Origin of the sequence: Pseudomonas sp. NFX98, from assembly GCF_047784845.1 — a bacterium.
Classification (GTDB): Bacteria; Pseudomonadota; Gammaproteobacteria; order Pseudomonadales; family Pseudomonadaceae; genus Aquipseudomonas.
The window spans coordinates 168,306-224,384 of the sequence record NZ_JBLNNF010000008.1 but is presented as its reverse complement, the minus strand read 5'-3'; the positions used below and the strand labels follow the sequence as shown (position 1 = coordinate 224,384).

Sequence of the window (56,079 nt, the reverse complement as noted above, 5' to 3'; positions counted from 1 at the left end):
CGCGACCACAAGATGCCGCTGCGCGTATTTAACATGAACAAGCCCGGCGCCCTGCTGAACATCGTGCACGGCGGCGCTGAAGGGACCCTGATCGAGGAAGGCCAACAATGATCAACGAAATCAAGAAAGACGCTCAAGAGCGCATGAAGAAGTCCGTGGAATCGCTGACGCACAACTTCGGCCGTATTCGTACCGGCCAGGCGCACCCAAGCATTCTGGAGGGCGTGATGGTGCCGTACTACGGTTCCGACACCCCGATCAAGCAGGTGGCGAACATCACCGTTAAAGACGCCCGTACCCTGCAAGTCGTCGCTTTCGAGCGCAACATGCTGGGTGCCGTCGATAAAGCCATCGGTAGCGCCGGTCTGAACCTGAATCCGACCAACCTGGGTGAACTGCTGCTGATCTCCATGCCGGCCCTGACTGAAGAAACCCGCAAGGGCTTTACCAAGCAGGCTCGCGATGTTGCTGAAGACGCTCGTGTAGCGGTGCGCAACATCCGTCGTGACGCCAACAGCTCGTTGAAGGATCTGGTCAAGGAAAAGGAAATCAGCGAAGACGAAGAGCGTCGCGCCACTGGCGAGATTGACGATCTGACCAAAAAGTACGTCGCTGAAATCGATGCGAATTTGGCGCAGAAAGAAAAAGACCTGATGGCCGTATAAGGGTCGCGTTTTCATGGAAAAGACCAAGCAGATCGCGCCGTCCGCGGTGCCGCGCCATGTCGCGATCATCATGGATGGTAATAATCGCTGGGCGAAAAAACGCTTTATGCCGGGTGTCGCCGGGCATAAAGCGGGCGTCGATGCGGTTCGTGCGGTCATCGAGGTGTGTGCTGAGTCGGGGGTCGAAGTACTGACCCTGTTCGCGTTCTCCAGCGAAAACTGGCAGCGCCCGGCCGATGAGGTCAGTGCCTTGATGGACCTGTTCTTCAAGGCGTTGCGTCGCGAAGCCAAGCGCCTGAATGACAACAACATCAGTTTGCGCATCATTGGCGACCGTTCACGCTTTCATCCTGAGCTTCAGGCTGCCATGCGTGAAGCCGAGGCCATGACGGCCGGCTCCAATCGCTTCATCCTGCAGATCGCCGCCAATTACGGCGGTCAGTGGGATATCGCGCAAGCCGCTCAGCGCTTGGCGCGGGAAGTTCAGGCGGGTCATTTGCGTCCGGAAGACATCACACCGGATTTGCTGCAAACCTGCCTGGCCACCGGCGACCTGCCGTTGCCGGATTTGTGCATCCGTACCGGTGGCGAGCACCGCATCAGCAACTTCCTGCTGTGGCAACTGGCTTATGCCGAATTGTACTTCTCCGACCTGTTCTGGCCGGACTTCAAACACGACGCCATGCGAAACGCGCTGGCCGATTTCGCATCTCGCCAGCGTCGCTTCGGTAAAACGAGCGAGCAGGTCGAGGCTGGAGCCCGGGTTTAATGCTTAAACAACGAATCATCACTGCGCTGATCCTGCTGCCGATTGCCCTGTGCGGGTTTTTCCTGCTCGAGGGGATCGGTTTTGCGTTGTTCATCGGGTTGGTCGTGACGCTCGGTGCGTGGGAGTGGGCGCGTCTGGCGGGCTTCGATGCCCAGCCAATGCGCATTGCCTATGCCGCTGTCGTGGCGTTGATGCTGTTGATCATGCATATCCTTCCCGGCCTTGCGCCTTGGGTGCTGGGGGCTTCGGTCATCTGGTGGGGGATTGCGACCTATCTGGTGCTGACGTATCCACGCTCCAGCGAGCATTGGGCCAGTGCGGCCTGCAAGCTGGTGATTGGCCTGCTGATTTTGTTGCCGGCCTGGCAAGGCCTGGTAGAGATCAAGAAATATCCGCTGGGTAACTGGCTGATCATGGCGGTGATGGTGCTGGTCTGGGGCGCCGATATCGGTGCGTACTTTTCCGGTCGGGCCTTCGGCAAGCGCAAGCTGGCGCCGCTGGTCAGTCCCGGCAAGAGCTGGGAAGGCGTTTACGGTGGTCTGGCCTTGAGTCTGGTTATCACCGTGCTTGTCGGGTTCTTCCGTGACTGGACGGTTGCCGAGCTGTTCAAGGGTTTGATCTGCGCCGCTGTGATTGTGTTTATCTCGGTCGTGGGCGATCTCACTGAAAGCATGTTCAAGCGCCAGTCCGGGATCAAGGACAGCAGCAATCTGCTGCCGGGTCACGGCGGCGTGCTGGATCGCATCGATAGCCTGACCGCCGCCATCCCGGTATTTGCCGTACTGTTGTGGATGGCTGCACCGTGAGCCGCCCTCAGCAGATTACCGTTCTGGGCGCGACCGGCTCGATTGGTCTGAGCACCCTCGATGTCATCGCTCGTCATCCGGATAGATATCAAGTCTTTGCCTTGAGCGGTTTTACCCGTTTGAGTGAGTTGCTGGCCCTTTGTGTGCGTCACGTTCCACGGTTCGCTGTTGTGCCTGAAGCCGGCGCTGCCCGTGCCTTGCAGGATGAATTGAGCGCCGCAGGGCTTTCGACCCGTGTGCTGGTGGGTGAGGAAGGTCTGTGTCAAGTCGCCGCCGACCCTGAAGTCGATGCAGTGATGGCGGCCATTGTCGGTGCGGCGGGTTTGCGCCCGACCCTGGCGGCCGTGGAGGCGGGCAAGAAGATCCTCTTGGCCAACAAGGAAGCGTTGGTCATGTCCGGCGCACTGTTCATGCAGGCCGTGCGCAAGAGCGGTTCGGTGCTGCTGCCGATCGATAGTGAACACAACGCGATCTTCCAGTGCATGCCACGGGATTTTGCTCGTGGTCTCGGCGCAGTCGGTGTGCGTCGGATTTTGCTCACAGCCTCCGGCGGACCCTTCCGACAGACGCCGATGGCGGAGTTGGCGCATGTTTCGCCTGAGCAGGCCTGTGCTCACCCGAATTGGTCCATGGGGCGCAAGATTTCGGTCGATTCGGCCAGCATGATGAACAAGGGCCTTGAGTTGATTGAGGCTTGCTGGCTGTTTGATGCCAAGCCTTCCCAGGTTGAAGTGGTGATTCACCCACAAAGCGTGATTCATTCGCTGGTTGATTACATCGATGGTTCGGTCCTGGCTCAATTGGGCAATCCGGACATGCGCACGCCAATCGCCAACGCGCTGGCGTGGCCTGAGCGAATTGATTCGGGTGTACCGCCGCTGGACCTGTTCGCCGTCGCGCGTCTGGACTTCCAGGCGCCGGACGAAGAGCGTTTCCCTTGTCTGCGTCTGGCCCGTCAGGCTGCCGAAGCGGGTAACAGCGCGCCAGCGATGTTGAATGCGGCGAATGAGGTCGCTGTGGCGGCGTTTCTCGACGGACGGGTTCGTTACCCGGAAATCGCGAGTATCATCGAGGAAACATTGAATCTTGAGCCTGTGGTAGCAGTGGATGATCTTGAGGCAGTGTTCACGGCGGACGCGAAGGCGCGTGTGCTGGCCGAGCAATGGTTGAGTCGTCACGGGCGGTAAGTGCTGCGATGCGTTGGCCCATGCAGCACCGGATCGGAATGCGGAGAAAGTAGATGAGCGCGCTCTATATGATTGTCGGCACCCTGGTGGCTTTGGGTGTGCTGGTTACCTTCCACGAGTTCGGCCACTTCTGGGTCGCGCGTCGCTGTGGGGTCAAGGTGCTGCGTTTCTCCGTAGGCTTCGGCATGCCGCTGCTGCGCTGGCACGACAAGCAAGGCACCGAGTTTGTCTTGGCCGCCATTCCGCTGGGCGGCTACGTAAAAATGCTCGACGAGCGTGAAGGCGAAGTGCCGGCCGATCAGCTCGAACAATCCTTCAATCGCAAATCCGTTCGTCAGCGCATCGCTATCGTCGCGGCTGGACCGATTGCCAACTTTTTGTTGGCACTGGGTTTTTTCTGGGTGGTGGCCATGCTCGGCAGCGAGCAAGTACGCCCGGTCATCGGCGCAGTAGAGTCCGGTAGCATCGCCGCCAAGGCGGGTTTGAGCGCGGGCCAGGAAGTCATTTCCATCGACGGCGAGCCGACTTCCGGTTGGGCTGCAGTGAATTTGCAGCTGGTGCGTCGCCTTGGGGAGAGTGGTTCCCTGCAGGTCTCGGTCCGCGAGCAGGGCTCCACGATCGATTCGCCACGTGAGCTGGCGCTGGATAAATGGCTCAAGGGTGCTGACGAGCCGGATCCGATTCGTTCGCTGGGGATTCGTCCTTGGCGTCCGGCATTGCCGCCGGTCCTGGCTGAGCTTGATCCGAAAGGTCCGGCGCAGGCTGCCGGCCTGAAGACCGGTGATCGCCTGTTGGCGCTTGATGGCAAGTCGCTGGATGACTGGCAGCAAGTGGTCGATACCGTTCGTATGCATCCTGATACCAAAATCATGCTGCGGGTCGAGCGCGACGGTGCTCAAATCGACGTCCCGGTCATGTTGGCTGCTCGCGGCGAAAAGAAGTCGCCAAGCGGTTATCTGGGGGCGGGAGTAAAGGCGGTCGACTGGCCACCTGAGATGATTCGCGAGGTCAGTTACGGTCCTTTGGCCGCGATTGGAGAGGGGGCTCGACGCACCTGGACCATGAGCGTGCTGACCCTCGATTCACTCAAGAAAATGTTGTTCGGCGAGCTCTCGGTAAAAAACTTGAGTGGACCGATAACCATTGCTAAAGTGGCGGGCGCTTCGGCCCAGTCGGGTGTCGCTGATTTCCTGAATTTCCTTGCTTATCTGAGTATTAGCCTGGGGGTTCTGAATTTGCTGCCCATTCCTGTGCTGGATGGGGGGCATTTGTTGTTTTATCTGATTGAGTGGGCGCGTGGTCGTCCCTTGTCGGATCGGGTGCAGGGTTGGGGGATACAGATCGGTATCAGTTTGGTGGTCGGAGTGATGTTGCTTGCTCTGGTCAACGATCTGGGTCGTCTGTAACACTTCGCTGAATTGCGAATCTGCCGCATTTTGCGGCAGTTTGTTTATTGCCAGTTGGAATAAGAAAGGACTTCATGAAACGTCTGCTGCTAACTGCGGTTCTCACCGTATTGATGATCGCCGAAGTTCACGCCGAGTCCTTCACTATCTCTGATATTCGCGTCAATGGCCTCCAGCGGGTCTCCGCGGGTAGCGTCTTTGGTGCTTTGCCGTTGAACGTCGGCGAACAGGCGGATGATCGTCGCCTGGTGGAATCCACTCGTGCGCTGTTCAAAACCGGGTTCTTTCAAGATATCCAGCTGGGCCGCGACGGCAACGTCCTGGTTATTACAGTAGTCGAGCGTCCGTCGGTTGCCAGTATCGAGATCGAAGGCAACAAGGCGATCTCCACTGAAGACCTGATGAAAGGCCTCAAACAGTCCGGTCTGGCCGAAGGTGAAATCTTCCAGCGCGCCACCCTCGAAGGTGTACGTAACGAGCTGCAGCGCCAGTACGTCGCCCAGGGTCGCTACTCGGCTACCGTCGACACCGAAGTGGTGCCGCAGCCGCGTAACCGCGTTGGCTTGAAGGTCAACATCAACGAAGGCACCGTTGCCGCTATCCAGCACATCAACGTGGTGGGCAACACCGTCTTCCCGGATGAAGACCTGATCGATCTGTTCGAACTCAAGACCACCAACTGGCTGTCGTTCTTCAAGAACGATGACAAGTACGCCCGTGAAAAACTCTCCGGTGACCTGGAGCGTCTGCGTTCCTACTACCTGGATCGTGGCTATATCAACATGGATATCGCTTCGACCCAGGTGTCGATCACGCCGGACAAGAAGCACGTCTATATCACCGTCAACATCAACGAAGGCGACAAGTACACCGTTCGTGATGTGAAGCTGAGCGGCGACCTGAAAGTGCCTGAAGACCAGGTCAAGTCACTGCTCCTCGTGCAAAAAGGCCAGGTGTTCTCGCGCAAGTTGATGACCACCACATCCGAGCTGATCACCCGTCGTCTGGGTAACGAGGGTTATACCTTCGCCAACGTCAACGGCGTGCCACAGCCGCACGATGATGATCACACCGTAGACATCACCTTCGCTGTCGATCCGGGCAAGCGTGCTTACGTGAACCGCATCAACTTCCGTGGCAACACCAAGTCCGAAGACGAAGTGCTGCGTCGTGAAATGCGTCAGATGGAAGGCGGCTGGGCTTCGACCTACCTGATCGACCAATCCAAGACCCGTCTGGAGCGTCTGGGCTTCTTCAAGGAAGTCAACGTTGAAACGCCGGCGGTGCCAGGCGTTGATGACCAGGTCGATGTGAACTACAGCGTAGAAGAGCAAGCCTCCGGTTCGATTACCGCCAGCGTCGGTTTCGCCCAGAGCGCGGGTCTGATCCTCGGTGGTTCGATCACCCAGAACAACTTCCTCGGTACCGGTAACAAGGTCAGCATCGGCTTGACCCGAAGCGAATACCAGAGCCGCTATAACTTCGGTTATGTCGACCCCTACTGGACTGCTGACGGCGTGAGCCTGGGTTACAACGCGTTCTACCGCACCACCGACTACGATGACCTCGACGTCGACGTAGCAAGTTACTCCGTAGACAGTCTGGGTGCGGGCGTTAGCGTTGGTTATCCGATCAGCGAGACTTCGCGTCTGACCTTCGGCCTGACGGCTCAGCAGGACGAGATCAAGACCGGTGTCTACACCGTTGACGAGATCTTCGACTTCGTTGACAAGGAAGGCGACAAGTACCTGAACTTCAAGGCTTCCGCCGGTTGGTCCGAGTCCACCTTGAACAAAGGCGTGCTCGCGACGCGTGGTCATTCCCAGAGCCTCGTGCTGGAAACCACGACGCCGGGCAGCGACCTGTCGTTCTTCAAGCTCGATTACCGTGGCCAGTTGTTCCAGCCGTTGAGCGACAACTACACCATGCGCCTGCATACCGAATTGGGTTACGGCGATGGCTACGGTTCGACCGATGGCTTGCCATTCTATGAAAACTACTATGCTGGTGGTTTCAACTCGGTTCGCGGCTTCAAGGACAGCACCCTGGGTCCTCGCAGTACGCCAAGTACCGGCAAAAACCCTGGCACTGCGGTCGATCCGGACCAGGATCCGCTGCCGTTCGGCGGTAACGTCCTGATCCAGGGTGGTGTGGAAGTTCTGTTCCCACTGCCGTTCGTGAAGGATCAGCGTTCCCTGCGTACCTCGGTATTCTGGGATGTGGGTAACGTGTTCGACTCGTCGTGCTCGGATACCACAAACGCCGATGGCACGAAGTCCAACACCAAGTGCAACGATATCAGCTTGAGCAATATGGCCAGTTCCGTCGGTGTGGGTGTGACCTGGGTCACCGCACTGGGTCCTCTGAGTTTCGCACTGGCCATGCCGGTCAAGAAACCGGATGACGCTGAAACTCAAGTGTTCCAATTCTCCCTCGGCCAGACGTTCTAAGCGTCTGACCCAAGATAACGACAATGGATTTTTAGGGGTGCATCGTGCGTAAGTTGACTCAATTGGTTCTCCTGGCTTCCGTACTGGTAGCAGGTCCGGCATTTGCCGACATGAAAATCGCCGTTCTGAACTATCAGATGGCTCTGCTGGAATCCGATGCGGCCAAGAAATACGCCGTGGATGCCGAGAAGAAGTTCGGTCCTCAACTGACCAAGCTCAAGACTCTGGAAAGCAGCGCCAAGGGTATTCAGGATCGTCTGATGGCCGGTGGCGACAAAATGCAACAAGGCGAGCGTGAGCGTCTGGAGCTTGAATTCAAGCAAAAGGCGCGTGACTTCCAGTTCCAGTCCAAGGAACTGAACGAAGCCAAAGCCGTTGCCGACCGTGAAATGCTCAAGCAGCTCAAGCCGAAACTGGATAGCGCTGTGGAAGAAGTCATCAAGAAAGGTGCTTTTGACCTGGTCTTCGAGCGTGGCGCAGTGATTGATGTCAAACCTCAGTACGACATCACGCGCCAGGTTATCGAGCGCATGAATCAGCTGAAGTAATCCATGACAGCGATCATTAAACTCGGCCAATTGGCCGAGTTCCTCGGCGCCACCTTGCGTGGCGACCCGGAGAAAGCAATTACTGGGCTAGCCACCTTGCAGGAGGCTGGCCCAGCTCAGTTGAGCTTTCTGGCAAACCCCCAATACCGCAAGTTCCTGGCAGGCAGCCAGGCGGCAGCCTTGTTGCTCAAGGCCGCTGACGCTGAAGGTTTTGCCGGCAATGCACTGGTGGTACCTGATCCGTACGCCGCTTACGCTCGTGTTTCTCACCTGTTCGATCCCAAGCCCAAAGCGGCTGCCGGTGTGCATCCGACGGCGGTGATTGCGGCGGACGCCGTGGTTGATCCGGCCGCAAGTATCGGTGCCTTTGTGGTTATCGAAAGCGGGGCGCATATTGCTGCAGGTGCCACCATAGGTGCGCATTGCTTCATCGGTGCCCGTAGCGTCATCGGCGAAGGTGGCTGGCTCGCACCGCGCGTGACCCTGTATCACGACGTTCGCGTCGGCAAGCGGGTGGTGATTCAGTCCGGTGCCGTGCTCGGTGGCGAAGGCTTCGGTTTTGCCAACGAGAAAGGTATCTGGCAGAAAATCGCCCAGATTGGTGGTGTGCTGGTAGGTGACGACGTGGAGATTGGCGTGAATACCGCCATCGACCGTGGTGCGCTGGCCGATACCATCATCGGTAATGGCGTTAAGCTCGACAACCAGATTCAGATTGCCCACAACGTTCAGGTGGGCGATCACACGGCCATGGCCGCGTGCGTGGGTATTTCCGGCAGCACCAAAATCGGCAAGCATTGCATGCTCGCCGGTGGCGTAGGGCTGGTGGGGCATATCGATATTTGCGACAACGTTTTCATCACCGGGATGACCATGGTGACCCACTCGATCACCGAGCCGGGCGCGTATTCTTCCGGTACGGCGATGCAGCCGGCAGCCGAGTGGCGCAAAAGCGCGGCACGTATTCGTCAGCTCGATGACATCGCGCGGCGTTTGCGACAGCTGGAAAAGCAAGCAGGGGAAGTGACCCCTGGCGGTAATGCTTCATCAGATGGCTGATACCATTTCCATATCAAGTGTGCACAGTCGCTAAACTGCGCCCTTGATTTGCTAGAGGAGTGCACGTCAGTCGCGCTCCCAATCTTTACATAGGCTTCCCCCCGAAATGATGGACATCAACGAGATTCGCGAATACCTGCCTCACCGTTACCCGTTCCTGCTGGTGGACCGGGTCGTGGATCTGGATGTGGAAGGCAAGCGCATTCGCGCCTACAAGAATGTCAGCATCAACGAACCGTTCTTCAATGGTCACTTTCCCGCGCATCCAATCATGCCGGGCGTACTGATCATCGAGGCGATGGCTCAGGCTGCCGGGATCCTTGGTTTCAAAATGCTCGACGTGAAGCCGGCCGATGGCACGCTTTACTACTTCGTCGGCTCCGACAAGCTACGCTTCCGCCAGCCTGTGCTGCCGGGCGACCAGTTGATCCTCGAAGCCAAGTTCCTCAGCTGCAAGCGTCAGATCTGGAAGTTCGAGTGTCAGGCTTCGGTCGATGGCAAGCCGGTCTGCTCCGCTGAAATCATCTGCGCGGAACGCAAACTATGAGTTTGATTGACCCTCGCGCAATCATCGATCCGACGGCCGTACTGGCCGACGGTGTCGAGGTCGGGCCGTGGTCGATCATCGGTGCAGGTGTGGAAATCGGCGAGGGAACCGTCATCGGGCCTCACGTGATCCTCAAGGGCCCGACCCGAATCGGTAAGCATAACCGCATCTACCAGTTCTCCTCGGTAGGTGAGGACACGCCGGATCTGAAATACAAAGGCGAAGAAACGCGCCTGGTGATCGGTGACCACAACGTCATCCGTGAAGGCGTGACGATTCACCGTGGGACCATTCAGGATCGTTCGGAAACGACCCTGGGCGATCACAACCTGATCATGGCCTACGCGCACATTGGTCACGACAGCGTTATCGGCAACCACTGCATCCTGGTCAACAACACTGCGTTGGCTGGTCACGTGCATGTGGAAGACTGGGCGATCCTCTCCGGATTTACCCTGGTTCACCAGTATTGCCACATCGGTGCCCACAGCTTTTCCGGCATGGGGACCGCCATCGGCAAGGATGTTCCTGCGTACGTCACGGTATTCGGCAACCCTGCCGAGGCTCGCAGCATGAACTTCGAAGGCATGCGCCGTCGCGGTTTCAGCGAAGATGCGATCCACGCTCTGCGTCGCGCCTATAAGGTGGTCTATCGCCAGGGCCTGACAGTCGAGCAGGCACTCACCGAGCTGTCCGAATCGTCGATCCAGTTCCCGGAAGTTGCGGTGTTCCGTGACTCCATCCAGTCTTCGACCCGCGGCATCACCCGCTAATCATGGCTAATCTGCGTATTGCGCTGGTAGCGGGTGAGGCTTCCGGCGACATTCTTGGCGCGGGTCTCATGCGTGCGCTCAAGGCTCGCCACCCGGCAGTCGAATTCATAGGTGTCGGTGGGCCGTTGATGCAGGCCGAGGGCCTGACCTCGTACTTCCCTATGGAACGCCTGTCGGTCATGGGTCTGGTGGAAGTGCTTGGCCGGTTGCGCGAGCTGCTGGCACGCCGCAAGAAGCTGGTCGCCGACCTGATCGCTGCGAAGCCGGACGTGTTCATCGGTATCGATGCCCCGGACTTCAACCTCAATATCGAACTCAAGTTGCGTCAGGCCGGGATCAAGACTGTGCATTACGTCAGCCCTTCGGTCTGGGCCTGGCGGCAGAAGCGGGTGCTGAAGATTCGCGAGGGTTGCGATCTGATGCTGACCCTGTTTCCGTTCGAAGCCAAATTCTACGAAGAGAAGGGCGTGCCGGTACGGTTTGTCGGGCACACCTTGGCCGATGCCATTCCGCTCGAAGCCGACCGAGCTGCTGCGCGGGCCGAACTGGGACTGCCTGACGGGCCATTGGTTGCGCTGATGCCCGGCAGTCGTGGCGGCGAAGTGGGCCGTCTCGGAGCATTGTTTCTCGATACGGCCCAACGCCTGCGGGCACTGCGCCCCGGTGTGCGTTTTGTAGTGCCTTGCGCCAACCCACAGCGCCGGGCGCAACTTGAAGAACTGTTGGCCGGTCGCGATCTACCGCTGACCTTGCTCGACGGCAAGTCCCATCTGGCATTGGCGGCATGTAACGCCGTGCTGATTGCCTCCGGTACAGCAACGCTTGAGGCGCTGTTGTACAAGCGACCGATGGTGGTGGCTTATCGTTTGGCACCGCTGACGTTCTGGATTCTCAAGCGCATGGTGAAAAGCCCCTACGTCTCCTTGCCGAATTTGCTGGCCCAGCGCCTGCTGGTGCCCGAGTTGCTGCAGGACGATGCGACGGTCGAAGCCCTGGCCCAGACTTTGTCGCCGCTCATCGAGGGTGGCGAAGAGCAGACCCGTGGCTTCGATGAAATTCACCGCACCCTTCGTCTGGATGCCTCCAACCAGGCTGCTGATGCAGTGCTCAATCTGATCGGCCAAGTACAATGAGTAAGACAAGCATGCAGATGGGACTGGATTTCACCTTGGTCGCTGAAGTTGAAGATTTGGTTGCCGGCGTCGATGAAGTCGGGCGCGGTCCGCTCTGCGGTGCCGTGGTGACGGCGGCGGTGATTCTCGATCCTGACCGTCCGATTCTGGGCCTGAACGATTCGAAGAAACTCACCGAAGCCCGGCGCGAAAAGCTGTACGACGAGATCTGCGAAAAAGCCCTGAGCTGGTGCATCGCCCGCGCTGAAGTCGAAGAAATCGACGAGTTGAATATCCTGCACGCCACCATGCTGGCCATGCAGCGAGCCGTTGCCGGGCTACACATCCAGCCAAAACTGGCAATGATCGACGGTAACCGTTGCCCGAAACTGCCTATGCGCGCCGAAGCGGTAGTGCAAGGCGATGGCAAGGTTCCGGCCATTGCGGCGGCATCGATTTTGGCGAAGGTCAGCCGCGATCGCGAAATGGCCGCCTTCGAATTGATTTATCCGGGTTACGGCATCGGCGGTCATAAAGGCTACCCGACTCCCGTTCATCTGGAGGCGCTCGCGCGTCTTGGCCCAACACCGATTCATCGGCGTTCGTTCGCTCCGGTGCGCATGGCCTATGAAGCGTTGGAAATCGTCATAGAGAGCTAGTCGCAAGGCTGATTTTTTCTACCAAGGCCCGGTACAATCCGGGCTTTGTTGTTTTCACGTTCACAGACAGGATCACTATGCCGGCTTCATTCGTTCACCTACGCCTGCACACTGAGTACTCCCTGGTCGACGGTCTGGTGCGGATCAAACCGCTGGTCAAGACCCTGGTCGGCATGAACATGCCTGCCGTGGCGGTCACCGATCAGAACAACATGTGCTCCCTGGTCAAATTCTATAAAAACGCCATGGGCGCCGGGATCAAGCCGATCTGTGGCGCCGACCTGTGGCTGTCGAACAAGGATCCGGATAACCCGCTGAGCCGCATCAGCTTGCTGGTGATGAACGCCGCGGGTTATCGCAACCTCACCGAGCTGATTTCTCGTGGCTTCATCGACGGCCAGCGCAATGGCTCGATCATCATCGAGCGCGAGTGGGTGGCCGAAGCCAACGCTGGCTTGATCATGTTGTCGGCGGCCAAAGAAGGCGAAATCGGCCAGGCCATGCTCAGTGGCAATCCGGACGAAGCCGAAACTCTGGCGCGCGAGTGGATGGCGGTGTTCGGGGACCGGTTCTATCTGGAAATCCAGCGCACCAATCGTCCCAACGATGAAGAACAACTGCACGGCGCCGTGGCCCTGGCCGAGAAGATCGGTGCGCCGCTGGTCGCGACCAACGATGTGCGTTTCATCAAGCAGGAAGATTTCGCTGCCCACGAAACCCGCGTCTGTATCGGTGAGGGCCGTGCGCTCGACGATCCGCGGCGTTCGAAGAATTACAGCGACCAGCAATATCTCAAAAGCGCCGAGGAAATGGCTGAGCTGTTCAGCGATATTCCCGAGGCGCTGGAAAACACCGTCGAGATTGCCAAGCGTTGCAACATCGATGTGAAGCTGGGCACGCACTTCCTGCCCAACTTCCCGATTCCCGATGGCATGACCATCGATGAGTATTTCCGCAAGGTGTCGTTCGACGGTCTGGAAGAGCGGCTTAGCGTTCTGCTGCCCAAGGACACCACCGAAGACTACGAGGCCAAGCGTCAGGTCTACGTCGACCGGCTGAATTTCGAACTGGATATCATCATCCAGATGGGCTTCCCCGGTTACTTCCTGATCGTGATGGACTTTATCCAGTGGGCCAAGAGCAACGGCGTGCCGGTAGGTCCAGGCCGTGGGTCGGGTGCCGGATCGCTGGTGGCTTACGTCCAGAAGATCACTGACCTTGACCCACTGGAATATGACCTGCTGTTCGAACGTTTCCTCAACCCGGAACGGGTCTCCATGCCCGACTTCGACGTCGACTTCTGCATGGATGGTCGCGACCGCGTGATCGACTACGTGGCCGAAAAATACGGCCGCAACGCGGTAAGCCAGATCATCACCTTCGGTTCCATGGCGGCAAAAGCTGTGGTCCGCGACGTGGCGCGGGTGCAGGGCAAGTCCTATGGTCTGGCGGATCGTCTGTCGAAGATGATTCCGTTCGAAGTCGGCATGACCCTGGAAAAAGCTTACGAACAGGAAGAAATCCTGCGTGACTTCATCAAGGTCGATGAAGAGGCTGCGGAAATCTGGGAGATGGCGCGCAAGCTTGAAGGCGTTGTGCGTAACGTCGGCAAGCACGCCGGTGGCGTGGTGATCGCACCGACCAAGCTGACCGACTTCTCGCCGATCTATTGCGACGAGGCCGGCGACGGCCTGGTAACCCAGTTCGACAAGGACGACGTTGAAGCCGCCGGTCTGGTGAAGTTCGACTTCCTCGGTCTGCGGACCCTGACGATCATCGACTGGGCGCTGAAAACCATCAACCGCGACCGCGCCAAGGTCAGCGAGCCGCCGCTGGATATCGCGTTCATTCCGCTGGACGACAAACCGACCTACACGCTGCTGCAGAAAGCCGAAACCACGGCGGTGTTCCAGCTTGAATCGCGCGGCATGAAGGAGCTGATCAAAAAGCTCAAGCCCGACTGCCTGGAAGACTTGATCGCACTGGTAGCCCTGTTCCGTCCCGGTCCGTTGCAATCGGGCATGGTGGACGACTTCATCAACCGTAAGCACGGTCGCGCCGAACTGGCGTATCCGCACTCGGATTACCAGTACGAAGGCCTCAAGCCAGTACTGGCGCCGACTTACGGCATCATCCTGTATCAGGAACAGGTGATGCAGATTGCCCAGGTCATGGCCGGCTACACACTCGGCGGTGCGGACATGCTGCGTCGAGCCATGGGTAAGAAAAAGCCCGAGGAAATGGCCAAGCAACGCGGCGGTTTCATTGAAGGTTGCGCCACCAACAATATCGACGCTGACCTCGCCGGTAACATTTTCGACCTGGTGGAAAAGTTCGCCGGTTACGGCTTCAACAAATCCCACTCCGCCGCCTACGGCCTGGTGTCGTACCAGACCGCATGGCTGAAAACGCATTACCCGGCTCCGTTCATGGCGGCGGTACTGTCGGCGGACATGCACAACACCGACAAGGTCGTGACCTTGATCGAAGAAGTGCGGACCATGAAGCTGCGCCTCGACGCGCCGGACGTGAACACCTCGGAGTTCAAGTTCACGGTGAACGACGAAGGCCGGATCATTTATGGTCTGGGCGCGATCAAGGGTGTCGGTGAAGGTCCGGTGGAGGCAATTACCGAAGCGCGTCAGCACGGTCCGTTCAAGGATCTGTTCGACTTCTGCGCCCGGGTCGACCTCAAACGCATCAACAAGCGTACCCTCGACGGCTTGATTCGAAGCGGTGCACTGGATCGTCTTGGCCCGTATTTCCATGATGAGCAAAAAGCCTATCAGGCCAACATCGACCGCAATCGCGCGGTGCTGCTGACGGCCATGGAAGAAGCGATCAAGGCCGCCGAACAAACTGCGCGTACCCAGGACAGCGGTCACTCTGACCTGTTTGGCGGCCTGTTTGTCGAAGAAGACGCCGACGTCTACGCCAATCATCGCAAGGCCAAGGAACTGACTCTCAAGGAACGCCTGAAAGGCGAGAAAGACACCCTCGGCCTGTACCTGACCGGTCACCCGATCGACGAATACGAAGGTGAAATCCGTCGTTTTGCCCGCCAGCGAATCATTGATCTGAAACCGGCACGCGATACCCAGACGGTCGCCGGCATGATCATCGCCTTGCGGGTAATGAAGAACAAAAAGGGCGACAAGATGGGGTTCATCACCCTTGACGACCGCTCTGGACGGATCGAGGCTTCGCTGTTTTCGGAGTCGTTCCATGCTGCGCAGTCACTGTTGCAGACCGACGCGATGGTGGTGGTCGAAGGTGAGGTCAGCAACGATGACTTCTCCGGTGGCCTGAAATTGCGGGTCAAGCGGGTGATGAGCATGGAAGATGCGCGCACCAACCTGGCGGAGAGCCTGCGTTTGAAGCTGCACGCCAAGGACCTCAAGGGCGATCAGCTACGCTGGCTGGGTGAGTTGTTGAAGCGCCATCGCGGTGCGTGTCCGATCACCATGGACTACACCAGCCCTGACGCGAAGGCCTTGCTGCAGTTCGGCGAAGGCTGGCGAATCGATCCGGCGGATGCATTGATTCAAGCCCTGCGTGACCAGTTCGGGCGAGACAACGTCTTCCTCCAATACCGTTAACGGTCAGGGTGCCATTACGTATCCTGAACTTGACCAGAATTTTTAATCTCGACCTGAACGCGCCTCTCCCTTAAGGTAGGGCGCGAATAGACAACCGGCCGGCCCAAGATCACTTGGGACTCGACCCAAGACGGACGCCTATGAACCCGAATTTTCTAGATTTCGAACAGCCGATCGCCGACCTGCAAGCCAAGATCGAAGAGTTGCGCTTGGTCGGTAATGACAATTCGCTGAATATCGGCGATGAGATCTCCCGCCTGCAGGACAAGAGCAAAACGCTGACCGAAGACATCTTCGGCAAGCTGACCAGCTGGCAGATCGCACGTCTGGCGCGTCACCCGAAGCGTCCGTATACCCTGGACTACATCGAACACATCTTCACCGAGTTCGATGAATTGCACGGTGACCGTCACTTCTCCGACGACGCTGCCATCGTCGGCGGCATCGCCCGCCTGGACGACCAGCCGGTGATGATCATCGGTCATCAGAAGGGCCGTGAAGTGCGCGAGAAGGTTCGCCGCAACTTCGGCATGCCGCGTCCGGAAGGCTACCGCAAGGCTTGCCGCCTGATGGAAATGGCCGAACGCTTCAAGATGCCGATCCTGACCTTCATCGACACTCCGGGTGCATACCCAGGCATCGACGCTGAAGAGCGCAACCAGAGCGAAGCGATCGCCTGGAACCTGCGTGTCATGGCTCGCCTGAAAACCCCAATCATCGCCACCGTGATCGGTGAAGGTGGTTCCGGTGGCGCACTGGCAATCGGCGTTTGCGATCAGCTGAACATGCTGCAGTACTCGACCTACGCGGTGATCTCGCCGGAAGGTTGCGCTTCGATCCTGTGGAAAACCGCCGAGAAAGCACCGGACGCCGCTGAAGCCATGGGCATCACGGCCGAGCGTCTGAAAGGCCTGGGCATCGTCGACAAAGTGATCGGCGAGCCTTTGGGCGGCGCCCACCGTGATCCAGCTACTGCGGCGGCTTCGATCCGTGCCGAGCTGAGCTCGCAACTGGCGATGCTCAAGAAGTTCGACAACAAGGCGCTGCTGGACCGTCGTTACGAGCGCCTGATGAGCTACGGTCTCTAACTGACCTCGCGGCACCCTTGTAGGAGCTGCCGAAGGCTGCGATCTTTTGATCTTGTTTTTTTAGAATCAAAGTCAAAAGATCGCAGCCTTCGGCAGCTCCTACAGGGATCTATGAGAAGCGATCAATCTCTATGAATTCTTCGAAGAGTGATCTGCCTTCCCGGCTTTTGCTAACTCTTGAGCCTTGGCGCGACGCCTCCGCTTGGCACATCGCCTTCTCCGGCGGACTCGACTCCACCGTCCTGCTGCACCTTCTTGCTCACCTCGCAAAAAAACAATCCCTGCCGGCGCTGAGCGCCATTCATGTCCATCACGGTCTTCAGGCCGCGGCCGACGCGTGGCCAGACCATTGTCGAGCGCAATGTGAGGCGCTGGGCGTTCCGCTGCGGGTGGTTCGCGTGCAGGTCCAGCCCGGCGCCAGCCTTGAGCATGCGGCCCGGGAGGCGCGCTATGCCGCCTTCAATCAGGTCACTCAAACCAATGAAGTGCTGCTGACCGCGCAACACCGCGACGATCAGGCGGAAACGTTGCTGTTCCGTCTGTTGCGCGGGGCCGGAGTGAGAGGGCTGTCGGGAATGCCGCGCCAGCGACCGTTGGGAAGAGGGTATCTGCTGCGACCCTTGCTCGATGCTACTCGTGCCGAACTGGAGGCCTATGCGGCAGAGCATCAGCTGAGCTGGATCGAGGACCCTTCCAATCAGGATCGACAGTACTCGCGCAACTATCTGCGCCATCAGGTGTTCCCGGTGCTGTCCGAGCGCTGGCCACAGGCGATGGCGACGATGGCGCGCAGCGCCGGGCATCTGAGCGAGGCGCAGGGATTGCTCGGTGATCTTGCGCAAATCGACTTGAGCCAGGCGAGCACGCCAAGTGATTTCGATTGGCTGGGCTTGCCGTCCCTGGAACTGGCTGCGCTGGAAAAGCTTTCAGCTGCACGTCAGCGCAATGCGCTCAGTCACTGGCTTGAGTCGCGGACTCGACTACCGGACAGTGACCACTGGTCGGGTTGGCAAGATTTGCGCGATGCCACCGGCGATGCACGTCCGATCTGGCGCTTGGCGGATGGCGAATTGCATCGGGCGGGTGGGCGAATCTGGTGGTTATCCGGTGGCTGGCTGAAGCCCTTGCCCATCGCAGGAACATGGCCCGACCCCGCGCTGCCTCTGGCGTTGCCCGATAACGGCGTTATCTCGCTGACCGGGCAAATCCCCGATGGTCCGTTGCAGATCCGCTATCGTGAAGGAGGTGAGGTCATGGCGTTATCGGACCGTGGTCATCGTGACTTGAAGCGTTTGCTCAACGAACGTGGTGTGCCGCAATTCGTGCGCGGCAGATTGCCGCTACTGTTCAAAGGCGAGCAATTACTGGCGGTGCCGAACCTTCAGGGGCTGGATGGCGGTGCGGCGGGTGACTGGAATCTGCATTGGCAGCCACTGAACGAAGATCAAGGTTTGAGCTGAAAGGGGCTTTCCGGTAGACTACGCTCCCTTCTTGATACAACTTCTGTGGATTCGCCTGAATTGCAGGAGTTGCCGATTACCAAGCAGTCTTTGCTGGGCGATTCCAAAAAATGTGTAGCGAGCAACGTACCGGTGTTTCATCTTCCGGTCTGTCCCAACGCGGCGGTTTTTTTGAAAGGTGCACTGTGATTAATGCAGGTGATCGGGGGCTTCGGCCTTCCTTCGCTTTCCCCGGCGGCTCGGACCGCTTTAACGCAGACTTCTAGGGTTTTTCATGACGCGCTACATATTCGTCACGGGCGGTGTTGTTTCTTCATTGGGGAAAGGCATTGCATCGGCATCATTGGCGGCCATCCTGGAGGCGCGGGGACTTAAGGTCACCATGCTGAAGCTGGACCCGTACATCAACGTCGACCCGGGCACCATGAGCCCGTTCCAGCACGGTGAAGTGTTCGTCACCCACGACGGCGCCGAGACCGACCTGGACCTGGGCCACTACGAGCGGTTCATCCGCACGACCATGACCCAGAACAACAACTTCACCACCGGCCGTGTCTACGAGCACGTGCTGCGCAAAGAGCGCCGTGGTGACTACCTGGGTGCAACCATCCAGGTCATTCCGCACATCACCGACGAAATCAAGCGCCGCATTATCAAGGGTGCAGGCGATGCCGACGTGGCAATGGTCGAGATCGGTGGCACCGTAGGTGACATCGAGTCGCAACCGTTCCTCGAAGCCATCCGCCAGTTGCGTTTCGAAGTCGGCGCCAAGCGCGCGATGCTGATGCACCTGACACTGGTGCCGTACATCGCCACTGCCGGCGAAACCAAAACCAAGCCAACCCAGCACTCGGTCAAGGAACTGCGTTCCATCGGCCTGCAGCCAGATGTGCTGGTATGCCGCTCCGATCACCCGATCGATGTGTCTTCGCGTCGCAAGATCGCGCAATTCACCAACGTTGAAGAGCGTGCGGTGATCGCGCTGGAAGACGCCGATACCATCTACAAGATTCCGGGCATCCTGCACTCCCAGGGCCTGGACGATTTCGTCGTCGAGCGTTTCGGCCTGCAATGCGGCGGTGCCGATCTGTCCGAGTGGGAAGCCGTGGTCGACGCCAAGCTCAACCCTGAGCACGAAGTCACCATCGCCATGGTCGGCAAGTACATGGAACTGCTGGACGCCTACAAGTCGCTGATCGAAGCGATGAGCCATGCCGGCATCAGCAACCGTACCAAGGTCAACCTGCGCTACATCGATTCCGAAGACATCGAAAACCAGGGCACCGCGCTGCTGGAAGGCGTCGACGCGATTCTGGTTCCTGGCGGCTTCGGTCTGCGTGGCGTGGAAGGCAAGATCACCGCCGTCCAGTATGCTCGCGAAAACAAGGTTCCTTACTTGGGCATCTGCCTGGGCATGCAAGTGGCCGTGATCGAGTTCGCTCGTAACGTCATGGGCTGGAAAGACGCCAACTCCACCGAGTTCGATCGTGCAAGCGGTCATCCGGTCGTGGGTCTGATCACGGAGTGGGAAGATGCCACCGGTGCCGTCGAAACCCGTACCGAAACCTCCGACCTGGGCGGCACCATGCGCCTCGGCGCGCAGGATTGTCTGCTGGAGCCGGGTTCGCTGGTTCACGGTTGCTACGGCAAGGACGTGATCGTCGAGCGTCACCGTCACCGTTACGAAGTGAACAACAACCTGCTGCCGCAAATCATCGAAGCCGGCCTGAAAATCTCCGGTCGTTCCGGTGATGGCGCGCTGGTTGAAGTGGTTGAAGCACCGGATCATCCATGGTTCGTCGCTTGCCAGTTCCACCCGGAGTTCACTTCGACGCCACGCGACGGTCACCCGTTGTTCAGCGGTTTCGTTAAAGCTGCTTTGGCTCAACACCAGAAGAAGGCGTAAACCTGATGGCGCAGAAGATCATCCGCGTAGGCGATATCGAGATTGCCAACGACAAGCCAATGGTGCTTTTTGGTGGCATGAACGTGCTGGAAAGCCGCGACATGGCGATGCAGGTCTGCGAAGAGTACGTAAAGGTTACCGAGAAACTGGGTATCCCTTACGTGTTCAAGGCCAGCTTCGACAAGGCCAACCGTTCCTCCGTGACCTCTTACCGTGGCCCCGGCCTGGAAGAGGGCATGCGGATTTTCCAGGACATCAAGCAAGCCTTCGGCGTGCCGATCATCACCGACGTTCACGAGCCTGAACAGGCCGCGGTCGTCGCTGAAGTCTGCGACATCATCCAGTTGCCGGCCTTCCTGTCGCGCCAGACCGACCTCGTGGTCGCGATGGCCAAGACCGGTGCCGTGATCAACATCAAGAAAGCCCAGTTCCTCGCGCCTCAGGAAATGAAACACATCCTGAACAAGTGCGTGGAAGCGGGTAACGATCAGTTGATCCTCTGCGAACGCGGTTCGAGCTTCGGCTACAACAACCTGGTCGTCGACATGCTCGGCTTCGGCATCATGAAGCAGTTCGAATACCCGGTGTTCTTCGACGTTACCCACGCACTGCAAATGCCTGGCGGTCGTTCCGACTCCGCCGGCGGCCGTCGTGCCCAGGTCCTGGATTTGGCGAAAGCCGGCATGAGCCAGTCTCTGGCCGGCCTGTTCCTGGAAGCCCACCCGGACCCGGACAACGCCAAATGCGACGGCCCTTGTGCCTTGCGTCTGGACAAACTGGAGCCATTCCTGGCCCAGCTCAAAGCTTTGGACGAACTGGTGAAGAGTTTTCCGACGGTAGAAACCGCGTAATCCTCATTTCTCCGGTAAAGTACCGCACGATTTATCGCTCAGGCCCTCGGGCCTGAGCCTTGTCGTCTGCAAGACTGCCCGCTGCACCTCGCTTGCCGACGATTGAAGATTTCCTACAGCTGCGTCGTTTTCGTCAACTTTGGAGTGTTTACAACAATGGCTAAAATCGTCGACATCAAAGGTCGTGAAGTTCTCGACTCCCGTGGCAACCCCACCGTGGAAGCGGATGTGCTTCTCGATAACGGCATCATCGGCAGCGCTTGCGCGCCGTCCGGTGCTTCCACTGGCTCGCGTGAAGCGCTCGAGCTGCGTGATGGCGACAAGAGCCGTTACCTGGGCAAGGGCGTACTCAAAGCTGTAGCCAACATCAACGGTCCGATCCGCGACCTGTTGAAAGGCACTGATCCAAGCGACCAGAAAGCCCTCGATCTGGCGATGATCAAGCTCGACGGTACTGAAAACAAAGGCTCCCTGGGCGCCAACGCGATCCTCGCCGTTTCCCTGGCCGCGGCCAAGGCAGCAGCACAGGACCAGGACCTGCCGCTGTACGCTCACATCGCCAACCTGAACGGCACTCCGGGTGTTTACTCGATGCCGGTTCCGATGATGAACATCATCAACGGTGGCGAGCACGCCGACAATAACGTCGACATTCAGGAATTCATGGTTCAGCCGGTTGGCGCCAAGTCTTTCTCGGAAGGCCTGCGCATGGGCACCGAAATTTTCCACCACCTCAAAGCTGTGCTGAAGGCCCGTGGCCTGAGCACCGCCGTCGGTGACGAAGGTGGTTTCGCGCCGAACCTGGCGTCCAACGAAGACGCACTGAAAGTGATCTCCGAAGCCGTGGCCAACGCTGGCTACAAACTCGGCACCGACGTAACTCTGGCTCTGGACTGCGCGGCCAGCGAATTCTACGAAGACGGCAAGTACAACCTGTCCGGCGAAGGCCAGGTGTTCACCGCTGAAGGTTTCGCTGATTACCTGAAAGGCCTGACCGAGCGTTACCCGATCATCTCCATCGAAGATGGCCTGGACGAGTCCGACTGGGCTGGCTGGAAAATCCTCACCGACAAGATCGGCGAGAAGACTCAGCTGGTAGGTGACGACCTGTTCGTGACCAACACCAAGATCCTGAAAGAAGGCATCGATAAAAAGATCGCCAACTCGATCCTGATCAAGTTCAACCAGATCGGCACCCTGACCGAAACCCTGGAAGCCATCCAGATGGCCAAGGCTGCCGGTTACACCGCCGTGATCTCGCACCGCTCGGGCGAAACCGAAGATTCGACCATTGCCGACCTGGCTGTGGGTACCTCGGCTGGCCAGATCAAGACCGGTTCCCTGTGCCGTTCCGATCGCGTCTCCAAGTACAACCAACTGCTGCGTATCGAAGAGCAGTTGAACGGTAAAGCCAAGTACAACGGCCGCAGCGAATTCCGCGGTTAATTGAGTACTAGGTAAAAAAGTCAGCGGATTGTGTCGGAAAAATCGCTACAGCGACGTTTTTGCCACTAATCTGATGCCTTATCAGCACAAGCCTGGTTCTTCCAGGCTTCGTGCTATCAGTAGCTTCATGTTTTGGTATGGCTGTCTTTTTTCACTGGATACCTGATATTCGATGCGCAGTCCCAATTGGTTGTTCCTCGTCCTGCTCCTGCTGCTGGCTGGCCTGCAATACCGCCTGTGGGTGGGTAATGGCAGCCTGGCGCAAGTGGCCGAGCTGAAGCAGCAGATCGCGGATCAAGAAGCTGAGAACCAGGTGTTGCTTGAGCGCAATCGAGTGATGGACGCTGAAGTCAGCGAGTTGAAAAAGGGCATGGAGACCGTTGAAGAGCGGGCTCGCCATGAGTTGGGCATGGTCAAGGACGGTGAAACCCTTTACCAGTTGGCCCAATGATTAATTCGTTACCGGCCTTCTGGGCCGTGATTCCTGCCGCGGGCGTCGGTGCCCGTATGGCCGCGGACCGTCCCAAGCAATACTTGCAACTGGGTGGTCGCACTATTCTCGAACACAGCCTCGGCTGTTTCCTTGATCATCCTTCCCTGAAGGGGTTGGTGGTCAGTCTTGCTGTTGATGATCCTTATTGGCCGAACCTGGCCTGTGCCGGCGATGCGCGCATTACGCGGGTTGAAGGCGGCTCGGAGCGTTCCGGGTCAGTGCTCAATGCCTTGCTGCATTTGCATGCTCAGGGTGCCGGTGATGAGGACTGGGTGTTGGTTCACGATGCGGCGCGACCGAATCTCAGTCGCGACGATCTGGACAAACTGCTGGCCGAACTGGCTGACGATCCTGTCGGCGGGCTGCTGGCGGTTCCCGCGCGGGATACCCTCAAACGCGTCGATACACACGGTCGAGTTGTCGAGACCGTGGATCGCAGTGTGATCTGGCAGGCGTACACGCCGCAGATGTTTCGCCTTGGCGCGTTGCATCGGGCGTTGGCCGACAGCCTGGTGGCTGACGCTGTTATTACCGACGAGGCGTCGGCCATGGAGTGGTCTGGTTTATCGCCGCGCCTGATCGAGGGGCGAGCGGATAATCTCAAGGTTACCCGGCCTGAAGATCTGGAGTGGTTGAGACAGCGTTGGGTTAACCGTCGCTAAAAGATCGCAGCCTGCGGCAGCTCCTACAGGGGGATCCGCAAATGAATGTCATACCCCAATCCCGTAGGAGCTGCCGAAGGCTGCGATCTTTTGATCTTAAATCCTGTACTCCGGCCGTTCGGCCAATCCTTCCTTCAAGTAATCCACTAGCTTTCGCACCTTCGGCGACAGATGCCGTTGCTGCGGATACAGCGCCCAAACCGCTGTGTTCGGCGGTTGTTGCGCTTCCAGTAGCGAAATCAAGGCTCCGCTTTTCAGATGTTCGAGCACGTAATAGTCCGGCAACTGACACAACCCCACGCCTTGTAATGCCGCGTCCAGCACCGCTTGCCCACTGTTGCAGCGCCAGTTTCCCTGCACACGTTGCGAAAACTCCCGCCCGTTTTGCTCCAGTTGCCATAGGTCTGAGCTGCCGATGAGGCAGTTGTGACGGCTCAATTCCGACAAACTGTGTGGCCGACCATACCGTTCAACGTAGGAAGGTGACGCACAGAGAAACATGCGTCGCGGAGCGAGGCGAGTAGCGACCAATCGTGAGTCTTGCAGGCGGCCGAGGCGGATCGCCAGGTCGAGGCCTTCGTGCACCAGGTCGAGTTGGCGGTTGCTCAGCTCAATGTCGATCCGCAGTTGCGGATAGAGCCCCATGAAACGCGTCACCAACGGCACGATGAAGCGTTCGCCGTAAGCCACTGCGCAAGTCATGCGCAACATGCCTTTGGGTTCGCTGGTCAAATCGCCGACCGCTCGCAGCGCCTCTTCGCGACCGTCCTGCAAGCGCTGGCAATGTTGCAGAAAGGTTTGCCCAGCCTCGGTCAGCGTGACCCGGCGGGTGCTGCGGTAGAGCAAACGGGTTTGCAATCGCTCTTCAAGGCGTACGATTTGTCGACTGACATGGGAAGAAGAAACCCCAAGACGCTCCGCGGCAGCCGTGAACTGGCTGCATTCGGCAACCGCCACAAACTCGTCGATCCCTTCCCAGCGATTTTCAGACATCGATGATTATCCCTGTGCAGCAATAATATTTTGCATTTGCCCAGATTATTCATCGTAAGGCCATGTAATACACTCCCTGTCTCGTTTTTATTCACTGGAGCATCACCATGATCAAGTCACGCGCCGCCGTTGCCTTCGAGGCCAAGAAACCTCTGGAGATCGTTGAAGTCGATGTCGCCATGCCCAAGGCCGGTGAAGTGTTGCTGCGCGTGGTGGCTTCCGGTGTCTGCCATACCGATGCCTACACACTGTCGGGCGCTGACCCGGAAGGCATCTTCCCGTCGATCCTCGGTCATGAAGGTGGGGCAATCGTTGAAGCGATCGGCGAGGGCGTGACTTCCGTCGCCGTCGGCGATCATGTCATTCCGCTGTACACCCCGGAATGCCGTCAGTGCAAATTCTGCCTGTCGGGCAAGACCAACCTCTGCCAGGCCATTCGTGCGACCCAGGGCAAAGGGCTGATGCCTGACGGTACTTCGCGCTTTTCCTACAAAGGACAGCCGATTTTCCACTACATGGGGACTTCCACGTTTTCCGAGTACACCGTGCTGCCGGAAATCTCCGTCGCCAAGATTGCTAAAGAAGCGCCACTGGAAAAAGTCTGCCTGCTGGGTTGCGGTGTCACCACCGGGATCGGTGCAGTGCTCAACACTGCCAAGGTGAAACCAGGTGATACCGTGGCCATTTTCGGCCTGGGCGGCATCGGTCTGTCGGCAGTCATCGGCGCGGTCAAAGCCAAGGCTGCACGCATCATCGCGATCGACATCAACCCGGCGAAATTCGAGATCGCCAAACAGCTGGGTGCAACCGATTGTGTGAACCCGAAAGACTTCGATCGTCCGATCCAGGAAGTCATCGTCGACATGACCGATGGCGGCGTCGATTTCTCGTTCGAGTGCATCGGCAACGTGCAATTGATGCGCGCCGCCCTTGAGTGCTGCCACAAGGGTTGGGGCGAGTCGGTCATCATCGGTGTCGCCGGTGCCGGCCAGGAAATCGCGACTCGTCCATTCCAGTTGGTCACCGGTCGCGTCTGGCGCGGTTCGGCATTCGGCGGCGTGCGTGGCCGTACCGAGTTGCCAAGCTATGTGGAAATGGCCGAAACCGGCGAAATCCCGTTGGACACTTTCATCACCCACACCATGGGCCTGGAAGACATCAACAAGGCATTCGACCTGATGCATGAAGGAAAAAGCATCCGCTCCGTCATCCATTTCTGAGGTCTGCCATGAGCCTGGAAAATATTTCCTGCCAGAAAAGCTTCGGCGGCTGGCACAAGCGCTATCGACACCGCTCCGACGTGCTTGGTTGCGACATGGTGTTTGCCGTGTACCTGCCACCGCAAGCGGAGCAGGGCGGCAAGCTGCCGGTGTTGTATTGGCTGTCCGGCCTGACCTGCACCGACGAGAACTTCATGCAGAAGGCCGGCGCGATGCGCATGGCCGCCGAGCTGGGGCTGATCATCGTTGCACCGGACACCAGTCCGCGCGGCGCCGATGTGCCAGGTGATCCGGACGGTGCCTGGGACTTCGGTCTCGGTGCCGGCTTCTATTTGAACGCCACGCAGGAACCCTGGTCGCGGCACTATCGGATGCATGACTACGTCGTGCAGGAATTGCCGGCACTGGTCGAAGCCCATTTCCCGGCGTCGGACAAGCGCGGCATCAGCGGTCACTCCATGGGTGGCCACGGTGCGCTGGTCTGTGCGTTGCGCAATCCGGGGCGTTATCTGTCGGTGTCGGCGTTCTCGCCGATCAACAATCCGATGGACTGCCCTTGGGGGCAGAAGGCGTTCTCTCGGTATCTGGGCGAAGACCGTTCGAAGTGGCGCGAGTGGGACGCCTGTGCGTTGATTGCCGAGGCGGACGAGAAGTTGCCGCTGCTGGTCGATCAGGGTGATCGGGACGACTTCCTCGCCACCCAGCTCAAGCCTGAAGCCTTGCAACAGGCAACCAAACTGGCCGGTCATCCGCTGACGTTGCGCCTGCAACCCGGCTACGACCACAGCTATTTCTTCATTGCCAGTTTCATCGAAGATCACTTGCAGCATCACGCGCATGCTCTGGGTGCCTAATGCAGGTAGAATCACGCCCTGACAAAAATCGGGGCGTTTTTTTATGCGTATTGGCCACGGCTATGATGTGCACCGTTTCGCTGAAGGCGATTTCATTACTCTGGGCGGCGTGCGGATCGCACACAGCTTCGGGCTGCTCGCTCATTCCGACGGTGACGTCCTGCTGCACGCCTTGAGCGATGCCTTGCTCGGCGCTGCTGCGCTGGGTGACATCGGCAAGCATTTCCCGGACACCGACCCGCAATTCAAAGGCGCCGACAGCCGTGCGCTGTTGCGTCATGTCGTCGCACTGATCCACGCCAAAGGCTGGAAGGTCGGCAACGTCGATAACACTATCGTTGCCCAGGCGCCGAAAATGGCGCCGCATATCGAATCGATGCGTGCGCTGATTGCCGCGGATCTTCAAGTTGAGTTGGATCAAGTGAACGTAAAAGCTACCACCACCGAAAAGCTTGGCTTTGTCGGTCGCGAAGAAGGCATTGCCGTGCATTCCGTTGCCTTGTTGCTGCGCGCATGAACGAACTGCTACTACTCGGCCCGCGTGCCTATGGCGAAGCCCTCGGCACAGCGGTACTGAAGGCGATCGCAGAAGATTTCCAGGTCGACGAAGTCCTTGATATTCCCCTGAGCGGCGACGGCGAACACCTGTGGGTCTGGGTGGAGAAGCGCGGCCTGAATACTGAAGAGGCGGCACGGCGGATCGCTAAAGCTGCCGGCGTTCCACTGCGCACCGTCAGCTACGCCGGGCTCAAGGACCGTCAGGCGCTGACGCGCCAGTGGTTCAGCGTGCAACTGCCGGGCAAGGCCGACCCGGATTTGTCCGCGGCAGAAAACGACACGCTGAAAATCCTCAAGACCAGCCGACACAAACGCAAGCTGCAACGCGGTGCGCACTCGGCCAACGGTTTCACTTTGCGCCTGACTCAGTTCGCCGGTGACAAAGCTGCCATCGAAGAGCGCCTGCAACTGATCGTCAAACACGGCATCCCCAATTATTTCGGCGCCCAGCGCTTCGGGCATGACGGCGGCAACGTGGTCGACGCCCGTGCCTGGGCTGCACGCAAGGCCTTGCCGGAACAGCGTAACGTGCGTTCGCGTCTGCTCTCGACCGCCCGTAGTTTTCTGTTCAATCAGGTGTTGGCTGCGCGTGTCGCCGACGGCACCTGGCAGCGCGCCCAGGTCGGTGACCTGCTGGCGTTCACCGATAGCCGCAGCTTCTTTCCGGCCGGTGAGGCCGAGTGCAGCGACCCGCGTCTGGCGATTCTCGATCTGCACCCGACCGGCCCGCAGTGGGGCGAAGGTGACTCGCCGGCCACGGGCGCTGTCCATGAACTGGAGCAGGCGATCGCCGCGCGCGAAGCAGACCTTCGCGATTGGTTGATCAACGCCGGTATGAGCCACGAACGTCGCATCCTGCGGCTGCCCATTGGTGGGTTGACGTGGCATTATCCCGAGCCTGACATTCTGCAACTGGAATTCGTCCTTCCGGCCGGATGCTTCGCCACCGTATTGGTGCGCGAGCTCGTTGATCTGGTGCCGGTGGGGCAGACGGACAGCCCATGCGTATTCTGATTTCTAACGACGATGGGGTAACCGCACCCGGTCTCGCCGCGCTTTATGCTGCGCTGGCGGATTACACCGAATGCGTGGTTATCGCCCCGGACCAGGACAAAAGCGGCGCCAGCAGTTCGCTGACGCTCGACCGTCCGTTGCACCCGCAGACACTGGGCAACGGCTTCATCAGCCTCAACGGTACTCCCACCGATTGCGTGCACCTGGGCCTTAACGGCTTACTGGAGCGCGAAGCGGACATGGTGGTTTCCGGGATCAACCTGGGCGCCAACCTGGGGGACGATGTGCTGTATTCCGGCACGGTGGCGGCAGCTTTGGAAGGGCGCTTCCTCGAACGTCCTGCGTTCGCCTTTTCGTTGGTCTCACGACAAGTCGAGAACCTTCCTACAGCGGCGTACTTTGCGCGAAAACTGGTCGAGGCCCATGCTGATCTCGACTTGCCACCGCGCACGGTACTGAACGTGAACATTCCCAACTTGCCGCTGGAACACATCCGCGGCATTCAGTTGACCCGCCTCGGGCATCGCGCCCGCGCCGCAGCGCCGATCAAAGTGGTCGACCCGCGGGGCAAGGCAGGTTACTGGATCGCCGCAGCAGGGGACGCCGAAGACGGCGGGCCAGGCACCGATTTCCATGCAGTCATGCAGGGGTATGTTTCGATCACCCCATTGCAACTGGATCGCACCTTCAACGATGCCTTCAGAAGTCTTGATGGCTGGCTGGAGGGGCTGCGCTGATGACTCGTGGACAAGACGATATGCTGCATCGCGGCATCGGCATGACCTCGCAGCGGACCCGCGAGCGGTTGATTCAGCGTCTGTACGAGGAAGGAGTCTCCAACGCCAAGGTGCTGGAAGTCATCCGTCGTACACCGCGTCACCTGTTCGTCGACGAGGCACTGGCGCACCGGGCCTACGAGGATACCGCGCTGCCGATCGGCCATAACCAGACCATCTCCCAGCCTTATATGGTCGCTCGCATGAGCGAGTTGCTGCTGGAAGCCGGGCCGCTGGACAAGGTCATGGAGATCGGCACGGGTTCGGGTTATCAGACGGCGGTGTTGTCGCAGCTGGTCGAACGGGTGTTTTCCGTGGAGCGCATCAAGGTGCTGCAAGACCGGGCCAAGGAACGCCTGATCGAGTTGAACCTGCGCAACGTGGTTTTCCGCTGGGGCGATGGCTGGGAAGGGTGGCCGGCGTTGGCACCGTACAACGGAATCATCGTGACTGCTGTGGCCACCGATGTGCCTCAGGCCTTGCTCGATCAATTGGCGCCAGGGGGGCGTCTGGTGATCCCGGTCGGCTCCGGTGAGGTGCAACAATTGCTGCTGATCATTCGAGAAGAACAGGGTTTTTCCAGACGGGTTCTGGGGAACGTTCGCTTCGTTCCATTGCTAAACGGGCCACTGGCCTGAGCATTTATTTCAGCGCGCTGAATTCTCTTCGATGGCCTTTGTCTTACAGCGGCGTCGATTGGTTAAACAGGTTGTTTTGTCAGACAGCAAACGTGTGCGCGACGCCATTTCGCTTCATTAAGGGTAAAGCTTGCACGGCCCGTTATACTTGCGACATTTCGTGCCGGAACACGGCAAATCACATTTTCAGCCACCACAAAGGGAGCGGCGGGTGAGTCTCACAGTCATAGCGCAGCGTATGGGTAAAACGAGCTTTCAGCGCCTGGTGACTGGCCTTGTCATGAGCACCTTGCTGGTCGGTTGTTCCAGCAACAAATCCAGCGACGTGCGCGTCGTCGACCGCAACAATGCCGCCACCCAGCGTCCGGCAGTGACGACGGGGCAATACGTCGTTCGACCGAAAGACACCTTGTTCTCGATCGCTTTCCGCTACGGCTGGGACTACAAGGCCCTGGCTGCACGCAACAACATCCCGGCGCCTTACACGATCCATCCAGGTCAGACGATTCGCTTTGATGGCCGCACCGGTTCAACGCCGACAACGGTGGTCAGTTCCTCGAATTCAACACCTTCTTCCTCGAGTAAAACCACGGTCATTCGTCGTCCGGTCGACGGTGGCACTCCCACCACGGCGGTGGTTGTACCGTCCGTCGCCAACAAGCCGGCACCCGCTCCATTGCCTGCTCCGGGCCCGGCCCCGACCGGCTGGGGATGGCCATCCAATGGCATTTTGATTGGAAAATTCTCTTCAAACGGTAGTTTGAATAAAGGAATTGATATCGCCGGAGATTTGGGACAGCCTGTTTTAGCTGCGTCTGATGGGACGGTGGTATACGCCGGGAGTGGCTTAAGGGGCTACGGCGAATTAGTCATCATCAAACACAGCGAAACCTACGTCAGTGCCTACGGACATAACCGCAGGCTGTTGGTTCGGGAGGGGCAGCAGGTCAAGGTCGGACAGACAATTGCCGAAATGGGGTCAACGGGTACAGACCGGGTGAAACTGCATTTTGAGATTCGCCGCCAAGGTAAACCTGTAGATCCGCTGCAATTCCTGCCGCGTCGTTGATCGCTTCCAGCCTGTTCCGTCACGTAGAGGGGACAGGCTCCAGCGTTGCCAAGGATAAAGGCGCCGCTTGAGCTTGAGGTCGAACTCACCAAAGGACTATAACAATGGCTCTCAGTAAAGAAGTGCCGGAGTTTGACATCGACGATGAGGTTCTCCTGATGGAGACCGGCATCGGTACGGATTCGATGTCGAATGATGAAGGGGCGGCTCCACCTTCCGTTCGTGCCAAATCCAAACACTCCGCGTCGTTGAAGCAACACAAGTACATTGACTACACGCGGGCACTTGATGCCACGCAGCTGTACCTCAATGAAATCGGCTTTTCCCCTCTGTTGTCCCCCGAAGAAGAAGTTCATTTTGCGCGACTGTCGCAAAGTGGCGATCCGGCCGGGCGCAAACGCATGATTGAAAGTAACCTTCGGCTGGTGGTGAAAATCGCCCGGCGTTACGTCAATCGTGGCTTGTCGCTGCTCGATCTGATCGAAGAGGGCAACCTCGGCTTGATCCGGGCGGTGGAGAAGTTCGACCCTGAACGCGGCTTCCGCTTTTCGACCTACGCAACCTGGTGGATTCGTCAGACCATCGAGCGCGCGATCATGAATCAGACCCGGACGATCCGGTTGCCGATCCATGTGGTCAAAGAGCTTAACGTGTACCTGCGGGCTGCACGGGAGCTGACGCAAAAACTCGACCATGAACCCTCACCCGAAGAAATCGCCAACCTGCTGGAAAAACCGGTGGGAGAGGTCAAGCGCATGCTGGGCCTGAACGAGCGGGTTTCTTCGGTCGACGTCTCGCTGGGTCCGGATTCGGATAAAACCCTGCTGGACACCCTTACCGACGATCGCCCAACCGATCCATGCGAACTGTTGCAGGATGACGACCTGTCCCAGAGCATCGATCAATGGCTCTCGGAACTGACCGACAAGCAGCGCGAGGTGGTTGTACGCCGCTTCGGCCTGCGCGGTCACGAGAGCAGCACCCTTGAAGACGTAGGCCTGGAAATTGGCCTGACCCGGGAACGGGTCAGACAGATTCAGGTTGAAGGCCTGAAGCGTCTTCGGGAGATTCTGGAGAAAAACGGCCTGTCGAGCGAGTCGCTGTTTCAGTAATCGACTCGAAGCAGGCAACAAAAAGCCCCGACTGGTTCGGGGCTTTTTGTTGCCCGAGCGAAAGCGGTCGCGCGACTGTGCAGCCACCGCAGGTTTGTAGTCTCGCGTTGTAAGTCTTTGCTTACTCTTTCGTAAGTGTTCGTTATTTTTACACTGTGGTAGTGGGCGGGGCATTCATTTGAGTTTAGTTATCCCATTGAAAAATAACGATATTTATAAATATTAACGGTATGTGACAGGCTGCCGCGGTACTTGAGGGCGGTTGCTCCGATCCGGGATCGCTTTAGTATCTGGGTTGTGTCGACGGACAGACACGCCCTTCAAGGATGAGGGGAACGGAAATCGCAGGACGCGATTCATCAGGACGATGAAAAGGAACACAGGGAATAAGGAAAAAATGTGGGCGGGTCAAACCGCCCCTTTTTTTCGCCTGCAGAAAAGCAAAAAGGCCCTTGTGGGGCCTTTTTCGAGAACGCGGGGGTAATCAGCGTTCGAGGTGTTCGATCTTGCCTGGCTTGCCATCCCACTCGGCAGAGTCCGGCAAAGGATCCTTGCGCTCGGTGATGTTCGGCCAGATTTCAGCCAGCTCAACGTTCAGCTGAATGAAGTTTTCCATGCCGGCAGGGATTTCATCTTCGGAGAAGATGGCCACAGCAGGGCATTCAGGTTCGCACAGTGCGCAGTCGATGCACTCATCCGGGTGAATCACCAGGAAATTCGGGCCTTCGTAAAAGCAGTCCACCGGACAGACTTCTACGCAGTCGGTGTACTTGCACTTGATGCAGTTGTCGGTGACGACGAAGGTCATTTCTAATTTTCTCCTCAGGCGCGGCTTGCTGCGCCCCTTCACGTGGGGGTCGCATGGTTCGGGAGCGATAGTCTGCAGGCCAGGCTAAAGCCTGCAGCATCCCAAACCGCGCGAGATTCTAACAGCTTGCAAGGCTATGCGTTAGATCCGTGTCTTTAGTGTATAGAGCATTTCGAGTGCACGACGCGGTGTCATGTCGTCCAGGTCGAGCTTGGCCAGTTCATCCAGCACCGGATGCGGCAGGCTGGCGAACATATCGCTCTGCTGCGGCGCGGCCGGTTTGCCTTTGACTGGCTTGGGCACTTCATGGGGCAAGGCAGTGTCTTCCAGGCGGCTCAAATGCTCGCGGGCGCGCACGATCACTTCGCTTGGCACACCGGCCAACTGCGCCACCGCCAGGCCGTAGCTCTGGCTGGCAGGCCCCGGCAGCACGTGGTGCAGGAACACGATGCGCTCGTTGTGCTCGGTTGCGTTGAGGTGCACGTTCGCCACCAGCGGCTGGGCTTCCGGCAGGACCGTCAGCTCAAAGTAGTGGGTGGCGAACAGTGTGTAGGCGCGCAGGTGCGCAAGCCGTTCCGCTGCCGCCCAAGCCAGGGACAAACCGTCGAAAGTACTGGTACCGCGGCCAACTTCGTCCATCAGCACCAGGCTGCGTTCGGTGGCGTTGTGCAGGATGTTCGCGGTTTCGCTCATTTCGACCATGAAGGTCGAGCGCCCACCGGCCAGGTCATCGCTGGAACCGATCCGGGTGAAGATGCGGTCGACCAGCGACAACTCACAACTGGCCGCCGGCACGAAGCTGCCGATATGCGACAGCAGCACGATCAAAGCGGTCTGGCGCATGTAGGTGGATTTACCGCCCATGTTCGGGCCGGTGATCACCAGCATGCGCGTGTTGTCGTCGAGGCTCAGGTCGTTGGCCACGAACGGCGTGGTCAACACTTGCTCAACCACTGGGTGGCGACCCTGGGTAATGCGCATGCACGGCTCGCTGACGAAGCGCGGGCAGTTCAGGTCGAGGTTCAGCGCCCGCTCGGCCAGGTTGCTCAAAACATCCAGCTCAGCGAGAGCGCCGGCGGTGTCCTGCAACGGCGGCAATTGCGAGATCAGGTCTTCAAGCAAGGCTTCGTAGAGCATTTTCTCGCGAGCCAGCGCACGGCTCTTGGCCGACAACGCTTTGTCTTCGAAGGCCTTCAGCTCCGGCGTGATGAAACGCTCGGCGCCCTTGAGCGTTTGGCGACGGATGTAATCGGCCGGTGCCGATTCAGCCTGCTTGCTCGGCAGTTCGATGAAGTAACCGTGGATGCGGTTGTAGCCGACCTTCAGGTGCGACAGGCCGGTGCGGGCCTTTTCGCGGGCTTCGAGGTCGATCAGGAATTGCCCGGCGTTCTCGCTCAGCGATTGCAGTTCATCGAGTTCGCTGTCGTAACCGGTCTTCAACACGCCGCCGTCGCGGATTACCGCTGGCGGGTTGTCGATGATGGCTTTTTCCAGCAGCGCCGCCAGTTCCGGGTAGGTACTGGTGGTCGTCGCCAGTTGTTGCAGGTGCGGGGCTTCCAGCTCGGTCATCGCCATTTGCAGTTCTGGCAGGGCGCCGAGGGCATCACGCAGACGTGCCAGGTCGCGCGGGCGAGCGTTGCGCAAGCCGATCCGCGCGAGAATCCGCTCGATGTCACCAATTTCCTTGAGTTGCGGTTGCAGCTTCTCGAAACGGTAGGCGTCCAGCAGGCAAGTGATCGACGTCTGGCGTGCCAGCAAAACGGTCAGATCGCGCAGCGGACGGTTCAGCCAGCGGGTCAGCAGACGGCTGCCCATGGCGGTCTGGCAACGGTCGACCACCGATTGCAGGGTGTTGTCACGACCGCCCGAGAGGTTGGTGTCCAACTCCAGGTTGCGACGACTCGCGCCGTCCAGCACCACGGTGTCGTCCAGGCGTTCATGGCGCAGGCTGCGCAAGTGCGGCAGGGCGGTGCGCTGGGTTTCTTTGGCGTAGGCCAACAGGCAACCGGCGGCGCCGATGGCGAGCGTCAGGTTTTCGCAGCCGAAGCCTTTAAGGTCTTGGGTAGAAAATTGCTGGCAAAGACTTTTCAGCGCCGAATCACGCTCGAAATCCCACGGCGCACGGCGACGAACTCCGCGACGCTTTTCCGCGGGCAAATCCTTCGGCCAGTCATCCGGGATCAGCAGCTCTACAGGATTGACCCGCTCCAGCTCAGCCAGCAGGTTTTCCCAGCCCTTGATTTCCAACACGCTGAAGTTGCCACTGGTGATATCCAGCACGGCCAGGCCGAACAGGCGTTCATCACCCAGCACGGCAGCGATCAGGTTGTCGCGACGTTCATCGAGCAGCGCCTCGTCACTCACCGTCCCCGGCGTAATGATCCGTACCACCTGACGATCCACCGGCCCTTTGCTGGTGGCCGGGTCGCCGACCTGCTCGCAGATCACCACCGATTCGCCGAGCTTCACCAGTTTCGCCAGGTAACCTTCGGCGGCGTGGTAAGGAATCCCGCACATCGGAATCGCCTGCCCAGCGGACTGCCCGCGAGCGGTCAGGGTGATGTCCAGCAACTTGGCGGCCTTCTTCGCGTCCTCATAGAAGATCTCGTAGAAGTCACCCATGCGGTAGAACATCAACTGGTCGGGGTGCTGATTCTTCAGGCGCCAGTACTGCTGCATCATCGGCGTGTGGGAGGACAGGTCGGACAGGGCTTTATTCATCGGGGATCGGAAAACTCGTCGAAAGGTGTGGGGCAAAAGTGGGGCCTTGGCCCGGCTTTTCCGCAATGGGCGCAAGATTAACATGGGCGGTCTGTCGGACGCAGGCACGAACGCCACGCGGTGTGTTTCTGCTGCTTTATGCGCTGTTTATGCGACATAAATGCAATTCTGCATTTGCCTCCCGCGAAAAGAACAAGCACTATGCACGTTATGCAAAAACGCAATGTTTCTACCGTCTTAAGAGCGCTGCTCGATCAGCACGGGATCTCCCCCACGGAGCTTCACCGTCGCACCGGCGTGCCTCAATCCACACTTTCGCGAATTCTCAGCGGGAAGATCGTCGATCCTTCGGATAAACACATTTCGAAGATCGCCGAGTACTTCGCCGTGAGCACCGACCAATTGCGCGGCCGCGCGGAAGTCACGCCAGCTGGCGTTGGCGCGCGCGAAGAACTGCATTCGGAACTCAAGGACATCAGTCTGTGGGACGACGATACCCCCGTCGATGACGACGAGGTGTCGGTGCCCTTTCTTCGCGAGGTTGAATTGGCTGCGGGATCAGGAAGATTCGTCATCGAAGAGAGCGAGCGCTCTAGCCTGCGCTTCGGCAAGCGCAGCTTGCGCCACAACGGTGTGCAGTTCGACCAGGCCAAATGCGTGACCGTACGTGGCAACAGCATGTTGCCGGTGCTGCGCGACGGTGCCACGGTCGGGGTCAATGCCGGCAAATGCGGGATTGGCGACATCATTGATGGCGACCTTTATGCAATCAACCATAACGGCCAGTTGCGAGTAAAACAGCTTTATCGCCTGCCGACCGGGATTCGCCTGCGCAGCTTCAACCGAGATGAACATCCGGATGAGGACTACAGCTTCCAGGAAATGCAGGAAGAGCAAATCGTCATCCTCGGTCACGTCTTCTGGTGGGGCATGTACGCCCGTTAACCTCACCGCTGTCAGATAAAACCCGCCATCGAGCGGGTTTTTTTCGCCTGCCAAAAACCGCCAGCGCCTTTGTCTACGGGCGTTTGATGCGTTGATGCATTTGTCGTGCATAAATAAATGCATTTGTGCATTGACTGTATATGCATACATGCATATTCTTTGTCTCAAGCCGCTCAACAAAGCGGCTCGAAACGAAGCTCTTTAGTTCCCCCAAAAAAGGCAGCGATGAACCGGCCTCAACGGTTCAGAGGGTTGGCAACTGACCCGGGTGTGCAGCGTAAAGCACCAGAAGCAGTTATCCGGCGGGCAGGGACCGCGGTCGGAAAAACAATTTGAATGGACCCGTACCGCGCCAGTAGCGCCGAAAGGTCGACGCGAAGGACCGCATTACTGAAAAGCCCGACGCGAGTCGGGCTTTTTGGAATGCCTACCTGACGTCAGGCACACAAGAGACAGCGATTGAACCCAACACCTATCACTCATCAATCACCCCGGGAGGCGTGACATGACAAACGAGCAACAAGCGTTGCTGGACATGCCGATCTGGCTCGTCATCGTCCTCGCCCTGGTGGGCGGGGTGTCCGGCGAAATGTGGCGCGCCGACAAGGACGGCGCCCGCGGCTGGTCACTGCTGCGGCGGCTGGCCTTGCGCTCCGGCGCCTGCATGGTCTGCGGCGTCTCGGCGATCCTGCTGCTGTACGCCGCCGGCGTGTCGATCTGGGCCGCGGGCGCCTTTGGTTGCCTGACGGCGATGGCCGGGGCGGACGTGGCCATCGGACTGTATGAGCGCTGGGCGGCGAAACGGATCGGCTTGTGTGAAGTGCCGCCCCGTGATTCTCGCTCCGACCCACCGTGATCCCTTCGACGCATGAACAGGAAGTTTTTATGCCCTCAGTCATCGAAAAACCTTCGCAGCTTTATGCCGCGATTGTCACAGCACTACGCAACTCAGGTCTCGGTATCAACGTCGGCAGTCGTGAAGATTTCACCGATGTCGGCGATCAGCCCTGGGTGTTGATTTCCATCGAACGTGATGCAGCTGACTCCCGTGCCAGCGATGGGCGTATCGCTCATGTGTTGACGGTTTCACTGCAAGCCGTGATGCATCCCGCATCCGTGAACCCGAGGCTTGCTGCCTGCGACCTGACCAGTGCGCTCAAGGATCTGGTCACGGATAACCGATGGGGACTGCCGGGCGATCAATGTGATCTGCCGACGGATCTGGATGCTATCCCTTCGGTGCTGATCAGCGGCACACAGGAGGTCTGCGCGTGGACGCTGTCCTTCACCCAGACGTTGTACTTCGGCGCGCTGTTGCTGGACGACCCGCTGGGCATCCCCAAATTCGCCCGTACCTGGGAAGTCTCGGATATCGACGACCCGAACCAGTACACAGAACTCGAGGGCTGAACCATGTTCGATGCGCTTTTACGCCTGCAACTTGGCCCGATCATTGAGCGCCTGGCCGAGATGGACGCCGAGCTCGAAGACCTGAACCGGCGTACTGACGGTGTCTGTCGGATTGGCGTGTGCCAGGAGGTCGATGCGGCCAGCAACACCTGCCGGGTCCGACACGGTGAATTGCTGACACCCGCCATCCGCTTTTTCAATCCGAGCGCCGGTGCGCAAAGCGAGTCGCGAATTCCTTCTGTGGGTGAGCAGTGCTTGTTGTTGAACCATGGCGCAGGGGAGAGCAGTGCTCAATCCGTTGCGTTGTTCGGACTTAATGGCAATCAGTTTCCCCCAGCCTCGACCCAGGCTTCGCTGACGCGTCGCCTCTATGGGGACGGAACGGAAAGCGGCTACGACGACGCCAGTCATGCGCTGCACTGGAACAACGGCCCGGCGGCCTTCAACGGTAATCGCGAAACGCTTGAGTTGAGCATCGGCCCGGCGCGACTGGTAATGAATCCCGAAGCCATTGAACTGCAACTGGGCGCGGTCGGCTTGCGACTCGACGCATCCGGTGTGCACCTGAGCGGCCCGCTGGTGGATCACCAGGGTCGCGTGATCAGCACCGCTTAAGAGTATTTCCAATGATTGGAATCGATAGAAACACCGGCGCGACCGTCGACGACTGGCCGCAGTTTGTGCAGCGCGCGACCCGGGCGCTGACCACGCCCTTGGGCACCCGCCAGAAGCGTCCGTTGTATGGCTCTGCCATTCCGGACCTGTTGGGGCAGAACCTTGGTGACGACTTGCTGATCCTGGCCCAGAGCCACGCCGCACAGGCGTTCTACAACAGCCAGAACGGCATCGGCGACTTTCTGCCGCAGGTCATCGTCGCCAGCCGACACGGCGCCGGATTGCTCCTGCGCTTCGCCGGCACCTGGCAAAACCGTAATCAGACGTTCGAGGTGGTGACATGAGCATGTTGATCCCGGGTCAGAACCAGTTGGCCGAGCCGGCAATCGTCACGATCGACGCGTTCGAGGATCTGCTGGCCGAATTCAAGACCTTTGTCGTCGAGTACGTCGGCGCCCGAGCACCGCAGAGCGCAGAAAAACTCAAGGTCAGCCTGGAAAACGAAAGTGAACTGTTGACCTTGGCCCTCGAAGCCTTTTGTGTGCGACTGCAACTGCACGAGCGTAAATACAACGCTCGCATCAAGCAGATGCTGGCGTGGTGGGCGACCGGCAGCAACCTCGATGCCCGTCTGGCGGACATGGGGCTGGAGCGTCAGTTGCTCGATCCCGGCGATCCGGCGGCGTTCCCGCCCGTTGCGCCGGTCTATGAAAGCGACGACGACGCACGATTGCGCTACTACCTGGCGCCCCACGCTCCGGCTGCCGGCTCGCGAATGCAGTATCGCCGCGAGGTGTTCACTCTAGGCGAACGTCCGACAGTGAACGTGGAATCCGCTGCGGCGGGCGAGGTGACGGTCACGTATTCCTTCGATCCCGATGGCTATGCCGCACAGGTCAAGGATGGCAACGGACGGCGAACGGCGCCTGGCGAAGTGATGGTCACCGTACTGTCGCGGAAGGGTGATGGCGAAGCCTCCGGGGCGTTGCTCGACCGAGTGCGTCAACACTTCGAGCGACCTGATGTACGACCGGAAACGGATCGGGTCACGGTGCAGAGTGCTCACATCAAGTCCTACAAGATCCGGGTTATCGCCAGGATCAACGCCGGCCCGGATTCGGGATTGACGAAGGTCGCCGCACAACAGCAGTTGCAAGACTATGCCGACACCTGCCATCGCCTCGAAGGGCGGGTCGACCCGAGCTGGATCGACTACACGCTGCACAGCGCTGGCGCGGTTCAACTGGAGATTCTCGAACCTCTGGCGCCGATTGTGGCGACGGCGTTCGAGGCGCCTTACTGCACCGATGTCGAGGTGGAGGTGCTCACGCTATGAGTGATCAGTCCCCTCGTCCGAGTCTGTTACCCGCCAACAGCTCCGCGCTGGAAAGAGCTCTCGATCTCGGGTTCGGCACCTTGCTTGATCGCATTGCGCCGCCGTTTCCCGAATTGATGAATGCAGCTGCGACGCCTTTGGCGTTTCTGCCTTATCTCGCGGCGGACCGTGGTGTCAGGGAGTGGAGTTCCGAAGCGGCCGAAACGGAAAAGCGTTTGACCGTTGAACTCGCCTGGCCCACGGCACGCGGGGCTGGTACTCGTCAGGCACTGGAAAACGCGGCCAAGGGGTTGCGCCTGATGCCTGAGGTCCGGGCCTGGTATGAGCAGACACCCGCAGGCGCGCCTTACAGTTTTTCCGTCAGGGCGTTCACCGAGCAGCCTTACAGCGAAGAAATCGATGCACGTCTCGATCGACGCCTGGCCGACGCTAAAAGCGAACGCGACACCTTGTCGGTCTCGGTCGGCTTGAGCGCTTTCGGCAGTCACGTCATCGGTGCGGCAACCGTGTGCGGCGAGCTGACCACGGTTTATCCCGTTGTCATTGAAGGGCTGGAAGCGTCAGGCCAGGCCTTCATGGCCGCCGGATTCTACAGCGTCGAAACATCCACTATTTATCCTCAGGGGGCCTGAATGGCTGACTATTACACCCTGCTCACCAATGCAGGGATTGCCTACGAAACCGCCTGCAAGGCAGCGGGCGTTCCAATCAAGCTGTCGCAGATTTCCGTCGGTGACGGCGGCGGCACGGTCTACAACCCGGCGGCCACTGCCACCGCGCTCAAGCGCGAAGTCTGGCGCGGGCCGCTCAACGCGTTGTTCCAGGACGAGAAGAACCCAAGCTGGTTGTTGGCTGAAGTGACCATCCCGCCAGAGGATGGCGGCTGGTATGTGCGTGAAGCCGGGCTGTGGACCGACACCGGGATCTTGTATGCCATCGTCAAGTATCCGGAGTCGTTCAAACCGGTGCTGGCGACTTCCGGCTCAGGGAAAGAGTTCTACATTCGCTCGATTTTCGAGACGAGTAATGCGTCGATGGTGACGTTGTTGATCGATGACACGGTGGTCAAGGCCACGCGGGCCTGGGTCATGAGCTATCTGGCCGAAGAGTTGGCCAAGCTCGATGGCAAGCAATCGGTGCGCGTGGCAGCGACGGGCAATGTGGTGTTGAGCGGGGCGCAGCAGATCGATGGCGTTGCTGTGACATTTGGCCAGCGAGTGCTGTTGGCATCGCAGACGTTGGCAAAGGACAACGGCATCTGGATCGTCGCCAACGGCGCCTGGGTCCGTGCCACGGATGCCAACTCCAGCGCGAAAGTCTCACCGGGCCTGACCGTGATGGTCGAAGAGGGCGCGGTGAACGGCGATTCGCTGTGGCACCTGGTCACCAACGGCCCGATTACCCTGGACACCACCGCGCTGAGTTTTGAAATGCTCGCCGGTCGAACCGGGATTCAGGCTGGTACGTACAAGAGTTTGACGGTCGATAAGTACGGTCGCGCCACGGCAGGAACCAACCCGGAGACTCTGGCCGGGTTCGGCATCAAGGACACTTACACAAAGCCAGAGATCGAGGCATTGATTGCGCAGGCCTCAGCGTTGCCGGTGGGTACTGTTGTGGCGTTTCCGGTGAACAAAATCGCACCTGGATTTCTGGAGGTCGATGGAAGTGTCAAGAGTATTGCGACCTATCCGGATCTAGCGGCTTTTCTGGGAACAGCGTTCAACAAGGGAGACGAGGGCGCAGGTAACTTCCGGTTGCCGGAATCGCGTGGCGAGTTCCTGCGTGGCTGGGACCATGGGCGCGGTATCGATGCTGGTCGAGCAATTGGCAGCTACCAGATTGATGATTTCAAGTCTCACGTTCACTCACAGACCTACATGGGCTCCGGAGCGGCAGCTAACCGTAACCTTGGCGATTCTGTTGGTAACATTGCGGGAGGTTCGATTCTCAGTAACAACACTACGACTAGCACTGGTGGTACTGAAACTCGTCCTCGTAACTTGGCTGTGATTTGGTGCATCAAGGCCTGGAACGCGCCGATCAATCAGGGAAATATCGATATCGCCGCGCTGGTCGCGGCTCTGTCTGCGTTCTCCGCTCAGGCAACTGAAACCAATCAAGGAACAGCCAAGGTCGCCACACAAACTCAAGCAGATTCCGGGACCGATGACACGACCTTCATCACGCCTAAAAAAATGCGTTGGGGCATAACAGCCAGCCTTAACGCGAATGGCTACATCATTTTTCCGACGTGGATGTTCAGCTTCATTATCCAGTGGACCACAGTCGGGAGTATTGCAGCCGGGCTATCGGGATCTGTCGCCTGGCCTATCGCTTTCCGCTCGGCCTGTCTTTTTGGAGGGGCTTGCGCTATCGGGAGCACGTCTAACAGCAACTCAGGAAATATCGTGCCCGGTACTCTTTCGACGACGGGCGTCAACTTGCACAACTGGGGGGTGATCACCGCACCTTCCCGAGCATGGGCATTTGGAGTCTGAGCATGAAGCGTTTCTACAGCCAATCCACCGGTTGCACCTATCTCCAGGGCTTTCACGCGCAAATTCCCGAGGACGCCAAACCCATCGACGATGAGCGCTATCAAGCCGTTTTGGCGAATCCCGTGCCGGGCAAGGTTCGCAGTCATGATGCTGAAGGATTGCCAATCCTGATCGATCCGCCACCCGAGGACCTGGCCGCGACGGAACGATCGTGGCGCGACTGCGAAATTTTGCGGGTGCAATGGATTCGGGACCGTCATCGCGACGAGCAGGAACTGAGTCGACCAACCTCGGTTACGCCGCCCCGGTTCGCACAGTTGCTGGATTACATGCAGGCCCTGCGAGACTGGCCACAACAGCCGGACTTTCCCACCGAGCAATTCCGCCCAGTACAACCCGACTGGATCGCAGAACAGGTCCTGTAAACGCCCCGCACCGCCGGGGCGTTTTCTTATCCGCCAAACAAACCCACCACACCCAACAGCCCCCGTCCCAAGGGGCTTTTTCATTCATGGAGAAACACAAAATGGCAGAACGCCAAACCTACACCGTGCTCGTCCCGTTCCCCGTTGGAAGGGGTCATTGGTCAAGCATCGGCCAGCAACTGCAATTGCTCGATGTGGAGGCCAGCGCGTTGCGCAGCGCGGGTCGCCTGGAACTGAAGAAAACCGAGGCTGCCGATTCGGCCTCTCCATCCACCGCGGCGAAAAAAGCCGCTGCCAAGAAGGCTGAATAACCATGGCTGAGGTTTTGAACTTCGAGCACAACGGCATCACCGTCAATGCCACTGAATCCCCCGAGGCCATGGGTGGCCTGGGTGACAACGTCATCGGTCTGATCGGCACCGCGCCGAAGGCCGACCCGTTGATTCCACGCAATGCGCCATTCCGCATCAACAGCTTCACCACCCAGGCGCTGCTCGATCCGACCGGCACCGAAGAAGGCACGCTGTATCACGCTGTCTTCCAGATCCTGAAAGTGGTCAAGGTGCCGGTCTACGTAGTCATCGTCGAAGAGGGCGCGACCCCGGCTGACACGCTGAACAACGTCATCGGTGGCATCGATCCGCTGACCGGTCGCAAGCTCGGCCTCGCGGCATTGAGCGGTGTGCCTGAGGACCTGACCATCATCGGCGCGCCGGGCTTTACCGGCACTAAAGCCGTGGCCGGCGAGTTTGCCTCCTTCGGCAAACGCATCAAGGCCCGTGTGGTGCTCGACGGCAAGGACGCCGCAGTCGCCGACCAGGTGACCTACAGCCAGGAACTGGGCGGTGCGGAGCTGGGTTTCGACCGTTGCCTGCTGGTGCACAACATGCCGTCGGTGTACTCCAAGGCTGCGAAGAAAAACGTGTTCCTGTCGCCGTCGAGCCTGGCCATTGCTGCCCTGGCCAAGGTCAAGCAGTGGGAGAGCCCGGGCAACCAGGTGACCTTCGCCGAAGACGTTTCGCGGGTGGTCGAATACAACATCCTCGACACCTCCACCGAGGGCGATCTGCTGAACCGCTACGGCATCAGCTACTACGCCCGCACCATCCTCGGTGGCTTCTCGCTGCTGGGCAATCGCTCGATCACCGGTAAGTTCATCAGCTACGTGGGCCTTGAAGACGCGATCAGCCGCAAGCTGGTCAAGGCCGGCCAGAAAGCCATGGCCAAGAACCTCACCAAGTCGTTCATGGACCAGGAGGTCAAGCGCATCAACGACTGGCTGCAAACCCTGGTCGCCGACGAAACCATCCCCGGCGGCAGCGTGTACCTGCACCCGGAATTGAACAGCGTCGAGAAGTACAAGAATGGCACCTGGTACGTGGTCATCGACTACGGCCGCTACGCGCCAAACGAGCACATGGTTTATCAACTCAATGCCCGCGATGAAATCATCGAGCAGTTCCTGGAGGACGTTCTCTAATGTTTACCAACCGCGTAAGACAGGCCATCGCGGCCACCCTGCAAGGCCTGCCGTTGTCGGCGACGGTGGAAGATTTCACCCCGCCGAAAATCGAATTCGAAATGGAGCCAATGACCGGCGGGCGCTTTATCGCCGAGGAGATGGCCAAAAGCGGCAAGGTGCTCGGCGCTACGCTCAAGCTACAAGGTGTGGGTGCGGAAATCATGCTTGCCCTGGGCGTAAATCTGGGTGACGACATCCTGCTGAACGTGCGCGAGGCGGGGCAGGACCAGGACGGCAATACCTGGTTCACCTACCACACCGTTGGCGGCAAGCTGAAATCCCTGGCGCAATCGGTGTTGAACATGAAGGACAAGCCGGTCACCACGTTCGAGCTGTCCTGCCGCACCTACAACCGTCTGGAAAACGGCATTCCGGTGATCGACATCGACGTGCGCACCCAGAAGTTCGTGCTCAACGGCGTCGACATTCTTGGCGATGCCCGCCGCGCGGTGTTGCTGCCTTAACCCACGGGCACATACACATAACTTGTAGGAGCGAGCCTGCTCGCGATGAGGGCGTGCCAGTCGACATTGAAGTTGCCTGACACATCGCTATCGCGAGCAGGCTCGCTCCTACAGGGAACACAGTGAATCACCGAGGAATTTCTTACATGTCCTGGACATCCCCCACACACGACCTGTTGTCGCCGATTACTGGCGATGACGGCACACAAATCGAGCAGATCCAACTCAAGCCGTTGTTCTACGCCGCACAGAAAGAAGCCCTGGCCCGCGCCGGCGATGATGAAGACGATCAGTTCTTCGAACTGGCGCTGCTGGCCACCGGTTTGTCGGTCAAGGAACTCGACCAGCTCAAGCGCCCGGACTACGTGAGCATCGCCCATTACGTGCATGAGATGTCGACTCTGCCGACTTCGCACTTTCTTCAGCAAGAGAACGTGGGTGACGCATCGTCGACCGATCCCGATGAAGTGACGCTGCTGCAACCGCTCACCGCGGCGGGTCGCACCCAGACTGCGCTGACCCTGGAAATGCCGGTGCTGCGAGCCACCAAAGCGATGAAAAAACTCAAGACCGCCAAGGAACGCGCCGAATTCATCACCGCCCATTGCACGGGGCTGATGCTGCCCGACCTGGCCCTGTTGACCGTGCCCGACTGGACGCAATTGCAGGTGCGCATAGACGATTTTTTAAACCAACTGGCGGCCTTCTTTCGGAGCGCGACATCGAAGTGATCCTCGATGTGGTGCCGCTCATTTACCCGGTAAGTGAGGCGGAAATTCTGGAGTGGGACGCCGAAAAGGCATTGCGCCGCTACGACATCGCGATGAGTCGTCTTGGCGTGAAAGAGGAGTAGAGGAGGATGGCAGACAGCAAGTATTCGACGGTCGATGCGACGCTGAACAGTTTCGAACTATCGACATTCAGTGTCGCGTCAGAAGCCTTCGGGTTGACCGGTTTCATGGGCGCTTTGGCGCAGCTCGGCGTGGCGTTGAACGCAGTCAGCCAGGACATCCGCCTGTTGACAGCGGGCCAGGGCAAACTCGGTGAGGCATTGGCGTCGCTGACGGCAGCGTTGTCTTCCCCTCGCTCGCAACTCAAGGCGTTCTCGAGTGTACCGGGTGCTGGCAGCGAACCGGCACCCAGACTCAACGCCGATGCTGAACCGCGTTCATCTTCTGATCCGCCCCGGTTGCCGATGGTAATCAACGCACCAAACGGCTCTTGCAATTGTGATCTGACGTTGCTGATGCACGCGCCCGCGGTACATCAATTCGTATCACCCATGGCATTGCCCAACAGCGAGAAAAAAAACGGCAAAACCATGGAAACGTCGCAAGCCGCCGAAGCTCCGAAGAGCCGCACCCCAGTGTCTCCAGATGCAATGGACGCGAGTCTCGATCGATTGAGCAATGCGGTGATCCCGGACTTTTACCTGGGGCTCAATGCCCAGGTTGATAAGTTGAGCTCGTTTGCCGAAGAGAGCTCCGGCAAAGCCGGGCTGGCGGGGGTCGCTGTCGTTTTGTATTCCATCGTGTCAAAACTGGTGGAAACAGTGATCGACGAAGCGTTCACCAACGTTGCGAAAAAGATTCTCAAGCGTGGGGCGTCGAAGCTGCCTTTGGGTTTCGGTAAGTTGGTGGGTGAGGATGATCGCGGTGCCGCTCAAGACGAGATGCATCGCCCCGAGAGCGTTAGTCAGGGGGTAAAACCGGATCCCGGAGAGGGTGGTGCCGGCAAGAAAAAAGATGAAACGACACGCGGTAAAAACAAGGGCATTAGCCGGCTTAAGGAGTCAGGGTATTCCAAGGACTCCGAGGACTCCAAGGACTCCAGGAACCCGATCAACTCCAAAAAACCGGTGATACAAAACATCGAAGTACATCCCCGGTCAATGACGTCGGCAATGGTGCAGTCTCAGAGTCTGGTGAAGCTCGTTAGCCCGGCGCAGGCTACCCCTCTGCTCGGCAAAGCGGCGACGCTTGGCGCCAATCTAGGCAAGAGGGCGCAACCGTTGCGGTTACTGAATGCCGGTATCGGCTTCGCACAGGGTGTTGCCAGCGGGGACACCAAGGCCGTGGTCTCATCTGCCGGAATGCTGGCCGGTTCCTATGCCGGTGCCACTGCGGGTGCGGCACTCGGCACACTGATTTTTCCAGGTGTCGGCACTGCCATCGGCGGTTTGCTGGGGGGCTTTGCCGGTTCTGAGCTCGGCTCGGTGCTGGGTGAAAAGCTCGGCGCCCTGGTCGATCGCCTCGGTGCTCCCGAGCAAGTCAGTAAAGAGTTGACCAGCACACAGACACAAAACCAGCCAATCAATTTCTCGCCGTCGATTCAAGTCACCTGCACAGCCACGGAAAGTACCGAGCAGATCCGCATGGTGATTGCGCAGCAATTGCAGGCGCAGTTCCACGGTGAATTCGTTCCGTTGATGAGCACCAACGCCCTCGCCACCCGACGCGATGCGGCCCTGACCGATGGAGGTATGTAATGCGTCAGCAAATGGCACTTGGCAGTTTTATCTTCGGCCTGTCTCGCAACTTTGCCTACAGCAGCATTGTTCATACGTCGGACGGTGGTTGGGTGGAACTGGATATTGTGGCGGGCAAGCCGAAATCCAGTCAGACCGGGCAAAAGGCCCAGACCCTGAAAATTACCGGCAAGTCGATGTACGCGGTGGCCATGGATCGGCTCGAGGAGCTGCGGACATTACAGGCGTTGCGCGCGCCGGTGCCGCTGGTCGATGGCATCGGCCGCAACTGGGGCTTGTGGCGAATCAACAATGTGACGGAGACCCAGAGTGAAGTCCTCGATGACGGCACCGCGATGGTCATCAATTGGGTCGTCGACCTATCGGAGTTCATTCATGCATAAGGTACGAAGTGTGGCCGGAGATTCGGTGAGTCTGTTGCTCTACCGGGAAACAGGTGGCTGCGACGATGCCGCCGAAGAGGCGCTGTGGCGCCTCAACCCCACGCTGGCGGAGCTGGGGCCGGTGCTGCCCTCCGGTGTTTGGGTGGCGCTGCCGGAACTCGAATCAAAACCGGTCGTGATCAAGCCGCTTACTGCGTGGGATTAAGGAGGTTTCATGGCACTGGGATTCACTCCAGTCATTCAAATTTATGGAGCCAACGAGGCGCTGATCAATCAGCGACTTATCAGTTGGGAGCACATCGACGCCGCCGGTATCGAGTCCGATCAGTTGACACTGACGCTTGATCTGGAGGGGCTTGATGGCTTGCCGAGTCTGGGGGGCAAAATCGGCTTGTGTGTCGGGTATGCGGAGTCGGGGCTGGTGGACAAGGGCCAGTTCATGGTCACACGTCGTACACCAACACTGTTCCCGCTACGCATGACGCTGGTGGCTACCGCTGCACCGTTCACTCCCGCGGACGAGACTGGATTCCAGCAGCGTCGGTCGGCCAGCCACGGCCCGACAACCTTGGGCGCGCTGTTTCGCGAACTGGCCTCGCGGCACGGCTTCTCGCCACGAGTGGCGCCCCAGTTGTCACTGACAAAAATCGATCACATCGATCAGTCCAATGAAACCGATATGGGATTTCTGACACGTCTTGCCTGCAAGTATGACGCAATCGCCAAACCGGTCGGGGACCTGTATGTGCTGGCGCTTCCCGGCCAGGTCAAGTCATTGTCGGGAAAGGTCTTGCCCGAGGTGAAACTGTCGGTAACCACCAATAATCGTCCTGGCGATCATGCCTTTATTTCCGCCACGCTTGATGACACGGCTCGGGCGAAAAGCCAAGGCAGCACGACCAATTGGTGGGACGCGGCGGCCGGCTTGCTGCAGGTGGTCAAAACCGGTAGTGCGCCGTTCAAGGTGGTGCGCCAACTCTGTCAGAGTGCGCAAGATGCCAAGGCCGTCGGCGAGGCAGAAGTGCGCAAATCGTTGCGTGAAAAGCTCAAGGTGAAAATCAGCTGCCCTGGCAACCCGGTCTTGTCCGCCGAAGGTCTGTTACTGCTGGATACCACCTGGCCGGATTTCATGCGCGGTTACTGGTCGATCGACAAGGTCATTGCCAGTGGTAATCGTGATCAAAGCTATCGTTGCCTGATCGAGGCGACCTGCCTGGACTCCACTCAATAGAATCAATGGCAATCGGAACATGACCCATGCCGCTTACTGAATTGCAATTACAACAGATACTTCCAGACGCCCGCAGTTTTGCGGGCGTTTTCGTTTCCGCGATCAACAATGCCATGGCTCACCGCAACATCAACACGGCCAAACGCATGGCCGCTTTCCTCGCACAAGTCGGCCATGAGTCGGGGCAGTTGCAGTACGTGCGCGAGTTGGGCAGTGCTCAATACCTGAGCAAGTACGACACCGGCACACTGGCCACGCGTTTGGGAAACACTCCAGAACCTGACGGCGACGGTCAACGCTTTCGGGGTCGTGGCCTGATTCAGATCACCGGCCGTAACAACTACCGTCAATGCAGCGTTGGCCTCTTCGGTGACGACCGCCTGTTGGCTTCGCCTGAACTGCTTGAGCAACCGCAATGGGCCGCCGAATCCGCCGCGTGGTTCTGGGAGCAGAACGGTCTCAATGAACTGGCCGACCGCGACCAGTTCAACAGCATCACCCGCCGCATCAATGGTGGTCTGAACGGCCTGCAGGACCGTTTGCAGCTTTGGGCGCGGGCGAGGGCGGTGATATGCCAGCCTTCGGCCTGATGTCCTGGCGCGTTATCGGCATTGCTGTACTGGCCGGTTGTTCTGCGGCGATAGCCTGGCACTTTCAGGATTGGCGCTATGGCCGGCAACTGGCGGAACAGGCTCGTCTGCACAGCGAAACGCTGAACCAAATGACTCAGGCCAACGCCATCCAGCAACGTTTGGAGCAGGACAAACGCCTGGTCCTGGAGCAGCAATTGTCAGCCAGCGAACAAAATCATTACCGAGTGTTGAGTGATGCCCAACGTAATCAGGATCGCTTGCGCGATCGTCTTGCCACTGCTGATGTGCGCTTGTCAGTCCTCCTCGATGCCAGTGACGCAGCTTCAGTCTGTAAAGTGTCAGCCGCCTCCAGCCCCGGCGGCGTGGATCATGGCGCCGTACGCGCCCGACTTGACCCGACGCATGCTCAACGAATTATCGCCATCACCGATGCCGGCGACCGCGGACTGATCGCATTGCAGGCTTGTCAGGCCTACGTCAGTGCGCTCATCCGCTAACATCTTGATCGACCCTGTAACTTGCAAGCGCGATGCGCTCGTGTACGGTAGGTCTCATTCCGCCCGATCAGGAGATGACCGTGAAAGTAATCACCCAACTGGCCGCTGACCTTGGCAGGCAATTGCAGATGCTCAATGCCCATGTATCCACAGCCGAGTCTTGTACCGGTGGCGGGATCGCCGAGGCAATCACCCGCATTCCAGGCAGCTCGGCGTGGTTCGAGGCCGGCTATGTCACCTATTCCAACCTGCAGAAAAACCTGCAATTGAATGTTCCGGTGGAGTTGTTCACCACGGTGGGGGCGGTCAGTCGCGAGGTGGTCGAAGCGATGGCCAAAGGCGCGCAGGATAAAAGCCGTGCGTTTTTTTCCGTGGCAGTCAGTGGCGTGGCCGGGCCGGACGGTGGTTCGCCGAGCAAACCGGTGGGCACGGTTTGGCTGGCCTGGGGCGTTGGTGAGCGAGTGTTCAGCGAGCTGCAGCACTTCCCCGGTGACCGCGACGAGGTCCGCCGACAAACGGTTAAGGCCGCGCTAGAGGGGCTGCTGCGCTACACCGCGGAAGAAATCTCAAATCGGGGGTAGGCGATCCGGAATCGCTGTGGAATAATACTGGCTACTTATACAGGTGTTGGCCGTCAGGCCTTATTGATTACGTGAGGACTTTAATGGACGACAACAAGAAGAAAGCCTTGGCTGCGGCCCTGGGTCAGATCGAACGTCAATTCGGCAAGGGTGCCGTAATGCGTATGGGCGATCAGGACCGTCAGGCGATCCCGGCCATCTCTACTGGCTCTCTGGGTCTGGACATTGCTCTCGGCATCGGCGGTCTGCCAAAAGGCCGTATTGTTGAAATCTACGGTCCTGAATCTTCCGGTAAAACCACGCTGACCTTGTCCGTGATCGCCCAGGCTCAAAAAGCCGGCGCGACCTGCGCATTCGTCGACGCCGAACACGCCCTAGACCCTGAGTACGCCGGCAAGCTGGGCGTCAACGTCGACGACCTGCTGGTTTCCCAGCCAGACACCGGCGAACAGGCCCTGGAAATCACCGACATGCTGGTGCGTTCCAACGCGGTTGACGTGATCATCGTCGACTCCGTGGCCGCTCTGGTGCCAAAGGCTGAAATCGAAGGCGAAATGGGTGACATGCACGTGGGCCTGCAAGCCCGTCTGATGTCCCAGGCGCTGCGTAAAATCACCGGTAACATCAAGAACGCCAACTGCCTGGTGATCTTCATCAACCAGATCCGTATGAAAATCGGCGTGATGTTCGGCAGCCCGGAAACCACCACCGGTGGTAACGCGCTGAAGTTCTACGCTTCGGTTCGTCTGGACATCCGCCGTACTGGCGCGGTGAAAGAAGGTGATGAAGTCGTCGGTAGCGAAACCCGCGTCAAGGTTGTGAAGAACAAGGTGGCTTCGCCGTTCCGTCAGGCCGAGTTCCAGATTCTTTACGGCAAGGGCATCTACCTCAATGGCGAGATGATCGACCTGGGTGTTCTGCACGGCTTCGTTGAAAAATCCGGTGCGTGGTATGCCTATGAAGGCACCAAGATCGGTCAGGGCAAGGCTAACTCGGCCAAGTTCCTGGCAGACAATCCGGAAATCGCGGCGAAACTCGAGAAGCAACTGCGCGACAAACTGCTGTCCCCTTCGTCGGTAGCAGACGCCAAAGCTTCTGCAGTCAAAGAGACCGAAGACGATCTGGCTGACGCTGATATCTGATTGATCCGATGACCGCCGTACTCGATACACTCGTCGCGGTGCGGCGAACCGCAATGGACCTGCTCGCACGACGCGAGCACGGTCGAGTCGAGCTGACGCGTAAACTGCGTCAGCGCGGCGCTCTCCCTGAAATGATCGAAACAGCACTCGACCGGTTGACGGAAGAGGGCTTGTTGTCCGAATCCCGTTACCTCGAAAGCTTCGTTTCCTATCGCGCCCGTTCCGGTTATGGCCCTTTGCGCATTCGTGAAGAGTTGAGCCAGCGGGGCCTGCAACGCAGCGATATCGAACTCGCCTTGCGCGAGAGCGGCATCGACTGGCAGGAGCAACTGATGGATACCTGGCGGCGCAAGTTTTCCGGGCATTTACCGATAGATGCGAGGGAACGTGCCAAACAGGGCAGGTTCCTGGCGTATCGGGGATTTTCCATGGAGATGATCAGCCGCTTGTTCAGCGGCCGAGGGATGGACGATTGACTGAAACGGCTCGCTATTTCGATAGCGGGCCGTTTTTTTGTGCCTCACGTAACCTTGGAAGGTTCCCGTGTGCGCTGTTGAGCCTGGGGTTTGGATTGCGCCCAGTTTTCCGGCAGGTTGATGTAATCCACCAGCTCTCGTAACCGACCATGATCACGGGCGTTGAAGGTGAAGGCCAGTCGCGCCAGATGGCTGAACTGCGCTTCATCGTGCTCTTCGCCACTGTAGGCGTGTTGATGGAATTGATCGCTCAGGCACAGGTCCGCGAATGCTTCCTGCATATGTTCGAGTGCCCGCTCACTGAGCTCGTGATTCATGCGGATCACGAACTGATGCTTGAGCCAGCGGCTGGAGTGGAAGTTGCTGTAGAACTGGTTGATGTGTTCGACAGCTTCCTCGGCGCTGTAGACCAGTCTCACCAGTTTCATGTCGGTGGGCAGGATGTAGCGATTTTCCTCCAGTTGCTGGTGGATGAAGTCCAGCGCGCCTTGCCAGAACTTGCCACCCGGCGCGTCCAGCAGCACCACCGGCACCAGCGGACTTTTGCCGGTCTGAATCAGCGTCAGTACCTCCAGTGCTTCATCCAGGGTGCCGAAACCGCCTGGGCACAGCACCAGCGCATCGGCTTCCTTGACGAAGAACAACTTGCGGGTGAAAAAGAAGTGGAAGGGCAGCAGGTTGCTCGTACCGTTGACGGTCGGATTGGCATGCTGCTCGAAGGGCAGGGTGATGTTGAAGCCCAGGCTGTGATCCCGACCTGCACCTTCGTGGGCGGCAGCCATGATGCCGCCGCCGGCACCGGTAATGACCATCAGGTCCGAGCGTGTCAGCGCGGCACCGAGTTCCCGGGCCATTGCATACAGCGGGTGTTCGACGGGTGTGCGTGCCGAGCCAAACACCGTGACTTTGCGGCGCCCCTTGAACTGTTCGAGCACGCGGAAGGCGTGCTCAAGTTCGCGCAGGGCTTGCAGGGTGATCTTGGCATTCCAGCGGTTGTGGTCTTCCTGGGCCATGCGCAGCACGGTCAGGATCATGTCGCGGTAGATGGGGATGTTCGGGCTGTTGGGTGAAACAAGGTTGAGTTGCTCTTCGACCTTGCTGATGAGGTCGTGGCCGCTTTCTTCAAAATGACGGCTCAGGAGGTCATTCGGTTGGTAAGGCATTCAACTTCTCCTTCTGCACAGAACCCTCGGCGCCGACAACGCATTCGTCGACGCCACGACACGTCATGTGTCGCTGTCTGCCCAGGCCCGTGCCTGGGCGATCCACTTGACCCGAATGGTCATCGAGTCATCCAAACAGGCTCTGTTTTTCCCTTGGATGAAAGAAACGTTCGCATAACACAACGCGTAACGGGCGGTTCCTTTCCCGCCCTGAAAAAGTAAATGTGGATACCTGAAATTTAGACCTTTGCGGTGATTTGCGCTGCCTTGATCATTGCGCCACAAAGTCTTTCCTGGCAACCGCTTATTGACGATTTGCAAGGTGGTTTCGCCGCTCGTCTGAACGTACGCCAAGTGTCCTGCACTCTGATTTACTAAGTTACAGGCGTCATGCGACAACTTCGCGTCTACGGCAAGGCGCACGGTATAAGCGGTTTAAGGATTTATCGCTCAACACGAGTGAGTGCATGGAGGCGGGAAGCCAATGGCCAGAGTCATTCTGGAGATCGATACGCAGCTGTATCGATTACTCAAGTCATCAGCCGAGACCAATCATTTGAGTCTTGAAGAGGAGTGCTGCCGACGTTTGATGGGCGCGGAGCGTCGGTCACGTTACTTGCAGGCACTGCTGGCAGAATTGCGCGCCGAGGATGAACAGCGGCGCGCGAAATCTCACTGATTACTTTTTCTTCGCCGGCGCTTTCGGGCAATCAGATTCCTGATAGCTCGCGGAGCCGACTGCACGGTTGGTCTTCACCTCGGTGAAGTCGTAACGCATGATTGCGCCCTTGGCCATCAGCTTGCGGAACGACGGGTTGTTGCAGACCGAGGCACCCAGCTGGAAGTACACGGCTTTCGGGTCGGCGCGCATCTTGTTGGCGTGGCTGCTTTGCACGCTCAAGTGGTTGATCAGCGTTTTGCCTTCGACGGTGTAGCCCTGATCGAGAATGTCTTCATTGATTGCCCGTGGAGTGCCAACGCTGCTTTGTTTGGCGACGTTTTGCAGCTCTTTGTTCAGATTCTGCTCACTCAAGGATGCGGCCTGAGCGTTGAAAGACAACGCCAGCAGAATGGCAGTGGAGGGAACGATAAGGCGCAACATGAAACTCTCCTGGGGCAGTGATGGGTGGTTTGACCCATCACGTGACTGTGCGTTCAGTGGCCGCGAATTATAGGGGAGGTGGCCTGGACGGTACAGGTTTGCGCCAACCGGTCTGGTAAACTGCCGGGACTTTTTGCCCTGCCGAGTGTTTTTCGTGTCGATTTCCCTGTTTTGTCGGCGTTACCTGCGATGAGCCATGCCCCCAATGCCGTAGCCCGCCTGCGCGATCAGCGTGAAGACGAAGGCATCAAGCCGATTCAGGCCCGCGGCTGGCGCGCTCCCCGTTGCCGTAACTGCCGTGTGATCGAGAGCCATTGCCTGTGCGCCTGGCGCCCGCAGGTCGAAACCCGTTCCGGGGTGTGTCTGATCATGACTGGCAAGGAAGTGTTCAAGCCGAGCAACACCGGTTGGCTGATTGCCGATGTGGTGCGCGATAACCATGCGTTCATCTGGTCGCGGACCGAGGTCGATCAGCAACTGCTGGCGTTGTTGTCCGACCCGCAATGGCAGCCTTACCTGGTATTTCCGGGGGAATATGTCGAGCCCGAGCGCGTGACCCACAGTGTGGCGGCGGATGGTGACAAGCGACCATTGTTCATTCTGTTGGACGCGACCTGGACCGAAGCGCGGAAGATTTTCCGCAAAAGTCCTTACTTCGACGGGTTGCCGATCCTCAGCCTGTTGCCAGAGAAACTCTCACGCTACCAATTGCGTCGATCTACCCGCAGCGAGCACTTGTGCACCGCGGAAGTCGCGGCGCTGTGCCTCGATCTGGCGGGCGATGTGCAAGCGGCATCGGCACTGGATGCCTATTTCGATGTGTTCAGCCAGCATTACCTCGATGCCAAGCGACAACTTGAAATGAACGTGGAAACGCCAGCGCATGCCGAGCTGCTGCCGTTTGTGCAGAACCTCGCCCCGGTCATGGGCTGATTGTCGCCCATACTGCAAAAGACTGTACTGGCCATGTAGCTTGACCACCCCGGTTTCGCTGGGCATGCTTGGCGCCGATCAGGGCGCGGCCGAAGTTTGATACGCCGTATTCTTATGCGAATAACTACGTGAATAGCCACGTATTGGCGTTGAACGTGCCCCCAGGTGCAGCTCCGTGGCTGTACCTCGAGTTGTTAGAAGAACAGGATCATTTGAAAAATGGCCACATACGAAATCCTGATTGCCGATGACCATCCACTTTTCCGTTCTGCCTTGCATCAAGCGTTGACCCTGGGCCTTGGCCCGGATGTCCGACTGGTGGAAGTGGCGAGCATTGCCGAACTGGAAACCCGCCTCACCGAAAAATCCGACTGGGATCTGGTGCTGCTGGATCTGAACATGCCGGGGGCGTATGGTTTTTCCGGCCTGGTGCTGCTGCGCGGGCAATACCCGCAGATTCCGGTGGTGATGGTTTCGGCCCAGGAAGAAGCCTCGGTAATGGTCAAGTCCCGTGAATTCGGCGCCAGCGGCTTTATTCCCAAGTCCAGCGACCTTAGCGTGATCCAGAAAGCCGTACGTGCAGTACTGGATGGCGATGTGTACTGGCCACCGCAAGCATTCGAAGCGGTCAGTGTTTCCGATGAAGCCAAGGCTGCCAGCGAAGGCCTTGCGAGCCTGACGCCGCAGCAGTTCCGGGTGTTGACCATGGTCTGCGAAGGCTTGCTCAACAAGCAGATTGCTTACGAGCTGAGCGTTTCCGAAGCTACCATCAAGGCTCACGTGACCGCGATTTTCCGTAAACTGAACGTGCGGACCCGGACTCAGGCGGCGTTGTTGCTGCAACAACTTGAGTCAATTTCGAGCCACTAAGGGTTGGCATATTCACGCTTTTTTGACTTTGGTTAATCTAGCTTTCTCACTCCTTTATTGGTCAGTTGCCCACTCTATGTCTCCTTTCAAAGGCCAGACCGGCCTGAAACGTATTCTCAACGCCTCCGGCTATTCCTTTGATGGCCTGCGCGC

General features: G+C 58.7%; 61 protein-coding genes (2 of these 61 running past the window's edge). 56 read left to right on the top strand and 5 right to left on the bottom strand.

The features are described 5' to 3' along the window. The 21 genes from pyrH to ispD all read left to right on the top strand — a co-directional run. Positions 1–111, top strand: partial view of a UMP kinase gene (gene pyrH, locus ACM110_RS13155; protein WP_003172271.1) — the end only. The gene continues 633 nt to the left of window position 1, outside the view; the window shows 111 of its 744 coding nt (coding positions 634–744); its start codon lies off the left edge, out of view; it ends in the stop codon at positions 109–111. After that, positions 108–665, top strand: coding sequence for a ribosome recycling factor (gene frr, locus ACM110_RS13150; RefSeq protein ID WP_338585033.1), 558 nt, complete (start codon positions 108–110; stop codon positions 663–665). The genes pyrH and frr overlap by 4 nt, the downstream gene beginning before the upstream one ends. Positions 666–678: 13 nt before the next feature. Next, complete coding sequence (uppS, locus tag ACM110_RS13145) at positions 679–1,434, top strand: polyprenyl diphosphate synthase (RefSeq protein ID WP_338585034.1); 756 nt, start codon at positions 679–681, stop codon at positions 1,432–1,434. Continuing rightward, entirely contained in the window at positions 1,434–2,240 is an 807-nt protein-coding gene (locus ACM110_RS13140) for a phosphatidate cytidylyltransferase (RefSeq protein WP_416128091.1), read from the top strand. Before uppS ends, ACM110_RS13140 begins: the two co-directional genes overlap by 1 nt. Further along, positions 2,237–3,427 (top strand): 1-deoxy-D-xylulose-5-phosphate reductoisomerase, encoded by a 1,191-nt coding sequence (gene ispC, locus ACM110_RS13135; RefSeq protein WP_416128090.1) that lies wholly within the window; start codon positions 2,237–2,239, stop codon positions 3,425–3,427. The genes ACM110_RS13140 and ispC overlap by 4 nt, the downstream gene beginning before the upstream one ends. Before the next feature lie 53 nt (positions 3,428–3,480). Beyond that, positions 3,481–4,833: a sigma E protease regulator RseP gene (gene rseP, locus ACM110_RS13130; protein ID WP_416128089.1), complete on the top strand. Its 1,353-nt coding sequence runs from the start codon at positions 3,481–3,483 to the stop codon at positions 4,831–4,833. Positions 4,834–4,907: 74 nt separating this feature from the next. Next, complete coding sequence (gene bamA, locus ACM110_RS13125; RefSeq protein WP_338585038.1) at positions 4,908–7,283, top strand: outer membrane protein assembly factor BamA; 2,376 nt, start codon at positions 4,908–4,910, stop codon at positions 7,281–7,283. A 44-nt stretch (positions 7,284–7,327) separates the two neighbouring features. Then, positions 7,328–7,831: an OmpH family outer membrane protein gene (locus ACM110_RS13120; RefSeq protein WP_007990260.1), complete on the top strand. Its 504-nt coding sequence runs from the start codon at positions 7,328–7,330 to the stop codon at positions 7,829–7,831. Positions 7,832–7,834: 3 nt separating this feature from the next. Continuing rightward, a complete protein-coding gene (lpxD, locus tag ACM110_RS13115) occupies positions 7,835–8,890 on the top strand; it encodes a UDP-3-O-(3-hydroxymyristoyl)glucosamine N-acyltransferase (protein ID WP_416128088.1) in 1,056 nt (351 codons plus the stop codon). Between the two features lie 106 nt (positions 8,891–8,996). Then, positions 8,997–9,437, top strand: a complete 441-nt coding sequence (gene fabZ / locus ACM110_RS13110; protein WP_007907157.1) for a 3-hydroxyacyl-ACP dehydratase FabZ — start codon at positions 8,997–8,999, stop codon at positions 9,435–9,437. After that, positions 9,434–10,210, top strand: coding sequence for an acyl-ACP--UDP-N-acetylglucosamine O-acyltransferase (lpxA, locus tag ACM110_RS13105; RefSeq protein ID WP_416128087.1), 777 nt, complete (start codon positions 9,434–9,436; stop codon positions 10,208–10,210). The genes fabZ and lpxA overlap by 4 nt, the downstream gene beginning before the upstream one ends. 2 nt (positions 10,211–10,212) lie before the next feature. Beyond that, a complete protein-coding gene (gene lpxB, locus ACM110_RS13100) occupies positions 10,213–11,343 on the top strand; it encodes a lipid-A-disaccharide synthase (protein WP_416128086.1) in 1,131 nt (376 codons plus the stop codon). Between the two features lie 11 nt (positions 11,344–11,354). Next, positions 11,355–11,981 (top strand): ribonuclease HII, encoded by a 627-nt coding sequence (rnhB, locus tag ACM110_RS13095; RefSeq protein WP_416128142.1) that lies wholly within the window; start codon positions 11,355–11,357, stop codon positions 11,979–11,981. Between the two features lie 77 nt (positions 11,982–12,058). After that, the gene (gene dnaE / locus ACM110_RS13090) at positions 12,059–15,580 is read left to right on the top strand and encodes a DNA polymerase III subunit alpha (protein ID WP_416128085.1); all 3,522 of its coding nucleotides are present in this window, start codon (positions 12,059–12,061) and stop codon (positions 15,578–15,580) included. Between the two features lie 140 nt (positions 15,581–15,720). Continuing rightward, positions 15,721–16,668, top strand: a complete 948-nt coding sequence (locus ACM110_RS13085) for an acetyl-CoA carboxylase carboxyltransferase subunit alpha (RefSeq protein WP_338585043.1) — start codon at positions 15,721–15,723, stop codon at positions 16,666–16,668. Between the two features lie 131 nt (positions 16,669–16,799). After that, a complete protein-coding gene (gene tilS / locus ACM110_RS13080; protein WP_416128084.1) occupies positions 16,800–18,128 on the top strand; it encodes a tRNA lysidine(34) synthetase TilS in 1,329 nt (442 codons plus the stop codon). 274 nt (positions 18,129–18,402) lie between these two features. Continuing rightward, entirely contained in the window at positions 18,403–20,034 is a 1,632-nt protein-coding gene (locus ACM110_RS13075) for a CTP synthase (RefSeq protein WP_416128083.1), read from the top strand. A gap of 5 nt (positions 20,035–20,039) precedes the next feature. Beyond that, complete coding sequence (gene kdsA / locus ACM110_RS13070; protein WP_084322286.1) at positions 20,040–20,885, top strand: 3-deoxy-8-phosphooctulonate synthase; 846 nt, start codon at positions 20,040–20,042, stop codon at positions 20,883–20,885. 156 nt (positions 20,886–21,041) lie between these two features. Then, positions 21,042–22,331 carry a phosphopyruvate hydratase gene (gene eno / locus ACM110_RS13065; protein WP_053159569.1) on the top strand — a complete coding sequence of 430 codons (1,290 nt, stop codon included), beginning with the start codon at positions 21,042–21,044 and terminating at the stop codon, positions 22,329–22,331. A gap of 172 nt (positions 22,332–22,503) precedes the next feature. Further along, entirely contained in the window at positions 22,504–22,782 is a 279-nt protein-coding gene (ftsB, locus tag ACM110_RS13060; protein WP_338585047.1) for a cell division protein FtsB, read from the top strand. After that, positions 22,779–23,486: a 2-C-methyl-D-erythritol 4-phosphate cytidylyltransferase gene (gene ispD / locus ACM110_RS13055; protein WP_416128082.1), complete on the top strand. Its 708-nt coding sequence runs from the start codon at positions 22,779–22,781 to the stop codon at positions 23,484–23,486. The genes ftsB and ispD overlap by 4 nt, the downstream gene beginning before the upstream one ends. A gap of 96 nt (positions 23,487–23,582) precedes the next feature. On the opposite strand, the gene ACM110_RS13050 is transcribed toward ispD, so the two are convergent. Continuing rightward, the gene (locus tag ACM110_RS13050) at positions 23,583–24,479 is read right to left on the bottom strand and encodes a LysR substrate-binding domain-containing protein (RefSeq protein WP_416128081.1); all 897 of its coding nucleotides are present in this window, start codon (positions 24,477–24,479) and stop codon (positions 23,583–23,585) included. A gap of 107 nt (positions 24,480–24,586) precedes the next feature. Between ACM110_RS13050 and ACM110_RS13045 the strand changes: the two genes are divergently transcribed. From ACM110_RS13045 to rpoS, 8 genes are all read left to right on the top strand, one after another. Further along, entirely contained in the window at positions 24,587–25,699 is a 1,113-nt protein-coding gene (locus tag ACM110_RS13045) for an S-(hydroxymethyl)glutathione dehydrogenase/class III alcohol dehydrogenase (protein ID WP_150704253.1), read from the top strand. An 8-nt stretch (positions 25,700–25,707) separates the two neighbouring features. Beyond that, entirely contained in the window at positions 25,708–26,553 is an 846-nt protein-coding gene (gene fghA / locus ACM110_RS13040) for an S-formylglutathione hydrolase (RefSeq protein WP_416128080.1), read from the top strand. A 43-nt stretch (positions 26,554–26,596) separates the two neighbouring features. Further along, positions 26,597–27,070, top strand: coding sequence for a 2-C-methyl-D-erythritol 2,4-cyclodiphosphate synthase (ispF, locus tag ACM110_RS13035; RefSeq protein WP_034149878.1), 474 nt, complete (start codon positions 26,597–26,599; stop codon positions 27,068–27,070). Continuing rightward, a complete protein-coding gene (gene truD / locus ACM110_RS13030) occupies positions 27,067–28,125 on the top strand; it encodes a tRNA pseudouridine(13) synthase TruD (RefSeq protein WP_416128079.1) in 1,059 nt (352 codons plus the stop codon). Before ispF ends, truD begins: the two co-directional genes overlap by 4 nt. Further along, positions 28,113–28,862, top strand: coding sequence for a 5'/3'-nucleotidase SurE (gene surE, locus ACM110_RS13025; protein WP_416128078.1), 750 nt, complete (start codon positions 28,113–28,115; stop codon positions 28,860–28,862). The genes truD and surE overlap by 13 nt, the downstream gene beginning before the upstream one ends. Before the next feature lie 41 nt (positions 28,863–28,903). Beyond that, positions 28,904–29,539, top strand: a complete 636-nt coding sequence (locus ACM110_RS13020) for a protein-L-isoaspartate(D-aspartate) O-methyltransferase (RefSeq protein WP_338586465.1) — start codon at positions 28,904–28,906, stop codon at positions 29,537–29,539. 211 nt (positions 29,540–29,750) lie between these two features. Then, a complete protein-coding gene (locus tag ACM110_RS13015) occupies positions 29,751–30,608 on the top strand; it encodes a peptidoglycan DD-metalloendopeptidase family protein (RefSeq protein ID WP_416128077.1) in 858 nt (285 codons plus the stop codon). Between the two features lie 104 nt (positions 30,609–30,712). After that, a complete protein-coding gene (gene rpoS, locus ACM110_RS13010) occupies positions 30,713–31,720 on the top strand; it encodes an RNA polymerase sigma factor RpoS (RefSeq protein WP_059407844.1) in 1,008 nt (335 codons plus the stop codon). Between the two features lie 484 nt (positions 31,721–32,204). Here rpoS and fdxA read toward each other — a convergent pair whose 3' ends face one another. Next, entirely contained in the window at positions 32,205–32,528 is a 324-nt protein-coding gene (fdxA, locus tag ACM110_RS13005) for a ferredoxin FdxA (RefSeq protein ID WP_339554436.1), read from the bottom strand. Positions 32,529–32,669: 141 nt separating this feature from the next. After that, on the bottom strand, positions 32,670–35,237 hold the full coding sequence (mutS, locus tag ACM110_RS13000; RefSeq protein ID WP_416128141.1) for a DNA mismatch repair protein MutS: 2,568 nt from the start codon (positions 35,235–35,237) through the stop codon (positions 32,670–32,672). A 222-nt stretch (positions 35,238–35,459) separates the two neighbouring features. Here mutS and ACM110_RS12995 point away from each other — a divergent pair, with 222 nt between their 5' ends. The 23 genes from ACM110_RS12995 (at position 35,460) to recX (ending at position 51,858) form a co-directional block, all read left to right on the top strand. Next, complete coding sequence (locus tag ACM110_RS12995) at positions 35,460–36,194, top strand: LexA family transcriptional regulator (protein WP_416128140.1); 735 nt, start codon at positions 35,460–35,462, stop codon at positions 36,192–36,194. Positions 36,195–36,699: 505 nt separating this feature from the next. Beyond that, positions 36,700–37,050, top strand: coding sequence for a phage holin family protein (locus tag ACM110_RS12990; protein WP_416128076.1), 351 nt, complete (start codon positions 36,700–36,702; stop codon positions 37,048–37,050). Between the two features lie 29 nt (positions 37,051–37,079). Further along, entirely contained in the window at positions 37,080–37,604 is a 525-nt protein-coding gene (locus ACM110_RS12985) for a hypothetical protein (RefSeq protein ID WP_416128075.1), read from the top strand. A 3-nt stretch (positions 37,605–37,607) separates the two neighbouring features. Continuing rightward, positions 37,608–38,219, top strand: coding sequence for a phage baseplate assembly protein V (locus tag ACM110_RS12980; RefSeq protein WP_416128074.1), 612 nt, complete (start codon positions 37,608–37,610; stop codon positions 38,217–38,219). Between the two features lie 11 nt (positions 38,220–38,230). Further along, a complete protein-coding gene (locus tag ACM110_RS12975; protein WP_416128073.1) occupies positions 38,231–38,563 on the top strand; it encodes a phage baseplate protein in 333 nt (110 codons plus the stop codon). Then, complete coding sequence (locus tag ACM110_RS12970) at positions 38,560–39,555, top strand: baseplate J/gp47 family protein (protein ID WP_416128072.1); 996 nt, start codon at positions 38,560–38,562, stop codon at positions 39,553–39,555. Before ACM110_RS12975 ends, ACM110_RS12970 begins: the two co-directional genes overlap by 4 nt. After that, the gene (locus tag ACM110_RS12965; RefSeq protein WP_416128071.1) at positions 39,552–40,187 is read left to right on the top strand and encodes a phage tail protein I; all 636 of its coding nucleotides are present in this window, start codon (positions 39,552–39,554) and stop codon (positions 40,185–40,187) included. The genes ACM110_RS12970 and ACM110_RS12965 overlap by 4 nt, the downstream gene beginning before the upstream one ends. Continuing rightward, a complete protein-coding gene (locus ACM110_RS12960) occupies positions 40,188–42,056 on the top strand; it encodes a phage tail protein (protein WP_416128070.1) in 1,869 nt (622 codons plus the stop codon). A 2-nt stretch (positions 42,057–42,058) separates the two neighbouring features. After that, a complete protein-coding gene (locus ACM110_RS12955) occupies positions 42,059–42,481 on the top strand; it encodes a phage tail assembly chaperone (protein WP_416128069.1) in 423 nt (140 codons plus the stop codon). Positions 42,482–42,582: 101 nt separating this feature from the next. Further along, entirely contained in the window at positions 42,583–42,792 is a 210-nt protein-coding gene (locus ACM110_RS12950) for a hypothetical protein (RefSeq protein WP_416128068.1), read from the top strand. Positions 42,793–42,794: 2 nt separating this feature from the next. After that, positions 42,795–43,961 (top strand): phage tail protein, encoded by a 1,167-nt coding sequence (locus ACM110_RS12945; RefSeq protein ID WP_338585063.1) that lies wholly within the window; start codon positions 42,795–42,797, stop codon positions 43,959–43,961. Continuing rightward, complete coding sequence (locus ACM110_RS12940; protein WP_338585064.1) at positions 43,961–44,467, top strand: phage major tail tube protein; 507 nt, start codon at positions 43,961–43,963, stop codon at positions 44,465–44,467. Before ACM110_RS12945 ends, ACM110_RS12940 begins: the two co-directional genes overlap by 1 nt. 146 nt (positions 44,468–44,613) lie before the next feature. Continuing rightward, a complete protein-coding gene (locus ACM110_RS12935; RefSeq protein ID WP_416128067.1) occupies positions 44,614–45,198 on the top strand; it encodes a phage tail assembly protein in 585 nt (194 codons plus the stop codon). Further along, on the top strand, positions 45,195–45,320 hold the full coding sequence (locus tag ACM110_RS12930) for a hypothetical protein (RefSeq protein WP_416128066.1): 126 nt from the start codon (positions 45,195–45,197) through the stop codon (positions 45,318–45,320). The genes ACM110_RS12935 and ACM110_RS12930 overlap by 4 nt, the downstream gene beginning before the upstream one ends. Before the next feature lie 6 nt (positions 45,321–45,326). Further along, a complete protein-coding gene (locus ACM110_RS12925; protein WP_416128065.1) occupies positions 45,327–46,955 on the top strand; it encodes a hypothetical protein in 1,629 nt (542 codons plus the stop codon). Further along, a complete protein-coding gene (locus tag ACM110_RS12920) occupies positions 46,955–47,338 on the top strand; it encodes a phage tail protein (RefSeq protein WP_416128064.1) in 384 nt (127 codons plus the stop codon). Before ACM110_RS12925 ends, ACM110_RS12920 begins: the two co-directional genes overlap by 1 nt. Continuing rightward, positions 47,331–47,543: a tail protein X gene (locus tag ACM110_RS12915; RefSeq protein ID WP_416128063.1), complete on the top strand. Its 213-nt coding sequence runs from the start codon at positions 47,331–47,333 to the stop codon at positions 47,541–47,543. Before ACM110_RS12920 ends, ACM110_RS12915 begins: the two co-directional genes overlap by 8 nt. Positions 47,544–47,552: 9 nt before the next feature. Then, positions 47,553–48,569, top strand: coding sequence for a phage late control D family protein (locus ACM110_RS12910; protein WP_416128062.1), 1,017 nt, complete (start codon positions 47,553–47,555; stop codon positions 48,567–48,569). A 26-nt stretch (positions 48,570–48,595) separates the two neighbouring features. Then, on the top strand, positions 48,596–49,159 hold the full coding sequence (locus ACM110_RS12905; RefSeq protein ID WP_416128061.1) for a glycoside hydrolase family 19 protein: 564 nt from the start codon (positions 48,596–48,598) through the stop codon (positions 49,157–49,159). Continuing rightward, positions 49,141–49,659 (top strand): lysis protein, encoded by a 519-nt coding sequence (locus ACM110_RS12900; RefSeq protein WP_416128060.1) that lies wholly within the window; start codon positions 49,141–49,143, stop codon positions 49,657–49,659. The genes ACM110_RS12905 and ACM110_RS12900 overlap by 19 nt, the downstream gene beginning before the upstream one ends. Positions 49,660–49,739: 80 nt before the next feature. Then, positions 49,740–50,240 carry a CinA family protein gene (locus ACM110_RS12895; RefSeq protein ID WP_416128059.1) on the top strand — a complete coding sequence of 167 codons (501 nt, stop codon included), beginning with the start codon at positions 49,740–49,742 and terminating at the stop codon, positions 50,238–50,240. 83 nt (positions 50,241–50,323) lie between these two features. Continuing rightward, on the top strand, positions 50,324–51,382 hold the full coding sequence (gene recA, locus ACM110_RS12890) for a recombinase RecA (protein WP_060541059.1): 1,059 nt from the start codon (positions 50,324–50,326) through the stop codon (positions 51,380–51,382). A gap of 8 nt (positions 51,383–51,390) precedes the next feature. Continuing rightward, positions 51,391–51,858 carry a recombination regulator RecX gene (recX, locus tag ACM110_RS12885; protein WP_416128058.1) on the top strand — a complete coding sequence of 156 codons (468 nt, stop codon included), beginning with the start codon at positions 51,391–51,393 and terminating at the stop codon, positions 51,856–51,858. Between the two features lie 44 nt (positions 51,859–51,902). Here recX and ACM110_RS12880 read toward each other — a convergent pair whose 3' ends face one another. After that, entirely contained in the window at positions 51,903–53,021 is a 1,119-nt protein-coding gene (locus ACM110_RS12880) for an LOG family protein (protein WP_416128057.1), read from the bottom strand. 484 nt (positions 53,022–53,505) lie between these two features. Here ACM110_RS12880 and ACM110_RS12875 point away from each other — a divergent pair, with 484 nt between their 5' ends. After that, the gene (locus ACM110_RS12875; RefSeq protein ID WP_338585075.1) at positions 53,506–53,700 is read left to right on the top strand and encodes a hypothetical protein; all 195 of its coding nucleotides are present in this window, start codon (positions 53,506–53,508) and stop codon (positions 53,698–53,700) included. On the opposite strand, the gene ACM110_RS12870 is transcribed toward ACM110_RS12875, so the two are convergent. Further along, the gene (locus tag ACM110_RS12870; RefSeq protein WP_416128056.1) at positions 53,701–54,123 is read right to left on the bottom strand and encodes a PA3611 family quorum-sensing-regulated virulence factor; all 423 of its coding nucleotides are present in this window, start codon (positions 54,121–54,123) and stop codon (positions 53,701–53,703) included. A gap of 189 nt (positions 54,124–54,312) precedes the next feature. On the opposite strand from ACM110_RS12870, the gene ACM110_RS12865 reads away from it, so the two are divergent. The 3 genes from ACM110_RS12865 to ACM110_RS12855 form a co-directional block, all read left to right on the top strand. After that, positions 54,313–55,056 (top strand): tRNA-uridine aminocarboxypropyltransferase, encoded by a 744-nt coding sequence (locus ACM110_RS12865; protein WP_416128055.1) that lies wholly within the window; start codon positions 54,313–54,315, stop codon positions 55,054–55,056. Positions 55,057–55,275: 219 nt separating this feature from the next. Further along, on the top strand, positions 55,276–55,926 hold the full coding sequence (gene erdR, locus ACM110_RS12860; protein WP_175389034.1) for a response regulator transcription factor ErdR: 651 nt from the start codon (positions 55,276–55,278) through the stop codon (positions 55,924–55,926). A gap of 76 nt (positions 55,927–56,002) precedes the next feature. After that, a protein-coding gene (locus ACM110_RS12855; protein ID WP_338585078.1) for a diacylglycerol kinase crosses the window boundary here: on the top strand, positions 56,003–56,079 show its 5' portion. The gene runs 286 nt beyond the window's last position; the window shows 77 of its 363 coding nt (coding positions 1–77); the start codon lies at positions 56,003–56,005; its stop codon lies off the right edge, out of view.

Coding starts and splice junctions, on each gene's coding strand:
- frr (WP_338585033.1), top strand. CDS start 108: ATGATCAACGAAATCAAGAAAGACGCTCAAGAGCGCATGAAGAAGTCC.
- uppS (WP_338585034.1), top strand. CDS start 679: ATGGAAAAGACCAAGCAGATCGCGCCGTCCGCGGTGCCGCGCCATGTC.
- ACM110_RS13140 (WP_416128091.1), top strand. CDS start 1,434: ATGCTTAAACAACGAATCATCACTGCGCTGATCCTGCTGCCGATTGCC.
- rseP (WP_416128089.1), top strand. CDS start 3,481: ATGAGCGCGCTCTATATGATTGTCGGCACCCTGGTGGCTTTGGGTGTG.
- bamA (WP_338585038.1), top strand. CDS start 4,908: ATGAAACGTCTGCTGCTAACTGCGGTTCTCACCGTATTGATGATCGCC.
- lpxD (WP_416128088.1), top strand. CDS start 7,835: ATGACAGCGATCATTAAACTCGGCCAATTGGCCGAGTTCCTCGGCGCC.
- fabZ (WP_007907157.1), top strand. CDS start 8,997: ATGATGGACATCAACGAGATTCGCGAATACCTGCCTCACCGTTACCCG.
- lpxA (WP_416128087.1), top strand. CDS start 9,434: ATGAGTTTGATTGACCCTCGCGCAATCATCGATCCGACGGCCGTACTG.
- lpxB (WP_416128086.1), top strand. CDS start 10,213: ATGGCTAATCTGCGTATTGCGCTGGTAGCGGGTGAGGCTTCCGGCGAC.
- rnhB (WP_416128142.1), top strand. CDS start 11,355: ATGCAGATGGGACTGGATTTCACCTTGGTCGCTGAAGTTGAAGATTTG.
- dnaE (WP_416128085.1), top strand. CDS start 12,059: ATGCCGGCTTCATTCGTTCACCTACGCCTGCACACTGAGTACTCCCTG.
- ACM110_RS13085 (WP_338585043.1), top strand. CDS start 15,721: ATGAACCCGAATTTTCTAGATTTCGAACAGCCGATCGCCGACCTGCAA.
- tilS (WP_416128084.1), top strand. CDS start 16,800: ATGAATTCTTCGAAGAGTGATCTGCCTTCCCGGCTTTTGCTAACTCTT.
- ACM110_RS13075 (WP_416128083.1), top strand. CDS start 18,403: ATGACGCGCTACATATTCGTCACGGGCGGTGTTGTTTCTTCATTGGGG.
- kdsA (WP_084322286.1), top strand. CDS start 20,040: ATGGCGCAGAAGATCATCCGCGTAGGCGATATCGAGATTGCCAACGAC.
- eno (WP_053159569.1), top strand. CDS start 21,042: ATGGCTAAAATCGTCGACATCAAAGGTCGTGAAGTTCTCGACTCCCGT.
- ftsB (WP_338585047.1), top strand. CDS start 22,504: ATGCGCAGTCCCAATTGGTTGTTCCTCGTCCTGCTCCTGCTGCTGGCT.
- ispD (WP_416128082.1), top strand. CDS start 22,779: ATGATTAATTCGTTACCGGCCTTCTGGGCCGTGATTCCTGCCGCGGGC.
- ACM110_RS13050 (WP_416128081.1), bottom strand. CDS start 24,479: ATGTCTGAAAATCGCTGGGAAGGGATCGACGAGTTTGTGGCGGTTGCC.
- ACM110_RS13045 (WP_150704253.1), top strand. CDS start 24,587: ATGATCAAGTCACGCGCCGCCGTTGCCTTCGAGGCCAAGAAACCTCTG.
- fghA (WP_416128080.1), top strand. CDS start 25,708: ATGAGCCTGGAAAATATTTCCTGCCAGAAAAGCTTCGGCGGCTGGCAC.
- ispF (WP_034149878.1), top strand. CDS start 26,597: ATGCGTATTGGCCACGGCTATGATGTGCACCGTTTCGCTGAAGGCGAT.
- truD (WP_416128079.1), top strand. CDS start 27,067: ATGAACGAACTGCTACTACTCGGCCCGCGTGCCTATGGCGAAGCCCTC.
- surE (WP_416128078.1), top strand. CDS start 28,113: ATGCGTATTCTGATTTCTAACGACGATGGGGTAACCGCACCCGGTCTC.
- ACM110_RS13020 (WP_338586465.1), top strand. CDS start 28,904: ATGACCTCGCAGCGGACCCGCGAGCGGTTGATTCAGCGTCTGTACGAG.
- rpoS (WP_059407844.1), top strand. CDS start 30,713: ATGGCTCTCAGTAAAGAAGTGCCGGAGTTTGACATCGACGATGAGGTT.
- fdxA (WP_339554436.1), bottom strand. CDS start 32,528: ATGACCTTCGTCGTCACCGACAACTGCATCAAGTGCAAGTACACCGAC.
- ACM110_RS12995 (WP_416128140.1), top strand. CDS start 35,460: ATGCAAAAACGCAATGTTTCTACCGTCTTAAGAGCGCTGCTCGATCAG.
- ACM110_RS12990 (WP_416128076.1), top strand. CDS start 36,700: ATGACAAACGAGCAACAAGCGTTGCTGGACATGCCGATCTGGCTCGTC.
- ACM110_RS12985 (WP_416128075.1), top strand. CDS start 37,080: ATGCCCTCAGTCATCGAAAAACCTTCGCAGCTTTATGCCGCGATTGTC.
- ACM110_RS12980 (WP_416128074.1), top strand. CDS start 37,608: ATGTTCGATGCGCTTTTACGCCTGCAACTTGGCCCGATCATTGAGCGC.
- ACM110_RS12975 (WP_416128073.1), top strand. CDS start 38,231: ATGATTGGAATCGATAGAAACACCGGCGCGACCGTCGACGACTGGCCG.
- ACM110_RS12970 (WP_416128072.1), top strand. CDS start 38,560: ATGAGCATGTTGATCCCGGGTCAGAACCAGTTGGCCGAGCCGGCAATC.
- ACM110_RS12965 (WP_416128071.1), top strand. CDS start 39,552: ATGAGTGATCAGTCCCCTCGTCCGAGTCTGTTACCCGCCAACAGCTCC.
- ACM110_RS12960 (WP_416128070.1), top strand. CDS start 40,188: ATGGCTGACTATTACACCCTGCTCACCAATGCAGGGATTGCCTACGAA.
- ACM110_RS12955 (WP_416128069.1), top strand. CDS start 42,059: ATGAAGCGTTTCTACAGCCAATCCACCGGTTGCACCTATCTCCAGGGC.
- ACM110_RS12950 (WP_416128068.1), top strand. CDS start 42,583: ATGGCAGAACGCCAAACCTACACCGTGCTCGTCCCGTTCCCCGTTGGA.
- ACM110_RS12945 (WP_338585063.1), top strand. CDS start 42,795: ATGGCTGAGGTTTTGAACTTCGAGCACAACGGCATCACCGTCAATGCC.
- ACM110_RS12940 (WP_338585064.1), top strand. CDS start 43,961: ATGTTTACCAACCGCGTAAGACAGGCCATCGCGGCCACCCTGCAAGGC.
- ACM110_RS12935 (WP_416128067.1), top strand. CDS start 44,614: ATGTCCTGGACATCCCCCACACACGACCTGTTGTCGCCGATTACTGGC.
- ACM110_RS12925 (WP_416128065.1), top strand. CDS start 45,327: ATGGCAGACAGCAAGTATTCGACGGTCGATGCGACGCTGAACAGTTTC.
- ACM110_RS12920 (WP_416128064.1), top strand. CDS start 46,955: ATGCGTCAGCAAATGGCACTTGGCAGTTTTATCTTCGGCCTGTCTCGC.
- ACM110_RS12915 (WP_416128063.1), top strand. CDS start 47,331: ATGCATAAGGTACGAAGTGTGGCCGGAGATTCGGTGAGTCTGTTGCTC.
- ACM110_RS12910 (WP_416128062.1), top strand. CDS start 47,553: ATGGCACTGGGATTCACTCCAGTCATTCAAATTTATGGAGCCAACGAG.
- ACM110_RS12905 (WP_416128061.1), top strand. CDS start 48,596: ATGCCGCTTACTGAATTGCAATTACAACAGATACTTCCAGACGCCCGC.
- ACM110_RS12900 (WP_416128060.1), top strand. CDS start 49,141: ATGCCAGCCTTCGGCCTGATGTCCTGGCGCGTTATCGGCATTGCTGTA.
- recA (WP_060541059.1), top strand. CDS start 50,324: ATGGACGACAACAAGAAGAAAGCCTTGGCTGCGGCCCTGGGTCAGATC.
- recX (WP_416128058.1), top strand. CDS start 51,391: ATGACCGCCGTACTCGATACACTCGTCGCGGTGCGGCGAACCGCAATG.
- ACM110_RS12880 (WP_416128057.1), bottom strand. CDS start 53,021: ATGCCTTACCAACCGAATGACCTCCTGAGCCGTCATTTTGAAGAAAGC.
- ACM110_RS12875 (WP_338585075.1), top strand. CDS start 53,506: ATGGCCAGAGTCATTCTGGAGATCGATACGCAGCTGTATCGATTACTC.
- ACM110_RS12870 (WP_416128056.1), bottom strand. CDS start 54,123: ATGTTGCGCCTTATCGTTCCCTCCACTGCCATTCTGCTGGCGTTGTCT.
- ACM110_RS12865 (WP_416128055.1), top strand. CDS start 54,313: ATGAGCCATGCCCCCAATGCCGTAGCCCGCCTGCGCGATCAGCGTGAA.
- erdR (WP_175389034.1), top strand. CDS start 55,276: ATGGCCACATACGAAATCCTGATTGCCGATGACCATCCACTTTTCCGT.